At 39.7% G+C, this 57671-nt stretch carries 63 protein-coding genes, 2 tRNA genes, 2 riboswitches and 1 other annotated feature (1 of these 68 running past the window's edge); of the genes, 47 read left to right on the top strand and 18 right to left on the bottom strand.

Translation table 11 applies throughout. The annotated features are described in order from the left end of the window. The 5 genes in view from AKG39_RS07065 to cas6 are tightly spaced (at most 11 nt apart) and all read right to left on the bottom strand, a layout consistent with a single transcriptional unit that may run on beyond the window. Positions 1-2458, bottom strand: partial view of a CRISPR-associated helicase/endonuclease Cas3 gene (locus AKG39_RS07065; RefSeq protein WP_050739679.1) — the 5' portion only. The gene continues 170 nt to the left of window position 1, outside the view; the window shows 2458 of its 2628 coding nt (coding positions 1-2458); it begins with the start codon at positions 2456-2458; its stop codon lies off the left edge, out of view. 9 nt (positions 2459-2467) lie between these two features. Next, positions 2468-3223, bottom strand: coding sequence for a type I-B CRISPR-associated protein Cas5b (gene cas5b / locus AKG39_RS07060; protein ID WP_050739678.1), 756 nt, complete (start codon positions 3221-3223; stop codon positions 2468-2470). A 2-nt stretch (positions 3224-3225) separates the two neighbouring features. Next, a complete protein-coding gene (locus AKG39_RS07055) occupies positions 3226-4212 on the bottom strand; it encodes a type I CRISPR-associated protein Cas7 (RefSeq protein ID WP_050739677.1) in 987 nt (328 codons plus the stop codon). Next, entirely contained in the window at positions 4202-5962 is a 1761-nt protein-coding gene (locus AKG39_RS07050) for a hypothetical protein (protein WP_050739676.1), read from the bottom strand. Before AKG39_RS07050 ends, AKG39_RS07055 begins: the two co-directional genes overlap by 11 nt. Before the next feature lie 11 nt (positions 5963-5973). Then, entirely contained in the window at positions 5974-6666 is a 693-nt protein-coding gene (gene cas6, locus AKG39_RS07045) for a CRISPR-associated endoribonuclease Cas6 (RefSeq protein WP_050739675.1), read from the bottom strand. A gap of 391 nt (positions 6667-7057) precedes the next feature. Here cas6 and AKG39_RS07040 point away from each other — a divergent pair, with 391 nt between their 5' ends. Next, a complete protein-coding gene (locus AKG39_RS07040; RefSeq protein WP_050739674.1) occupies positions 7058-8383 on the top strand; it encodes an HdeD family acid-resistance protein in 1326 nt (441 codons plus the stop codon). 62 nt (positions 8384-8445) lie between these two features. Here the strand turns inward: AKG39_RS07040 and AKG39_RS07035 are convergent, their stop codons facing one another. Next, positions 8446-9102 (bottom strand): Crp/Fnr family transcriptional regulator, encoded by a 657-nt coding sequence (locus tag AKG39_RS07035; protein ID WP_050739673.1) that lies wholly within the window; start codon positions 9100-9102, stop codon positions 8446-8448. Between the two features lie 87 nt (positions 9103-9189). Between AKG39_RS07035 and AKG39_RS07030 the strand changes: the two genes are divergently transcribed. The 32 genes from AKG39_RS07030 to AKG39_RS06875 all read left to right on the top strand — a co-directional run bounded on the left by AKG39_RS07030 (position 9190) and on the right by AKG39_RS06875 (position 38137). After that, positions 9190-10011: an ATP-binding protein gene (locus AKG39_RS07030; protein WP_050739672.1), complete on the top strand. Its 822-nt coding sequence runs from the start codon at positions 9190-9192 to the stop codon at positions 10009-10011. Positions 10012-10074: 63 nt separating this feature from the next. Next, a complete protein-coding gene (locus AKG39_RS07025; RefSeq protein WP_050739671.1) occupies positions 10075-10419 on the top strand; it encodes a cupin domain-containing protein in 345 nt (114 codons plus the stop codon). Positions 10420-10506: 87 nt separating this feature from the next. Further along, positions 10507-12063, top strand: coding sequence for a hydroxylamine reductase (hcp, locus tag AKG39_RS07020; RefSeq protein ID WP_050739670.1), 1557 nt, complete (start codon positions 10507-10509; stop codon positions 12061-12063). A gap of 266 nt (positions 12064-12329) precedes the next feature. Continuing rightward, the gene (locus AKG39_RS07015; RefSeq protein ID WP_050739669.1) at positions 12330-13115 is read left to right on the top strand and encodes an ATP-binding protein; all 786 of its coding nucleotides are present in this window, start codon (positions 12330-12332) and stop codon (positions 13113-13115) included. A gap of 78 nt (positions 13116-13193) precedes the next feature. After that, positions 13194-15119 (top strand): corrinoid activation/regeneration protein AcsV, encoded by a 1926-nt coding sequence (gene acsV, locus AKG39_RS07010; protein WP_050739668.1) that lies wholly within the window; start codon positions 13194-13196, stop codon positions 15117-15119. A 14-nt stretch (positions 15120-15133) separates the two neighbouring features. Further along, complete coding sequence (locus AKG39_RS07005) at positions 15134-15781, top strand: DUF3786 domain-containing protein (protein WP_050739667.1); 648 nt, start codon at positions 15134-15136, stop codon at positions 15779-15781. Then, entirely contained in the window at positions 15781-16422 is a 642-nt protein-coding gene (locus tag AKG39_RS07000; RefSeq protein ID WP_050739666.1) for a DUF3786 domain-containing protein, read from the top strand. The genes AKG39_RS07005 and AKG39_RS07000 overlap by 1 nt, the downstream gene beginning before the upstream one ends. Before the next feature lie 200 nt (positions 16423-16622). Continuing rightward, positions 16623-17558: an acetyl-CoA decarbonylase/synthase complex subunit delta gene (acsD, locus tag AKG39_RS06995; RefSeq protein WP_050739665.1), complete on the top strand. Its 936-nt coding sequence runs from the start codon at positions 16623-16625 to the stop codon at positions 17556-17558. A 19-nt stretch (positions 17559-17577) separates the two neighbouring features. Next, positions 17578-18918, top strand: coding sequence for an acetyl-CoA decarbonylase/synthase complex subunit gamma (gene acsC / locus AKG39_RS06990; RefSeq protein WP_050739664.1), 1341 nt, complete (start codon positions 17578-17580; stop codon positions 18916-18918). A gap of 69 nt (positions 18919-18987) precedes the next feature. Further along, positions 18988-19773, top strand: coding sequence for a carbon monoxide dehydrogenase/acetyl-CoA synthase methytransferase subunit (gene acsE / locus AKG39_RS06985; protein WP_050739663.1), 786 nt, complete (start codon positions 18988-18990; stop codon positions 19771-19773). Between the two features lie 261 nt (positions 19774-20034). Beyond that, the gene (cooS, locus tag AKG39_RS06980) at positions 20035-21933 is read left to right on the top strand and encodes an anaerobic carbon-monoxide dehydrogenase catalytic subunit (RefSeq protein ID WP_050739662.1); all 1899 of its coding nucleotides are present in this window, start codon (positions 20035-20037) and stop codon (positions 21931-21933) included. Positions 21934-21958: 25 nt separating this feature from the next. Next, entirely contained in the window at positions 21959-22744 is a 786-nt protein-coding gene (locus AKG39_RS06975) for an ATP-binding protein (RefSeq protein ID WP_050739661.1), read from the top strand. A gap of 57 nt (positions 22745-22801) precedes the next feature. Next, positions 22802-24970, top strand: coding sequence for an acetyl-CoA decarbonylase/synthase complex subunit alpha/beta (gene acsB / locus AKG39_RS06970; protein ID WP_050739684.1), 2169 nt, complete (start codon positions 22802-22804; stop codon positions 24968-24970). Between the two features lie 185 nt (positions 24971-25155). Next, the gene (locus AKG39_RS20665) at positions 25156-25656 is read left to right on the top strand and encodes a DUF8180 domain-containing protein (protein WP_050739660.1); all 501 of its coding nucleotides are present in this window, start codon (positions 25156-25158) and stop codon (positions 25654-25656) included. 91 nt (positions 25657-25747) lie between these two features. Then, positions 25748-27883 (top strand): acetyl-CoA decarbonylase/synthase complex subunit alpha/beta, encoded by a 2136-nt coding sequence (gene acsB / locus AKG39_RS06960; RefSeq protein ID WP_050739659.1) that lies wholly within the window; start codon positions 25748-25750, stop codon positions 27881-27883. A gap of 142 nt (positions 27884-28025) precedes the next feature. Further along, a complete protein-coding gene (locus AKG39_RS06955) occupies positions 28026-28223 on the top strand; it encodes a CooT family nickel-binding protein (RefSeq protein ID WP_050739658.1) in 198 nt (65 codons plus the stop codon). Between the two features lie 3 nt (positions 28224-28226). Beyond that, positions 28227-28649 carry a DUF3842 family protein gene (locus AKG39_RS06950; protein ID WP_050739657.1) on the top strand — a complete coding sequence of 141 codons (423 nt, stop codon included), beginning with the start codon at positions 28227-28229 and terminating at the stop codon, positions 28647-28649. Beyond that, positions 28650-28871, top strand: coding sequence for a DUF8180 domain-containing protein (locus AKG39_RS06945; protein ID WP_050739656.1), 222 nt, complete (start codon positions 28650-28652; stop codon positions 28869-28871). 371 nt (positions 28872-29242) lie between these two features. After that, positions 29243-30061: a M15 family metallopeptidase gene (locus tag AKG39_RS06940; protein WP_050739655.1), complete on the top strand. Its 819-nt coding sequence runs from the start codon at positions 29243-29245 to the stop codon at positions 30059-30061. 282 nt (positions 30062-30343) lie between these two features. Next, positions 30344-30420: transfer RNA gene (locus AKG39_RS06935), tRNA-Arg, on the top strand. 204 nt (positions 30421-30624) lie between these two features. Beyond that, positions 30625-31071 carry an Hsp20/alpha crystallin family protein gene (locus AKG39_RS06930; protein ID WP_050739654.1) on the top strand — a complete coding sequence of 149 codons (447 nt, stop codon included), beginning with the start codon at positions 30625-30627 and terminating at the stop codon, positions 31069-31071. 418 nt (positions 31072-31489) lie between these two features. Beyond that, the gene (locus AKG39_RS06925) at positions 31490-31675 is read left to right on the top strand and encodes a hypothetical protein (RefSeq protein WP_050739653.1); all 186 of its coding nucleotides are present in this window, start codon (positions 31490-31492) and stop codon (positions 31673-31675) included. A 28-nt stretch (positions 31676-31703) separates the two neighbouring features. Further along, positions 31704-32195, top strand: a complete 492-nt coding sequence (locus AKG39_RS06920) for a GNAT family N-acetyltransferase (RefSeq protein WP_242852570.1) — start codon at positions 31704-31706, stop codon at positions 32193-32195. 235 nt (positions 32196-32430) lie between these two features. Next, positions 32431-32580 carry a 50S ribosomal protein L33 gene (gene rpmG / locus AKG39_RS06915; protein ID WP_050739652.1) on the top strand — a complete coding sequence of 50 codons (150 nt, stop codon included), beginning with the start codon at positions 32431-32433 and terminating at the stop codon, positions 32578-32580. Between the two features lie 18 nt (positions 32581-32598). Continuing rightward, positions 32599-32979, top strand: a complete 381-nt coding sequence (gene secE, locus AKG39_RS06910; protein WP_050739651.1) for a preprotein translocase subunit SecE — start codon at positions 32599-32601, stop codon at positions 32977-32979. 13 nt (positions 32980-32992) lie between these two features. After that, positions 32993-33529, top strand: coding sequence for a transcription termination/antitermination protein NusG (nusG, locus tag AKG39_RS06905; RefSeq protein WP_050739650.1), 537 nt, complete (start codon positions 32993-32995; stop codon positions 33527-33529). Positions 33530-33599: 70 nt separating this feature from the next. Then, complete coding sequence (gene rplK / locus AKG39_RS06900; protein WP_050739649.1) at positions 33600-34025, top strand: 50S ribosomal protein L11; 426 nt, start codon at positions 33600-33602, stop codon at positions 34023-34025. A gap of 61 nt (positions 34026-34086) precedes the next feature. Next, the gene (gene rplA / locus AKG39_RS06895; RefSeq protein ID WP_050739648.1) at positions 34087-34776 is read left to right on the top strand and encodes a 50S ribosomal protein L1; all 690 of its coding nucleotides are present in this window, start codon (positions 34087-34089) and stop codon (positions 34774-34776) included. A gap of 74 nt (positions 34777-34850) precedes the next feature. Next, positions 34851-34977: a sequence feature (ribosomal protein L10 leader region), on the top strand. Positions 34978-35001: 24 nt separating this feature from the next. Then, positions 35002-35523 carry a 50S ribosomal protein L10 gene (gene rplJ / locus AKG39_RS06890; RefSeq protein WP_050739647.1) on the top strand — a complete coding sequence of 174 codons (522 nt, stop codon included), beginning with the start codon at positions 35002-35004 and terminating at the stop codon, positions 35521-35523. Between the two features lie 50 nt (positions 35524-35573). After that, a complete protein-coding gene (rplL, locus tag AKG39_RS06885) occupies positions 35574-35954 on the top strand; it encodes a 50S ribosomal protein L7/L12 (RefSeq protein ID WP_050739646.1) in 381 nt (126 codons plus the stop codon). Positions 35955-36079: 125 nt separating this feature from the next. Then, complete coding sequence (gene proS, locus AKG39_RS06880) at positions 36080-37531, top strand: proline--tRNA ligase (protein WP_050739645.1); 1452 nt, start codon at positions 36080-36082, stop codon at positions 37529-37531. Positions 37532-37552: 21 nt separating this feature from the next. Then, positions 37553-38137: a hypothetical protein gene (locus AKG39_RS06875; RefSeq protein ID WP_050739644.1), complete on the top strand. Its 585-nt coding sequence runs from the start codon at positions 37553-37555 to the stop codon at positions 38135-38137. A gap of 235 nt (positions 38138-38372) precedes the next feature. Here AKG39_RS06875 and folK read toward each other — a convergent pair whose 3' ends face one another. Genes folK through folE form a run of 4 tightly spaced genes read right to left on the bottom strand, consistent with a single transcriptional unit; the run spans position 38373 to position 41102 of the window. Beyond that, entirely contained in the window at positions 38373-39197 is an 825-nt protein-coding gene (gene folK, locus AKG39_RS06870) for a 2-amino-4-hydroxy-6-hydroxymethyldihydropteridine diphosphokinase (RefSeq protein WP_050739643.1), read from the bottom strand. Then, entirely contained in the window at positions 39179-40006 is an 828-nt protein-coding gene (gene folP, locus AKG39_RS06865; protein WP_050739642.1) for a dihydropteroate synthase, read from the bottom strand. Before folP ends, folK begins: the two co-directional genes overlap by 19 nt. Positions 40007-40051: 45 nt before the next feature. Further along, positions 40052-40534 (bottom strand): HD domain-containing protein, encoded by a 483-nt coding sequence (locus AKG39_RS06860; protein ID WP_050739641.1) that lies wholly within the window; start codon positions 40532-40534, stop codon positions 40052-40054. 10 nt (positions 40535-40544) lie between these two features. After that, positions 40545-41102 (bottom strand): GTP cyclohydrolase I FolE, encoded by a 558-nt coding sequence (gene folE / locus AKG39_RS06855; protein ID WP_201780255.1) that lies wholly within the window; start codon positions 41100-41102, stop codon positions 40545-40547. A gap of 142 nt (positions 41103-41244) precedes the next feature. Beyond that, a riboswitch (THF riboswitch) is annotated at positions 41245-41337 on the bottom strand. A gap of 338 nt (positions 41338-41675) precedes the next feature. On the opposite strand from folE, the gene AKG39_RS06850 reads away from it, so the two are divergent. The 3 genes from AKG39_RS06850 to AKG39_RS06840 are packed head-to-tail and all read left to right on the top strand — an operon-like array spanning position 41676 to position 44012. Continuing rightward, positions 41676-41990: a MoaD-like domain-containing protein gene (locus AKG39_RS06850; protein WP_050739639.1), complete on the top strand. Its 315-nt coding sequence runs from the start codon at positions 41676-41678 to the stop codon at positions 41988-41990. Position 41991: 1 nt separating this feature from the next. After that, on the top strand, positions 41992-43287 hold the full coding sequence (locus AKG39_RS06845) for a hypothetical protein (RefSeq protein WP_050739638.1): 1296 nt from the start codon (positions 41992-41994) through the stop codon (positions 43285-43287). 5 nt (positions 43288-43292) lie between these two features. Further along, positions 43293-44012 carry a zinc ribbon domain-containing protein gene (locus AKG39_RS06840; protein WP_050739637.1) on the top strand — a complete coding sequence of 240 codons (720 nt, stop codon included), beginning with the start codon at positions 43293-43295 and terminating at the stop codon, positions 44010-44012. Between the two features lie 204 nt (positions 44013-44216). Here the strand turns inward: AKG39_RS06840 and AKG39_RS06835 are convergent, their stop codons facing one another. Continuing rightward, on the bottom strand, positions 44217-44750 hold the full coding sequence (locus AKG39_RS06835; protein ID WP_050739636.1) for a M48 family metallopeptidase: 534 nt from the start codon (positions 44748-44750) through the stop codon (positions 44217-44219). Between the two features lie 208 nt (positions 44751-44958). Here AKG39_RS06835 and thyX point away from each other — a divergent pair, with 208 nt between their 5' ends. From thyX to AKG39_RS19995, 3 genes are read left to right on the top strand one after another with little or no spacing between them, the layout of a single operon-like run. Beyond that, positions 44959-45729 carry an FAD-dependent thymidylate synthase gene (gene thyX / locus AKG39_RS06830; RefSeq protein ID WP_050739635.1) on the top strand — a complete coding sequence of 257 codons (771 nt, stop codon included), beginning with the start codon at positions 44959-44961 and terminating at the stop codon, positions 45727-45729. 43 nt (positions 45730-45772) lie between these two features. Next, entirely contained in the window at positions 45773-46600 is an 828-nt protein-coding gene (locus tag AKG39_RS06825; RefSeq protein WP_050739634.1) for a hypothetical protein, read from the top strand. Between the two features lie 27 nt (positions 46601-46627). Further along, a complete protein-coding gene (locus tag AKG39_RS19995) occupies positions 46628-46801 on the top strand; it encodes a hypothetical protein (protein ID WP_160316157.1) in 174 nt (57 codons plus the stop codon). On the opposite strand, the gene AKG39_RS06820 is transcribed toward AKG39_RS19995, so the two are convergent. The 5 genes from AKG39_RS06820 to AKG39_RS06800 all read right to left on the bottom strand — a co-directional run bounded on the left by AKG39_RS06820 (position 46789) and on the right by AKG39_RS06800 (position 50854). Further along, complete coding sequence (locus AKG39_RS06820) at positions 46789-47268, bottom strand: S-ribosylhomocysteine lyase (protein WP_050739633.1); 480 nt, start codon at positions 47266-47268, stop codon at positions 46789-46791. The two genes, AKG39_RS19995 and AKG39_RS06820, sit on opposite strands and share 13 nt — an antisense overlap. Further along, positions 47265-47810 (bottom strand): Holliday junction resolvase RecU, encoded by a 546-nt coding sequence (locus tag AKG39_RS06815; RefSeq protein ID WP_050739632.1) that lies wholly within the window; start codon positions 47808-47810, stop codon positions 47265-47267. Before AKG39_RS06815 ends, AKG39_RS06820 begins: the two co-directional genes overlap by 4 nt. 2 nt (positions 47811-47812) lie before the next feature. Further along, positions 47813-48790 carry an RluA family pseudouridine synthase gene (locus AKG39_RS06810; protein WP_050739631.1) on the bottom strand — a complete coding sequence of 326 codons (978 nt, stop codon included), beginning with the start codon at positions 48788-48790 and terminating at the stop codon, positions 47813-47815. Positions 48791-48932: 142 nt separating this feature from the next. Then, on the bottom strand, positions 48933-49862 hold the full coding sequence (fba, locus tag AKG39_RS06805) for a class II fructose-1,6-bisphosphate aldolase (RefSeq protein WP_050739630.1): 930 nt from the start codon (positions 49860-49862) through the stop codon (positions 48933-48935). Between the two features lie 233 nt (positions 49863-50095). Further along, a complete protein-coding gene (locus AKG39_RS06800) occupies positions 50096-50854 on the bottom strand; it encodes a folate family ECF transporter S component (protein ID WP_050739629.1) in 759 nt (252 codons plus the stop codon). Positions 50855-50908: 54 nt separating this feature from the next. Continuing rightward, positions 50909-51001, bottom strand: a riboswitch (THF riboswitch). Between the two features lie 158 nt (positions 51002-51159). Here AKG39_RS06800 and AKG39_RS06795 point away from each other — a divergent pair. Both AKG39_RS06795 and AKG39_RS06790 read left to right on the top strand, forming a co-directional pair. Further along, positions 51160-51495 (top strand): rubredoxin-like domain-containing protein, encoded by a 336-nt coding sequence (locus AKG39_RS06795; protein ID WP_050739628.1) that lies wholly within the window; start codon positions 51160-51162, stop codon positions 51493-51495. A 56-nt stretch (positions 51496-51551) separates the two neighbouring features. Next, positions 51552-51627: transfer RNA gene (locus AKG39_RS06790), tRNA-Thr, on the top strand. A 650-nt stretch (positions 51628-52277) separates the two neighbouring features. Here the strand turns inward: AKG39_RS06790 and AKG39_RS06785 are convergent. After that, positions 52278-53381, bottom strand: coding sequence for a site-specific integrase (locus AKG39_RS06785; RefSeq protein ID WP_050739627.1), 1104 nt, complete (start codon positions 53379-53381; stop codon positions 52278-52280). 257 nt (positions 53382-53638) lie between these two features. Then, positions 53639-54052, bottom strand: a complete 414-nt coding sequence (locus tag AKG39_RS06780; RefSeq protein WP_050739626.1) for a helix-turn-helix domain-containing protein — start codon at positions 54050-54052, stop codon at positions 53639-53641. A gap of 146 nt (positions 54053-54198) precedes the next feature. Between AKG39_RS06780 and AKG39_RS06775 the strand changes: the two genes are divergently transcribed. The 6 genes from AKG39_RS06775 to AKG39_RS19315 all read left to right on the top strand — a co-directional run. After that, complete coding sequence (locus tag AKG39_RS06775; protein ID WP_050739625.1) at positions 54199-54408, top strand: helix-turn-helix transcriptional regulator; 210 nt, start codon at positions 54199-54201, stop codon at positions 54406-54408. A gap of 91 nt (positions 54409-54499) precedes the next feature. Further along, the gene (locus tag AKG39_RS06770) at positions 54500-54769 is read left to right on the top strand and encodes a hypothetical protein (protein WP_050739624.1); all 270 of its coding nucleotides are present in this window, start codon (positions 54500-54502) and stop codon (positions 54767-54769) included. A 21-nt stretch (positions 54770-54790) separates the two neighbouring features. After that, positions 54791-55246, top strand: coding sequence for a hypothetical protein (locus tag AKG39_RS06765; RefSeq protein WP_242852569.1), 456 nt, complete (start codon positions 54791-54793; stop codon positions 55244-55246). 900 nt (positions 55247-56146) lie between these two features. Next, on the top strand, positions 56147-56428 hold the full coding sequence (locus AKG39_RS06760) for a hypothetical protein (protein ID WP_050739622.1): 282 nt from the start codon (positions 56147-56149) through the stop codon (positions 56426-56428). Beyond that, complete coding sequence (locus AKG39_RS06755; RefSeq protein WP_050739621.1) at positions 56425-57381, top strand: replication initiator protein A; 957 nt, start codon at positions 56425-56427, stop codon at positions 57379-57381. Before AKG39_RS06760 ends, AKG39_RS06755 begins: the two co-directional genes overlap by 4 nt. A gap of 165 nt (positions 57382-57546) precedes the next feature. Continuing rightward, positions 57547-57671, top strand: a 125-nt coding sequence (locus AKG39_RS19315; RefSeq protein WP_152912167.1) for a ParA family protein, incomplete at its 3' end; no start/stop codon positions are given.

Genomic DNA, 57671 nt, shown 5'->3' with positions numbered 1-57671 from the left:
CTGAAAAATTAGACAGTCGTACCCGTTTTTCGGCATAGCCTATGGAATTGTCTTTAAGTAAATCAATATAGTCATTCCACAAGGCATCGCTGTCAATAAGAATCCCCTCAATTTCGACAGGATCACCGCAAATGAACAAAGAGATTTCCTGGCGATTATCATCAATGAGCTTCATATGTTTTTGGAGTTCAAAATAATTAAAATTCCATAAGGTTTCCCGGGCAAAATTTTCAATATTTGACTCATTATAAGCCTGTTTGGACGCATTGATTTCTTTGAGTATGATATCATAAAAGGCAGTAAAGTTTTTGTTCTCAAGCAGGTTCCACATGGTTTGATCCTGGATGGTGAGGTGTTCCTGTTTTCTAAAATCGTTGCGGTATAAAAGATCAGCAGGGTCGTAGTTGAAAAAGAAAACCTTGGCACCTTTTTTCTTGCAGGAACGATTGATACGTCCAAGGAACTGTTCTTCTGCATCAAAAAGTGAAATGTCTTTAAAACCCATATCCATATCGATGTCGACGCCGGCTTCGATCACCTGAGTGGCGACCAGAATCAAATTTTTTCCGGTTCGCACCTTTTCAATAATGCGCTTTCTTTCCGCTTTATTGTCATCACCAGTCATACATAAAACTTCGCGGTTGATTCCCCGTGAGCTGAGTTTGTCATTTAATCGTGCAAAAAAATCTAGGGCTGTCGATTTCCTAATAAATTCAATCAGAACTTTGTTCTCAAAACCAATAAAATCCGGATTGTTTTCAAGTGCAAGGCTGGTTTCGATTATTTTGTCTAAAAGCTTATCTAGAATGGTCTCCCGGTCATATTTTAGCAATGAGAAATCTAAACTTACGCGGTCTTTAAAGAGGGGATGCTGGTAGTAGCGTTGTGGATCTTTAATGAGTCTTGGCACAGAGGGAGCGTCATCCAAACTAAGCTGTCCCAAATCTGGTAGGGTAGCGGACATAATGATAATGCGCATATTTAAAAGCTGGGCATAATCCTGAAGAAATAGAATAATCTCTTTCCAAAGATGGTTAGGATAACTTTGGATTTCATCCATGATAATAACACTGTTGGCAAGATGTGCCAAGGGAAAAACCGATTCCCGGTCAGTGCCAAAAAGCGTATTAAAAAAATTGACGTGGGTGGTCAGAACCATTGGATAATGCAAAAATTGCCGGGCTAAAAGAGATTGTTCATAATCAGTACGTAGCTCTTTATCGGATTCATACAATTCACCATCTGGATAATCACTGCCAGGAGTTGTCAACGCTTTAATAGAGGTAATACCATTAACCACCGTAATCGCATCAGCAATGATTGGATCAGCATTAAAGGCACTTATTAAACTGCTCTTGGTTTGCTCGACTAAGGTATTAAAAGGAAAGACATAGGTGATTTTATTGAGCCTCGAATCTGATTCTAATAGTTTTAGGGCAAGATTGATAGAGGTATTGGTTTTACCACTTCCGGTGGGCGCTTCAAAGAAGAAAAGTGATTCATTGGAATTTTTCAATAGGTTTTCTTCAGCCTCTAAAAAAAGTTCACTACGCAAGGTGTTGATATCGTCTTTTCCAAATGGACTTACAATGGTTCTGTCTTTGCTCAATTGGTGTTTGTGGATGTTTTGAGTAATGGGCGATTGATTAAATGCAGTTAGATAGTTGCTAATATCATTGAGGGTGCCAAAATTTTGAATGGGGCCGTTCATAAAATCAGAGGTGGCATAAAAATCGCAGGAAACCAGAAGACCAAACAAAAATCGTCCATAGATGATCCAGGGAATCGACTTCCATAGTTCATTTCTTTTTAGGTCAGTTAGGATCTTATGATGAGATTGCTCAATAATTCCCGGCTTTTTTAAGATGCCGTGAAATGGTTCCATATAGAAAATACAGTCATCGGGTTTTTCATTAACTAAATCTTGATCGATTTTTTCTAAAAAATCTGGAAAATTGCTGAGATAACCATGATGCTTGCTAATGATATAGGCATTAAAGACTAAGGTAAAGAACAGGATACGTTGTTCTTTACCTTTAAACACAAAGACTTTATTGAGATAGTGATTTGCATAAATGAGCGCTGAAAAGTAAGAGTGATTTGTGTTTTTCGAGAGGGTAGCCTGATGGGCGTGATTCTTCATTTTCTGGCATTGAAAATTTGGATTGGTTTTACCAAGGTCATGGGCATAGATAGCATTATAAAGAAGCTCTTGCCACAAGGCTTTGGCTGGATCGGATAAATCGCCAACCAATTGAATTTCGAAATGATGAAAAATCGGGTCTAAGTTCTTTTCGGCGCAAAGTTTCGCAAAGTAACTCATGGTAAGGTCTATATGTTCTTCCAGCAACTCCGATTTAATGTTTCCATGCCTATCTTCGCTAAGATGGGCATGGAATGGAGCAGTTGTATTAAAATTCTCTTTGAAATTAAAGAGTGGTATTTGATCAAAATACATGGCAATCTCCTAAAAAAAGATAAGATTCGTTTTAGCGACCTGGTGTACGGTTGTCGTAGCTGATAATTTTACCGGAATATTAGTATAAATAAATGGGATAGTCTGATATTGATTCGAATAAGAATCGATTGTCAGAGGCAGCCGCTCTTCATATTTAAAATCAAGTTCGTCAGTATCGTCTAAAAACAAATCATCAGGAGGAACCAGAGACCCGGATAGTTTGGGGAAGAGGCTGTGGATGCGAACTGGTAAATCAGGTGATAGCACCTCAAGCGGATAAACCTCGATTCCTTCAATATTGGCGTAGTGATCATTTTTCCCAAGATAGGGGAGATAGACAAAACGTTTTTCGAGGAACCGGTTTTTTAAATCTTGAGGCAATACGTCTGCATCTGAGTTATCAAACAACAAATAAATTTGCCAGGCGGGCTTTTCCAACCATTGCTCTTTAACAATTAGATTACCACCCGCTTCTTTAGATGCATAACCAACAGAATTATTGAAAACCTGCACCTTTTTGGGAATGTAGCCCTCTTTGTTTAAAGGTTGAATGGCAACTTTCAAATGTTGTAACTGAGCATAGAATTCAGGATAAGAGTCAGATTTACTTTGTTGGTTATAGCCGTCTAATCCTAAAATCCCACCTAAAATTCCTAATAATGCAACCTTATGAATATGCCCATAGGTGTAATATTGATAGGTGTTGACGTCTGGTTGTTTGAAAAAACCGGTTTCGCCGCTGAGCTTAAAGGTGAGTGTCTCCATGCTTATACCTCAGCTTTTGTAAAGATATTAAATAGTTTGGCTTTGTTTAATTCTCCTTCAAGAATGGTCGTATAGGGATTATAATGAATTTCCACAGATTGAACGCGGTTTTCAAGACTGTTGATTAAATCGGTCATTCCTAAGTGAATAATATCTTTGCTGTTTGGATTTTTTTCAAAAGTAATATATTGGGCAAGGTCGGGCAAATAAAGTTCTGGTTCCGTTTCAATAAAAAGTGAAAATTCGTTTTCGCAGCCAACCTTGGCATTAGTGTTATATGAAGTGGCGGCAATAGATGCAGCGGTTTTGAATTTCTCATAATCTGCTTGGGTGTAACCTTCAGTAACACCCATTTCAACGAAGTTTTTATAAACACTGGGATTAATCGCAAAACCATAAAAATAATGGGCTTCATTGCTGACGATTTTTGTTCCCAGGGTGGATTGATTTGCAGCTTCAACTTCATCATTATCATCGGATGAAGTCTTGTTGACTTTTTTATCTACTCTAAAAGGTGATAATATTTGTTGTTCTTCAACGTTATGTCCGTCGTATTTATTAAATCCCTGAGTAATCTGAACAGCGCCAGTGATTGAAAGGTTATTTCCCTCTTCTGCAAAGGTAGCGCCGAAATTTTTGATATCAATAGCAGTGAATAGATTCTTAAGAATATTCGTACTGTCCCGCTCTTCTTTGAGATTTTTCACGCTAAAAACTTCTTCATAACGTTCTTTAAGGGTTTTTGGGCGAATATCTGTGCTTTCTTGGTTGCTCTTTTTATCAGTAGTTGTTTCTGTTTTGTATGATTTTATATACATCACTTTTTCGCCCTGATCTTCCCACATCCGTTTAATCGGGTACTTTAGCGCTTTATCACTGCCGAAAACTTCGCCGGTAGAAATGGATTTAGGAAACCCGGTAAAATCTGCGTTCCAGTTTGCCATCACCGATTTAATCCCGAGAACACCATAAATTCGTTTATTTAACATTAGTCTTTTCCTCCTGTGTTTTGGTTTCTTTGCTTGATTCATAGAGTAGATTTTGGCTTAAATAACCAGCAATCAATGTAGTTGAATCTATCGGGCCATCAGGAATATATGAAAAAATCATACTCTGAAGATTCCCAAAACGACGACTCGGTTGGATTATATAATTGTATTTCAGAAAAAGTCGTTTAACCAAGTCTTTTAATTTTTCATCCGTTTTGCAATTGATAACCGGATTAACGGTTGAGTATACAGGTTGATTAGATTTACTTTTAGATAGATAATAGTTTGTAATCTGACCAACGGCATAAAAATATTCCTGATCATTTTCAATGGAATGATCCCCGGTGCTGTTTATTTTTTCGCGTAATCCTGTTTTAATTGAACTTAACTGATCTGCCATACTTGTTCCTCCTTTAAAATAAGTGATAAATCCGTCGCGCACATTGAATTGTTCAATGGCTTTAATAAAATGACCATTACCAATCGAGTTTTTAATCAGTTCAAGGGAGCTTTTGGGGAAGAGGTTCTTAATCGTCCGGGCATCCCCCTTATAAAACCAGGTAAAAAAACCGTTTCGGCATCGTAAGAGCTCTTCTTTGACTCTAAAATCATTAAGCCTGATATCGCCGGCATCGGTAAAATAATTGGTGGTTAAGAATTTTCTGAAAAAAGTCGTATTGATCAGATGCTGAACGCTTTTTAAATTAAAGCTCTCTCCGTAGGTCAGGTCGGTATGGGCATCCTTAGGAAGATGGATGGCCTGACGAATGGTAAATTGATCAAGATCGGGTGAATAGCCGGTGATTAAATCATAATCCCGTATTTCTAGTTCTTTTCCTTTTTGGATTCTTAGAAAATAGCCACTAAAATTCTTGGCGTGAGCTTCGCTGCTTTCGTAGGGATAGATGGGATCCGGATCATTCCTGTCTGTGCTGAAATAGACATTTGTTTTTCCCTGATTGGCGTAATTATACAAGTAATCGAAAAACTTTTTTTGCGTATAAACATCGTCAGTAGAAAGGAGGTAGGGAACCTTACTTTTGATGCGGGTTTTGTTCTCGAGATATGGCTTTTTGGCGTTCATTCCCATATTGTTGTTGGGGAGTCCGAAAATTTGGTCATCGATTAAAATATTGTACTCGGTGGTGTTATAGATATTGGGCAGGAAGTAACGCTGACTTTCCTGGTGATACAGACTCAGATCGGCCATAAAAAAGATTTTGAGATAGGTTTTATCAAATTTGATTTTGGGGTCGTCGATAAATGAAAAAATATGCTTGGTGATCCAGGTTTTACAAAAATCAGAGATTTGAAGATCAGGAGCGCCAATTGATGTTTCAATATTGTTGTAAATTTCAAGACTCTTTCCTTTGTATTTAAGACGAGGATTTTTAAGAATAGCATAGTAGTTGTTAATAATGTCGAGGTTAAGCTTGGTATTACCGTTATGATCGGGTTGTAGATTATCTTTTTTTATCCAGAAAGATAAATAGTTGTTGCTATGAATCACTTTCTTTCCATCAATCGGCTTGTTCATATCCAATAATTTAGACAGATAATCGCGCTCAATAAAGTCATCAAAGCCAATCCGCTCAAATTTATTTTTGACCACATCTTTTTGATCAATGATTTGGCCTTGCAGATCAACCAGAATATAAGTGCCGGGATCAAGGGTATAATTGTCAGTGATCAAGGCATCACCGGCTTCAGCAAATTTTTGCTCAAAAATACCAATACAGTCTTTTAGCATTACATCACCTCCTAGGCGAATTTATAACCACAGAATCCAAAGCCCCGGGAGCCTGCTTCTAATAATCCACAACCCAAGGCCGTATAGGCAAGTTTTTGGGCGGATGGATTAGGTTCAACCATCAGGGTTATCTTGTCTCCTAAAAGTTTAATATTTTTGTATTGAGTGGCGATCGGCTTATGGTTATCGAATTTGATGAGAGAAAAGAACTGGAAGTCTTCCTCCATTTTTGTATTTGTAATAATATTGAATTTCTTTATGAGGTTTTCAGTTAACCGTTGTTCAAATTTGGCAAGATGCATATTAGTTCGCCAATAACCTTGATCTGACTTTAGTACACATGGAGTGATGGTATATATTTTGGAGAGGTGAACTAATGGTAATATTGTTGGTTTGATGGTTAGAACTTTTAAAAATGGGGAATAAGAATTTTGTAAGTTCGTCATAAATAAGCGCCCCAGTTCTTCATTAACGGTTCGAAGAGTGAAAGAATATATTTTACCTTCACCATATATTTTACTTTGTTCCAAGGGAATTAAACCGGAAAATGTATAATTTTTGACTTGATTACTCTCGTGCCATTTCAACCAATTTTGGTCACTTGTAAAGCTAAAATCGATCAATTCACATATTTTCTGCATGAGCATGGTGTGGTGAATATTTTGTAAAACATATACCTTAATAGAATATGAATAAATTTTCATTGCTCCTACCTCCTTATTGGATAGCATACACTGGAATAAATTTATTGTCAATACATAATAAAAAATAAATAAAAATATACCAACTAATTGTACATGATAATATTAAATTGAAATTTAATTATTCCCATCAAAAATAGCCCACCTAGAAAAATCTAGGTGGGCTATTTACATCATATGTTATGGTTCGGCGAATTATTAAATGAACTACCATCAAATAGTACAATTTAAATACAGAAGATTCTGTTACGGTTCTCTTAAGATATTATACCTAAGTTTTTTCTATTTGTATATTAATCAAGATGAAATTTTTATAACTTCATGAATATTCCCACATATTATGATTGTGAATACAAATTAATTCTGATAAAATGAAGCAAAAAGGAGGTTTTCCATGGTTGCTTTTAAAAACACGGCACCGGTTGTTTGGATATTGATAGCAATTGCGGTGTTTATAAGCGGTGTTATTGTATTATTTGACATAGGACTGGCTTTGGAGATTATTGTGACGGTTGTATCGGTTTTGATATTTATGGTCGGAATTATGTATCTGGCATCTATTTTTTTAAAAAAAGGCGAAAGTAAGTTTAGAGAGCTTGGGATTGGCTTGCTTTGCATCTTTGGCGGGATTTTCACCTATGCATATCCCCAATTTTTAAAAGGAACATTTAGCTTGGCAGTGGGGATGCTGGGTATTGCCATTGGTTTTTTTGTGCTGCTCAACAGCTTGAAGTTAAGAAAAGATGGGGCATCCTGGATTGGGACTCTGATTAAAGCCCTTGTTTATATCTTTTTAGGAATTGACATGGTATTTTTCGGAACAAATGCCGAAATTTTTGCAATAATATTTGGTGTTTATCTTATCTTTTTTTCTTTTAATATTTTCGGCGATGCCATGGTAAGTCTGATGAAACATAATGATGGTGCGCAAAAAATGAAAAAGCATGTTCGGGTATCACTACCGGTGATATTTGCCGCTTTTTTACCGATACGATTGTTGAAAAAGGTGAATAAACTGGTGGAAGAAGAGCCCCAGGAGCTATTATTGCTTTCGGAAAAAAACCAGCAAAAGACTCCGGATTTAGTTATTTACATTCATACCCGGGAGGGCTTGATTCCTGGAATGGGGCATGTGGATATTAGTATGGATGGTTTGGTTTACAGCTACGGGAATTACGATGATGCCACCTGGAAAATGGGGGGATTTTTTGCGGACGGTGTTATGGTTGAAATGGGCAAAGAGGCCCATATTAAACAGGCTCTGGACGTTGAGAAAAAAATTCTTATGGCTTATGGCCTAGCGTTAACGCCGGAACATAAGAAAGGCGCACAGGACAAGCTTGATGAAATTGTTAACGATCTAATGCCCTGGGAACCCCTGGCCCAGCAAAGTGAAAAAGGAGAAATAGAAGGAAAACCTGAGGACTACAACGATGTTTCCAGCCAGCTGTATAAAGATACCGGAGCCCGTTTTTATAAATTCAGGTTCGGAAATCCCTTTAAAACTTATTATGCCATGGGGACAAATTGCGTCAAGCTGGTGGATACCATCGTAGGCAAAACCGGGATTGACCTTTTGAAAATCAACGGCATTATCACGCCTGGCGCATATCTGGATTATCTGGATCGTTTATACGAACGGGGCGATTCCATTGTGGTCACCCGAACACTCTATCAGGATATTGAAAAGAATTTAGATAATAACGCTGTACCTGCTTAAAACAAAATTTTGTATCGAAACTGTCCTCGTCAGGGGTCATCTTTTTACGGCAATTATTCTGATTATAATAGCTTAAAACTCTTGTTCTGGTATTCAATGACACCATCCTTCTGCAGCTTTGACAGCACCCGTGACAGGGCGCTGCGGTCTACACAAAGAAAATCAGCCAATTCGTTTCGAGTAAAGGGAATCTCAAATTGAGAATTCCCTTTTTTTTCGGCCTGAAGAGACAGGTAAGAAAGTACCTTATCCTGAATGGTTCGGCGGGAAAGGAGCTGGTTTTTATTGCTGAGCAGCAGATTCTTTCGGGCGAGTATTTTTAATAAATTTTCAATGAGCTGGTTATGAAACTGGCAGCTTGAGGGACAGGTGGTGATAATTCGAGCAACACCCAGGCACATAATATGACTGTTGGCCTTGGCAACGACGGTTACCGGACTTTCATCCACACCCGCACAGGCCAGCGCTTCGCCAAAAATATGCCCGGGATGCACTTCAGTGAGAATGGAGCGGTTCCCCATATAATCCTCCTGAATGATCTGGAGTTCCCCGGATAATAAGATGCCCACGAAATTGACGGGGTTTCCAGACATTAGCACAATTTCGCCTTTGGAAAAGCATTTTTCCTGGCTGCCCAGACACTGGAGCATGGCTTCCAGACTGTCACCGACATTCTCAAATAATTTAACTTTTCTTAAAACTTGAAATTTATTTTCCATAATTCCTCTTTGTGTTGCATATGCAACAGTTCTTTTGGGTAGATTATAGTATGATTAGTCCAAGAAATCAAGTAGGAGGAAAAAATAATGATACGAAAAATAATTACAATAGATGAAAATAAATGCAATGGTTGTGGTTTATGCGCTGAAGCATGCCACGAAGATGCCATCGGAATGATAAATGGAGTTGCAACTCTTTTAAGAGATGATTACTGTGACGGGTTGGGGGATTGCCTGCCAACATGTCCAACCGGAGCCATCAGCTTTGTGGAACGGGAAGCTGATGCTTATGATGAAGCCGCTGTCCTGGCCAACATGAAAAAGAAGGAAGTAGCAAAAATGAAAATCGAAACAAGAACCGGGGGATGTCCGGGAACCCAGGCTAAAAGCATTGAACGCGATGTTACACCAGAGGATGATGGTCTGGAACCGTTAGCCTGCGGATGTCCAGGCTCATCATCGAAACCGATTGTCCGGGAAAATGATGGATGTGAATGCGAATGCACCGAAGAAAAAGCCACCGCCGCCGATGTGCCAATGGCTCAGCTTAACCAATGGCCGGTTCAAATTAAGCTTGCTCCGGTCAATGCACCTTACTTCAATGGTGCCAATTTACTGATTGCAGCAGATTGTACTGCCTTCGCCTATGGGGATTTTCACAACCGTTTCATGAAAAATAAAATTACTCTGGCAGGATGCCCGAAACTGGATTCCGTTGATTATTCCGAGAAACTCACAGAAATTTTAAGAATTAACGATATCAAGAGTGTCACCGTGGTGCGGATGGAAGTGCCTTGCTGCGGCGGTATTGTTACAGCGGTTACCGAAGCCCTGAAAAACTCCGGGAAAATGATTCCCTGGCAGATTGTCACCATTACTACCGACGGTAAAATTTTAGAAAACGCTTAAAAACGTTTCAGGGGATTTAATAGGGGTATTAATTAAAGTGAACTTAAAAACAGGAGGTTTACCATGGAAAAAAATTATATTAAAAATATTGATGTTGCTGAAGTATCGACCCTGGTGGATTTAGTATCATACCAAAGCAATCAGATTGTCAGTAAAACCTTGGCACAAAACCCGGCGATCAGTTTAACCCTGTTTGCCTTCGATAAAGGTGAGGAAATAAGCTCTCACGAATCAGATGGCGATGCGATGATTGTGGCTTTGGATGGTGAAGCCTTAATTACCATAGCAGGGCAAAAATACAGCCTGAAAAAAGGCGAAACCATTGTCATGCCATCAAAAAAACCACACGCAGTCTATGCGACAGAACCATTTAAAATGTTTCTTGTGGTGGTATTTCCACAGCAATAGAACATTCCTATTAATCGGCTATTTCTCGTAGCGATACGAGTTAGGTATATAAATGCTCAATAATATTTATGGAAAGAGGTAAAAGTAATGAAAGATATGTTTTGTTTTCAATGTGAACAAACAGCTAAGGGAACTGGCTGTGAAGTAAGTGGCGTGTGTGGTAAAACACCACCGGTATCGAATCTCCAGGATGAATTAATAGGTGCAACCATTGGTCTGGCACGTGCGGTTTCCAATACTAAAGAAACTGAGGCCACCGATGCCTGTGTCGAAAAAGCTTTGTTTACAACCGTTACCAATGTCAGTTTTGATGACGAGAGCCTCAAGGCAATGATTGCCTGTGTTGAAAAAATGAAAACAGACCTTGATCCCTCAGCGGAAAACTATGACATGAAAAAATTATGGGAAGAGAATGAAGACATTCGTTCGTTAAAAACACTGATTCTTTTAGGTATTAAAGGAATGGCATCCTATGCCCATCATGCCGATATCTTAGGCTATAAAGATCCCAAAGTGAATGCCTTTTTTTACAAAGCGCTGGTTGCAGTGGGTTCGGATATGGGAATGGATGAATTACTGCCCATTGTGTTAGAAACCGGAACGGTAAACCTCGCCTGTATGGCACTTTTGGATAAAGCCAACACCGAAACCTATGGTACACCGGTACCAACTGAAGTACCGTTAACCATTGAAAAAGGACCGTTTATTATTATTACGGGCCATGACCTTCACGATTTAAAGCTGCTGTTAGAACAGACTGAAGGTAAGGGCATTAACATCTATACCCATGGCGAAATGCTGCCGACTCATGCGTATCCCGAACTTAAAAAATATCCACAGCTTAAAGGAAACTTTGGGACGGCATGGCAGAATCAACAAAAAGAATTTGCCAACGTACCAGCACCTGTTCTTTTCACCACTAACTGTATTATGCCGGTAAAAGAAACCTATTCAGACCGCATTTTCACAACTGACGTGGTTCAATATCCGGGTATGATCCATATTGGAAAAGACAAAGACTTTACCCCAGTTATTGAAAAATCATTAGCACTAGGTGGTTATGCTGAAGACCGCGAAATGACAGGCATTAATGGCGGAAAAACATTGTTGACCGGATTCGGGCATGGTACCGTTCTGGGTGTTGCTGATAAGGTCGTTGCAGCGGTAAAAGCAGGGGATATCAAACACTTCTTCCTGGTTGGCGGTTGCGATGGTGCCAAAACCGGTCGAAACTATTATACTGAATTTGTTCAAAAGGCGCCGGAAGATTCCATTATTCTGACCCTTGCCTGTGGTAAATTCCGTTTCAATGATTTGGATCTCGGAACCATCGGTGGATTACCGCGTTTAATGGATATGGGTCAATGTAATGATGCCTTTTCCGCTATTCAGGTGGCCGTAGCTCTGGCAGGCGCCTTTGAATGTGATGTCAATGATTTACCGTTGAGCATGGTATTGTCATGGTACGAACAAAAGGCCGTTGTTATCTTACTGACCCTTTTGTCGCTGGGCATTAAAAACATTCTGCTTGGACCAACACTACCGGCATTTATTTCACCTAACGTGTTAAAAGTGCTGGTTGACAATTATAATATTGGACCAATCTCCACACCTGAAGCTGATCTTGCAAAACTTTTAGCTTAAATATTTGTTGAATAACCGATGGATAAAAAGCGGCCACAGACCCTATCGATAGGCGTCTGTGGCCGCTTTTTTCGATGGCTTAAATTGATCTTTATGAAAGAATGCACTATTGTAAAGCAAGAATGATTATGGTATGATGTGCTTGTCGATACATATATATACAAGTTGATAAGAAAACAAAATTTTCCTGTTGTAAGTTCATATGTTATAACTTAAACTGGATTATAACAAATTAATGCGAAAAAATTATTTTGGAGGAAAAAATTATGGCTTTTAATATTGCGGTTGCGGGTAAAGGCGGAGTTGGTAAAACAAGTCTTACCGGTATGCTCATTGAATATTTGGTTGCAGAAGGTCTGGGTCCTATTTTAGCAGTGGATGCTGACGCTAATGCGAATTTGAATGAAGTTTTAGGTGAAGAAGTTGAGTTATCTATCGGTGAAATCAAAGAGGAAGTTAATCATGCTGAAATGAACGGTGTCCCATTATCTCCGGGAGTAACAAAATCTGATTTTCTTCAGCTGCGTTTAAATCAGGCGGTTGCTGAAGGGAATGGCTACGACCTGCTTGTTATGGGGCGAAGCCAGGGAGCCGGTTGCTACTGTTATGTCAACGGTATTTTAAAGCATCAATTAGACATTTTGGCAAAAAATTATCAATACATCATTGTGGATAATGAAGCAGGCATGGAACATTTAAGCCGAGGCACACTGGGAAAAATTGATATGCTCATTCTTGTGAGTGATTGTTCCCGTCGGGGCATCCAGGCGGTTGGCCGAATTAAAGAGTTGGTTAAAGAGCTGAAATTAAAGGTGCCAACCATTAAGCTGATTGTTAACCGTGCACCAGACGGCGTTCTGAATGATGGAACCGCTGAAGAAATTAAAAATCAGGGTCTGGATCTAATTGGGGTTGTGCCTTTGGATCAAAATGTGTTTGAATTTGATGCCTATGGGAAACCATTGGTTGACCTGCCCTCAGATTCACCGGCAAAGGTCGCATTAAGAGGGATTGTTGATAAATTGGAAATTATTAAAAATAAAAAGAAATAAAGAATATATGATCTGCCGGGAGGGCTTTGCCCTCCCGGGATTGTTTAAATAGGAACTGCGGAAAAGGGGAGATGTTAAATGCAAAAAGTACGGTTTAAAGTAAAAGGTAAACGAAGCGTCGAATTAATAGCCAGTGATAATGAAAATTTATTGGAGGCGGCCAGAAGAGCCGGTGTGATGATTGATTCGCCCTGTAGCGGAAATGCCACCTGTGGTAAATGCAAGGTTAAAATAGTCGCCGGAAAAGTCAAAACAACAAAGTCCCGGCATATTTCAGACGAAGAAGCAGCAGCTGGAATCGTGCTTTCCTGTAATTCCACGATTATTGAAGACATCGAAGTGGAAGTTCCCGATTTGGCATCCTCTTTTGTAAACGAAATGCAGATTACGGATCTCTCGAAAAATGAGAATAAAAACATTAGCTATGTGCGTAAGAAGATGATTAAGCGGGGTATGACCAATGCCAGTCGATTGAGATCCGAAGTGATTCAATTACCGGAGCCCAATATTGAGGACAGTCTTGCTGATGAAGACCGTCTGAAGCTTTATTTCAGGCATGAGTTGGGTTATCAGGATATTTCCATGAGCTTAAATCTGATTCGGAAACTTCCGGATGCATTCCGGTTCAATAATTTCAAAATTGAGGTTGTTTATCTCAAACGCCGAGAAGTGGCAGAAATACTTGACGTTAAACCGGCAAATGCTGAAAAAACCGTGCTTTATGGAATGGCCCTGGATATTGGCACCACCTCGGTTTCAGCCTGTCTGGTGGATATGAATACCAATGAAATTGTGACCAAAATCTCCATGGGCAATGCCCAGGTAAAATATGGAGCGGATGTTATTAATCGCATGGTTTATTCAGAAAAACCCGGTGGACTTGAAAATCTCAGGCATGCTATTGTTGATGAAACCATTAATAACCTCATTGAAAAAATGGTCAGCGCTCTGGGCATTTTTCCCGAGGACATATATGAGGTATGTGCAGCGGGAAACACCACTATGAATCATTTGTTATTGGGAATCAACCCGAATTATCTCAGAAGGGAACCTTTTATCCCGGCAATTAATGACATCCCAGAGATGAAATGTTCAGAAGTTGGCATTAAAATTAACCCTGAGGGGAAAATATATTTGGCACCTTCGGTGGCCAGTTATGTTGGCGGCGATATTACTGCCGGAGTCTTTGCCGTGCCGGTATGGATGCGCGAAGAGTTTACCATGCTGGTGGATTTAGGAACCAATGGCGAAATCGTTTTTGGAAACAAGGATTTTCTGATGACCTGTGCCTGTTCGGCAGGACCGGCCTTTGAAGGCGGAGAAATCAGCTGTGGTACCCGTGCGGTGCCAGGAGCCATCGAAGCGGTTATTATCAATGAGGGTGACCTCAGACCCTTTTATAACACCATTGGATGCGTGAGCCCCATTGGAATTTGCGGATCCGGTATCATTGATCTGATTTGCGAGATGAAACGTACTGGAATTATCAACGGCAAAGGTCGCATGGATCGGGATCTGAACAATCCCAGAATTCGTTTTGACGAATATGGAATTGGCCAGTATTTTCTCTATTGCAAAGAACTGGATAATGGTTCAAGAGATGTTTATATCACGGAAATAGACATCGATAGTTTCATTAAGGCCAAAGGCGCTGTTTTTTCCGCGATTTATACTTTAATGGAAAGCCTGGATATGTCCATCGATGTGCTGGAAAACGTTTATGTTGCCGGCGGTATTGGCACCAATTTAGTCATTGAAAATGCCATTGCTTTGGGCATGCTGCCGGATATTCCGGTGGAAAAATATTATTATATCGGTAACAGCTCCATGCAGGGGTGCTATCTGGCACTGACCCTTACCGAAGGAAAAGACCAGATTCGAGAAATTTCTAAAAATATGACTTATATGGAATTAAGTATTCATCCAACGTATATGGATGAATTCATAGCGGCCTGTTTTATTCCGCATACCAACATGGATTTGTTCCCTTCCTTAAAAAATTAAACTAGGAGAGTTTTATGGAAAATACTTTGCGCGATGAAGTGGCAATTGAAGAGAAACGAAAAGATAAAATACCTTACGATCATTATAAAGCTTTATTAAAAGACAATGATCCTCAGGTTGTGTCAAAAAAAACCACCTGTCCCTATAACCAGGAAACCCATGCATTTACGGTCACCGTTATGGGTTCACCCTATATGGTGACCTATCCCCAGGGAGATGTGACTGATTCAGCAGGGGAAGACTTTGATAATTACAAATTAAAAACGATGATTCTCCGGTATTTAATCAATGCCAAGGGTGCGGCGGCAACCGGTGAGAATATTTCCTACCGGGATGTTTCCGGCGGGAATGCCTATTTTGCCTGTTTTGAAGGACGCTGTCTCAAACGCTTTGCCTTTACCTTTAATTACAATGTTGACGGTCTAAAAAAAGCCATGGGAATATTGGACGCCGAGCCGCAGACCATCGGAGATATGTCCTGGCGGTTTGAAGTCATTAACAATATGTTCATGACGGTTATTTTGTGGGTGGGGGATGATGAATTTCCACCGGAAGCGCAGATTTTGTTTGATGCCAATTTTCCAACAGCCTTCAGTGCCGAGGACATGGCAGTCATGGGTGATATTTTCATACCGGCATTAAAAGAATTAGGTAAAAAATAATGAAAACTTCAAAAATTCAGGAGATTGATCCGCATTTTTCTGAAAGTAGTTACATTGTCAGCAGGGATCTGGTGAAAAACCATGATCCGCTGGTAATGAGTCAAAATTCTCAATGTTCCTATGATGCCGCTCAGGGAATGTTCAGCGTTCCGGTTTTAGGCGAAGGCTATTCTGTGCATTATCCCAGCGGCGAAGTATTAAACAGCAAGGGTGAGGATTTTGACAATTATTCGGTAAAAATCATTGTTTTGCGCTATCTGATGAACGCCAAAGCCGGAATTAACTCTGGAGAAATGGTAAGTTTTAAGGAATTTCCTGATGGTGCTTTATATTACCCCAATTTTTATAAAAGATGCCTTCAGGTTTTTGCAAATATTGGCAATGAGATGCCCGAGGCCTTGAAAAAATATATGGACGCCATAAACGCCAGTCCCATGGGAAAAGGGGACCTGTCATGGCAGTTTACTTTTATGCCAGGAGTGAAAATTGCCTGTATTTTATGGTTTGGCGATGATGAATTTGAAGCTGAGGGTCAGATTCTATTTGACAAAAGTTTAACAAAGGTGTTTAATATAAAGGATTTGGCAATTTTAGGTGATGTGTTTATGATTTCATTGAAAACCTTTACTTTCTCTTTATAAACAAAAAAAAACATAATAAATTTTAATAAAAACCTGAAAAATAATTGACAATCTTTTAACTAGTATAGTACAATCTGTGTATACTTATATATACAGGTTAAACACTGCATTATGTAATGGTTTTAATTGTGTGTTTTAAAGTGTGATGCTTTGGAATAAATATTTTGAAAAAAGGTAACAGGTTAGGAGGAAACAAAAAAATGCCATACAAAAAGACAGAACTAAAATTTAATGGCAAGATCAACACGTGTGAGATAGGTGCAGGAGATGCAGCTATAAGCATAGGGGGCGAAAACACATTACTCTTTTTAGGTGATGAAGGTTTTAAACCTGCAGTTGGGATTGCAATCACAGATTCACCAGAAGACTGGTCTGATTGTTTCACTGATATTTTCGGTGACGACTTGAAGAATCCAGCAGCTTGGGCAAAAGCAGCAGTTGAAAAATCAGGTGCTGATTTCTTACTAGTTAAACTAGCAAGTGCAGATCCAAACGGAGCTAACAATTCAGTGGAAAACTGCGTTGCAACAGTTGTTGCAGTAGAAGGTGCAATTAACGTACCTTTGGTTGTAGAAGGATGTAAAAACGCAGAAAAAGATGCTAAGTTACTGGAAGAAGTAGCAAAAGCGCTTGAAGGAAAAAATGTTGTTTTATTCTCTGCAGTTGAAGATAATTACAAAACAATCGGTGCTGCTGGTGGAATGGCTTACGGACAAAAAGTATCCGCTGAATCCTCAGTTGATATCAACCTTGCAAAACAATTGAATATCTTATTAACACAATTAGGGGTTAAGAGCAAAGATATTATCATGGACGTTGGATCAGCAGCAGTTGGTTACGGATTTGAATATGTTGCTTCAACCATGGATCGTATTCGTCTTGCTGGCCTAGGTCAAAACGATGAAAGTTTACAGATGCCAATTATTACCAATATTTCAGGAGAATCCTGGGGTGTTAAAGAAGCTGTGTCTACACTTGAAGATGCACCAGAATGGGGCGATCAAGAAGCCCGCGGTATTGGTATGGAAGTTGCAACAGCTGCAGCTTGTGTTGTTGGCGGATCAAACGCTATTATCGTAAGACATCCAGAATCAGCTAAAACAATAAAAAGCTTGATTGCTGGATTAATAGGTTAGGAAAGGAAGGCGAATACAAATGGCAATAAAAGGTTTAGATATATTTAAACTCACTCCTAAGACAAACTGTAAAGAGTGTGGTTTCCCAACATGTATGGCTTTCTCAATGAAAGCAGCCACAGGCGCTGTCCCCATTGAAAAATGTCCTTACATCTCAGACGAATCCAAGGCATTATTATCAGAAGCAACCGCTCCTCCAATGAAATCAATCAAAGTTGGATCCGGCGCAGCTGAACATACTCTTGGTGGTGAAACAGTATTATTCAGACATGAAAAAACATTGGTAAACAGAAACTTGTTTGCAGTTGAATTATCAGACGCAATGACTGATGACGAAGTGGCAGCAGCTTGTGCAAAACTTGAAGCTGTTAAATACGAACGTATTAGCGAAGCAATGTATGTAGAAGTTGTAGCTGTTCGTTTTGCAGCTGACAAAGACAAATTTGTGGCTTTAGTGAAAAAAGTAGCTGAATGCGGCAAAATCCCCATGATTATCACAGTTGATGCAGACCTAGCAAAGGCAGCTGTTGCAGTTGCTGGCGCCAAAGCCATCCTTATGGGTGCAACTGTCGATAATGCAGCAGCAATGGTAGAAGTAGCTAAAGCAGCTGATGCTGTTCTTGGTGTTTGTGCTGATAGCATTGAAGCTTTACATGACTTAGTTGAAACAATTGAAAAATTAGGTTACAAAAACCTGGTATTACAAGTAAGCGATACTTCCATTAAAGAAGCATACGCAAACGCGGTAGATATTCGAACAGCTGCAATTAAAGGCAATGACCGTTCATTCGGATATCCTTCAGTTGTCTTTACTAACCGTCTTGCACCTGGCGATATCAACATGCAAATTGCATTGGCATCTGCATTTGTTCTTCGTTACGGTTCAATCATTGTTATGGAAGAAATGGACTTCAACGCAGCTTTACCACTATTTGGTTTAAGACAAAACATCTTCACAGATCCTCAAAAACCAATGCGTGTTGAACCTAAGGTATATGAATTCAACAAACCAACTGGAAAAGATCCAGTACTGGTTACTGTAGATTTCGCATTATCTTACTTTGTTGTTGCTGGCGAAATCGAACGTTCTAAAGTACCTGCTTACCTTGCTATTCCAGATGCTGGTGGTTATTCAGTATTGACAGCTTGGGCTGCTGGTAAATTTGGTTCAACCGTTATTGCCAACTTTATTAAAGAAGCAAACGTAGCTGAGCTTACAACATCACGTAAATTAATTTTACCTGGTAAAGTAGCTGTGCTTCAAGGCGATTTGGCTGAATTACTACCTGAATGGGAAGTAATTGTCGGACCAAACGAAGCAATGCAAATACCTAAATTCTTAAGAGATTTGCAAGCATAATATGCAATCTGTGTCCGGGTTTATCCCGGACACACCTAATACATTTTCTCAATTTGAAAGGGGAACAATATGTCAAAATTCATGGTAATTGGTGAAAGAATTCACTGTATCTCTCCAGCAATCCGACAAGCATTCGCAGATAGAAACCCAGATCCAATTCTGCTAAGAGCTAAAGAACAATTAGCAGCTGGTGCAGACTATTTAGATTTAAACATCGGACCTGCTGAAAGAGGCGGCGAAGAGTTAATGCAATGGGGTGTTAAATTACTCCAGGAAAACTTTGATAATGTGCCAATCGCACTTGATACCGCAAACATGAAAGCCATCGAAGCTGGTATCCAGGTTTATAACCGATCAAAAGGAAAACCAATCGTAAACTCTGCAGATGCAGGTGATCGTATTGAGTATGTGGATTTAGCAGCAGCTAATGACGCTATGGTTATTGCTCTTTGTTCTAAAGAAGGCGTGCCAGCTAATAATGACGAACGTATTACATACTGTTCAGAATTACTGGAACGTGGTATGGAACGTGGCATGGAACCAACTGATTTATTATTTGATCCATTATTCATTGTTATCAAAGGAATGCAAGATCAATTAGTTGATGTTTTAGAAGCCATTCAAATGATTACTGACATGGGCTTGTTAACTACCGGTGGTTTAAGCAACGTATCTAACGGTGCTCCAAAACATATCCGTCCTATATTAGACTGTTCTGTTTTAGCAATGGCCATGCAATGTGGATTTAGTTCTGCAATCGTAAATCCTTGCGACAAACGATTAAGAGAAACAATTGTAGCTTGCGATATTATCAAAAATAATATCCTTTATGCAGATTCCGTATTTGAGTTCTAGGATACCTTTCTAAAATTATAACAGGTATTTGAAAATACTCGAAAAAAAAAGCTCCTGATTCAATTCCATTACTTGGTACGCAATAAAATGGAAAAAATCAGGAGCAAAAAAAATAGTGTATAATGTATCACTCGCCCTATATTGTATAGCATTTAATAGTGTTTGTAAAGTGTAATTTTTACAATGTTGTAAAAATAAATATTATACGAAACTGTTGCGGTGATAGTAATTATAAATTTAGATTTAGAGAGGTAGAAAAATATGAGCAATGAATTATTAAAGAGTGATGTAACAGCTGAAGCGTTAATCGCAAAGGCTCAACGAGACGGCGTCGAAACCATGTGGGATCGAAAAGCTGCTCAGAAAACACAATGTGGATTTGGAGAAGCAGGGGTATGTTGCAGAATCTGTGCAATGGGTCCATGTCGAGTCAGCCCAGTTCCTGGTAAAGGTGCTGAAAGAGGGATTTGTGGTGCTAACGCTGGAACTATTGTAGCAAGAAACTTTGTACGAATGATCGCCGGCGGAGCTTCTGCTCACTCTGATCATGCCCGTGATATCGTTCATGCAATGCATTTAGCCAGTGCTGAAGGTCCATTTAAGATTCGTGACGAAGCTAAAATGAGACGAATTGCAGCAGAATGGGGCATTGAAGCCGCTGATACCAAAGAAACCTATGCTTTGGCCCATGAATTAGCTGAAATGGCCTTAGAAGAATTTGGTAAACCTTTTGGTACACAACGATTTTTAACACGAGCACCGCAACAACGTCAGGATATTTGGAAACGTGAAAGAATGGAACCAAGAGCCATTGACCAGGAAATTACAACCATCATGCATTCAACCCACATTGGTTGTGCAAGCGATATTGACAGTTTATTAAACCGAGGGATGAGAGCTTCACTTGGCGATGGCTGGGGCGGTTCCATGATCGGTACTGAATTCTCAGATATTCTTTATGGTACACCAAAAGCATGTGCTTCCGAATCAAATCTTGGTGTTATTGATGCAGAAATGGTTAACATTGTGCTTCATGGTCATGATCCTAATCTTGCTGAAGTAGTTGTAGTTGCTTCCAAAAATCCAGAATTATTGGAACTGGCAAAATCATTAGGAGCTAAAGGCATCAACGTCGTTGGTATGTGCTGTACTGGTAATGAAGTTACCATGCGACATGGTATTAAAATTGCCGGAAACTTCTACCAACAGGAATTAGCGATTATTACAGGCGCTATTGAAGCCGTAATTGTAGATGTTCAGTGTATTTTCCCAGCGTTACCAGCTTTAGCGAAAAAATATCACACACATTTCGTAAGTACTTCACAAAAAGCGAAAATTGCCGGTGATATGTATATTGAATTCAGCGAATCCGATGCTCTTAACTGTGCATATGGTATTGTTAAAACAGCTGTTGAGAATTTTGCAAACAGAGATGCATCCAAAGTTGAAATTCCAAACTTTAAAGAACCAACAATTGCAGGATATTCAGTAGAAACAATTATTGACCATTTGGATAAAGTTGTAAACAGCCAATTAGAAGACAAATTGGGAACCGTTAAACCATTATCAGATGTTATCTATGCCGGTGTTATTCGTGGTGCCGCAGGTGTGGTTGGTTGTAACAACCCTAAAACAGAACATGATTTAGGTCACGTAACAGTTATTAAAGAACTGATCAAACGCGATGTTATTGTCGTTGTTACCGGTTGTGCCGCACAGGCTGCTGCTAAAGTAGGGTTATTGACATTAGAAGCCAAAGAATTGTGTGGCCGTGGTCTTAAAGAAGTTTGTGAACGTGTAAACATTCCTCCTGTATTACATATGGGTTCATGTGTTGACTGTAGTCGAATCCTTGATCTTGTGTCTCGGGTTGCAGTTGAAAAGGGCGTTGATATTTGTGACTTACCAGTTGTTGGATCTGCACCAGAATGGATGTCAGAAAAAGCTGTATCCATTGCCAGCTATGTTGTAGCTTCCGGTATTAATACATACTTAGGTATTATTCCACAAGTTCTTGGTAGCGTCGAATTTACCGAATTATTAAATGAAGGCGTTCGTGCAAATGTTGGCGCTGTTTATGTATTCGAAAAAGATCCATTGGTTGCAGTTGAAAAAATGATGGTTGATATCGAAGAAAAAAGAACAGCTTTAGGTATTTAATCAATAGAAACAGACAGGTGATAAAATGAAAATAGCATTAACAGGAAAAGGCGGGGTTGGTAAAACGACCATCTCAGCATGTTTAAGCCAATATTTCGCCGACGAAGGATATAATGTATTAACCGTTGATGCTGATCCCGACGCAAATCTTGGTCTTGCCTTAGGTATGACTGAAGAGATGATCGAAAGCATCGTTCCGATTTCAGAAATGAAAGATTTGGTAGAAGAACGGACCGCCGCTGAACAGGGATCATTCGGTTCAATGTTTAGAATGAATCCCGAAGTTGCGGATATTCCCGAACGTTATGCCAAAGAGTTCAAAGGAGTTAAGCTTTTAACCATGGGGACCGTAGATACCGGAGGATCCGGCTGTGTGTGTCCTGAGCATGTTTTATTAAAAATGCTGATGAGTCATTTGGTGCTTTACCAAAAGGATGTAGTCATTATGGATATGGAAGCAGGGATTGAGCACTTGGGCCGCGGAACAGCTGGGGCAGTGGATGCATTCATTGTTGTCGTTGAACCGGGGGTTCGCAGTATTCAAACGTATAAAAAAGTTAAATCCATGGCAATGGATATCGGCGTGAAACAGGTTTATGTTATTGGAAATAAAATCCGGAATGACGGAGATATTGCCTTTCTTACAGAAAAAATTGGAGAAGAGAACATCATCGGATTTATGAATTATCGTGATGCCATCTCAGAATCTGACAGAAACAACCAATCACCCTATGACGATCCTGTCATGAAGGCAGATATTGCCGCTCTTGGCAAAAGAATTCAGGAGATTGTGCAGGATAAAAAGAAATAAAAGACAGAAATTAAATGTTAATTGAATTAATCTAAGGAGGAAAAAGTCCATATGAATATGAATCTTTTTGATATTATTTACGACGGTCAAGCTCAATACCTTCAACGTGCTGAAGAAATGGTTGCGAAGGTCGTTGCTGAAAAGGGAAAAGAAACTCCCGTTAAATTCCCAGGTACTGCCTATGCACTACCTTGCATCTACGCCATCACAGGCAAGAAAATCACCAATGTAGGTGAATTGGAAGATGCATTGGCACTGGCCAAAGAATACATTCACCCTGCTAAATTTTTACAGGCTGCTTTAGATGCTGGTACAGCTTCTGCAATGTTAGCTGAAATTATTGAAGCAGTAAAATATGTTTATGACCCAACACCTTATAAAGGTCGTGAAGCTGAAGATTTAAATACAGCTGATGTACGTACTTTGGGTAACCTGACTGATGCAGAAATCCGTTCATTCGGTGTAGCATTAGTAACAGAAGATATCCCAGGTGTTGCCGTTATTATCGGTGAAGCACCTGATGCTGAAACACTTGCCGGTATCGTTAAAGATTACCAGGGCAAAGGTTTATTAACCTTTATGGTTGGTAAAGTTATCGATCAGGCCATCGAACAAAAAATCAAAATGGGTATTGACCTTCGTGTTATTCCATTGGGATATGAAATTGAATCTGTTATCCATGTTGTTTCCGTTGCTCTTCGTGCCAGCTTAATCTTTGGCGCAACCAAACCAGGCGATTTTCTTGCTCAAAGAACATACACAAAAAATCGCGTAAAAGCATTTGTCAATGTATTTGGACCTTGGGATAATAAAATTATCGCTGCCGGTGCTGCTGCCATCGAATTGGGCTTCCCAGCAACTGTAGATACTTACATTAATGAAGTACCAACCTTATTATTACACCAACCTGATTACAGTAAAGTTGTTGCAACTTCTCTGGAAGTTCGTAATATTAAAATCAAGGTTACCGAAATAGATTGTCCAGTTGCTGTCTCGTCAGCATTTGAAGGTGAACGTGTTCGTCGAGATACTATGTTTGCTGAATTTGGCGGAAATAAAACTGAATGTTGGGAACTTGTTACTACCGGTAATCTTGCAGAAATGGAAGATCATAAAATCACACTTGTAGGACCAGATATCGACGACGCTATGTTTGCAGGAAAAGACGTTGTTCGTTTACCTATGGGCATCGTGGTTAAAGTGGCCGGCAAACAAATGCAAAAAGATTTTGAAACCGTTCTTGAACGACGTATCCATTACTTCACAAACTATATTGAAGGCGCAATGCATGTTGGACAAAGAAACATTGCCTGGGTTCGTTTAACAAAAGAAGCATTTGAAAAAGGCTTCCGTCTGAAACATATCGGTGAAGTTTTATACGCAAAAATGCGTTCTGACTTTGATAAAGTTGTTGATAAATGTGAAATCACTATTTACACCAACGCTGATGAAGTTAAGAAACTTGGCGAAGAAATGGTTAAACCAATTTACGCTGAACGTGACGAACGAATGGGCGCTTTAACAGATGACAGTGTTGATGAATTCTACACATGTTTATTATGTCAATCCTTTGCTCCAAGTCATGTTTGTATCGTAACACCAGAACGTCTAGGTCTTTGTGGTGCCGTTTCCTGGTTGGATGCCAAAGCAACAAAAGAATTGGATCCAATGGGACCAAATCAACCTGTTGTTAAAGGTAAAGCAATAGACGAACGTCTTGGTGTTTGGGATTCAGTTAATGAAGCAGTTTCCACTAATTCCCAGGGCGCAGTTGAAAAAGTTACACTTTACTCAATTCTTGAAGATCCAATGACATCTTGTGGTTGTTTCGAATGTATCTGTGGTATTATGCCAGAAGCCAACGGCGTTGTAATTGTAAACCGTGAGTTTATGGATGTTTCTCCAGTAGGTATGACTTTTGGAGAATTGGCTTCAATGACCGGTGGTGGGGTTCAAACTCCAGGTTTCATGGGTCATGGTCGTTTCCTCATTGGTTCTAAAAAATTCATGTCAGCTGAAGGCGGTTTGCCAAGAATCGTATGGATGCCTAAGGAATTAAAAGACGATGTTGCAGAACGTTTAAACAAAGCAGTCTTTGAAATGACTGGCGTTGAAAACTTTGCAGACATGGTTTGTGATGAAACAATTGCCAATGATTCTGAAGGAGTATTAGAATTCTTAGAAAAAGTTGGACATCCAGCATTAGCAATGGATGAAATTATGTAATTAATTTTTGACCTGTGTCAAAAATAACATTATGCCTGAAGGCAGAGCACATATGTGCTCTGCCTTTTTACAATTATATTTCTAACAAATAATATAGATAAGAATAATTCTAATTAAATCTATTTATTTATTATGGAAAAAATGATATAATAAATTTTAAATTATAACTGTAGGAGGTTAACAAAATGTGTAATAATAAAGAACTTCACTCTCATGGTGAACACCATGAACATACAGAAGGTCATGCTCACGAAGGTACAGTAGGACACGAACACAGTCATGAGGAAACAAACCTTCATGGTCACGATCATTCTCACAATCATGATCATGAACATGAACATCAACATAGCCATCCACACAGCGATGACCATGACCACGGTAACGAACATAAACATGACAGTGAACACGAACATGAACACGTTCATCAGCATGCTCATCCCCATCCTCATGTGCATTCTCATGGCCATGTACACGTCGACGACGTAGAAAATAAAGATGTGGAAATTTTAGGTCTTTTACTGGAACATTGGGTTGCCCATAATCAGGATCATGCCAAGGAATACAAAACCTGGGTGGATAAAATGAAACAAATGGGTAAAAATGAAGTGGCACAAGACTTAATTGAAGCCATAGCTTTAATCGCCGAAGCTGATAAACACCTGGTTGAAGCAAAAAAAGTACTTTAGTTTTCAATTTACCAAAAAATACATTAGTGTAGTATTTATTACAATGTCTGAAGGCGTTGAAATTCTTTAGAAAAGGAAGAGAGTAATTATTATGAGTTTGACAGAATTAATTTATGCAGGTTCCAATGCGGTTGCAGGTTTAACAGAGGGGGCAGTAAAGGATGCCATAGAAAAACATGGTGAAGGTCATGTTGTAGGATTCCCCGATACGGCTTATTTTCTGCCGGTTATTTATGCTGCTACAGGGGTTAAAATAAAAAAGTTGGGGGATTTGCCAGCTGCCGTTGCTATATTAAAAAGCTTAATTACCAATAAGGATGATTTAGGAGATGCTCTTAATGCTGGTCTTGCCACCGCAGTGGGTGCAGAAATTATTGAAGCCCTTCGCTACGTTGAAGGTGATCCTTATGCCGATGATTCCGGGATTGGCTTTGTGCCGGATCCGGTGATTCGATCACTTGGTGTTCCATTGGTAACCGGTGATATCCCTGGGATTGCCGTGCTTTTGGGCGAATCGGCAGATCCAGCAAGTCTGGCGGCCATTGTTAAAGATTATCAGGAAAAAGGTTTGTTGACCTTTATGGTTGGTAATATCATCGAACAGGCTCAGGCGTCAGGCGTGAAAATGGGCCTTGATTACCGTGTTATTCCCCTGGGACATGAAGTGACCTCGGTGATTCACGTGGTATCGGTTGCTATTCGTGCAGCTTTGATTTTTGGTGCCGTTGAACCGGGTAAATTAGGGGATTTCTTAACCTATACTAAAGAACGGGTGCCTGCCTTTATTAATACCTTTGGACCATTGGATGAAGTCGTGGTATCTGTTGGTGCCGGTGCCATTGCCCTAGGTTTCCCGGTAATTGCCGATACTGTAGTACCCGAAGTTGCCGGCGCTCTGATGACCCAGGCTGATCATGCTAAAACCGTGGAAACATCGCTGGAAGCGCGCAGTATTAAAATAAAAGTAACGAAAATTGATGTGCCTGTTTCAGTGGCATCTGCTTTCGAAGGCGAACGTGTTCGAAAAGACACCATGTTTGCTGAATTTGGCGGCAATAAAACAAAGTGCTGGGAACTTGTCAAAGAAGCAGACCTTGCCGATGTTGAGGATCACAAAATTACCCTCATTGGACCGGATATGGATGATGCCATGTTTGCAGGCGCTGATGTTGTACGTCTGCCACTTGGTATCTTTGTTGAAGTGGCCGGTAAAGCCATGCAAAAAGATTTTGAATCCGTCTTGGAACGAAGAATTCACTACTTCACCAATTACATCGATGGTGCTATGCATGTAGGCCAACGAAATATTGCCTGGATTCGTATTACCAAAGAAGCTTACGAAAAAGGATTTAGATTAAAACATATCGGTGAAGTGCTGTATGCAAAAATGCGGGCAGACTTTAACAATGTTGTCGATAAATGTCAGGTAACCTTGTATACGAATCTTGAGGATGTTGAACGTCTGGAAACTGAAATGGTTAAGCCCATTTACAACCAGCGTGACGAACGTTTGGATGCACTGACGGATGAAAGCGTTGATACGTTCTACACCTGTACTCTGTGTCAATCCTTTGCACCCAGTCACGTGTGTGTGGTAACACCTGAACGATTAGGTCTTTGCGGGGCCGTTTCCTGGTTGGATAGTAAAGCAACCAAAGAACTGGATCCAGCCGGGCCTTCCCAACCGATCTTAAAAGGCGAAGCCATTGATGCCTGTGCGGGCATTTGGCAGTCCGTTAATGAAACGGTTGCTGCGGCTTCCCAGGGAGCTGTTGAAAAGGTTACATTATACTCGATCTTAGAAGATCCGATGACTTCCTGCGGCTGTTTCGAATGTATCTGCGGGATTATGCCGGAAGCCAATGGTGTGGTTATTGTAAACCGCGAGTTTGGTGCAATTTCTCCAGTGGGGATGACTTTTGGAGAGTTGGCATCAATGACCGGTGGCGGTGTTCAAACACCTGGTTTCATGGGACATGGCCGTCACTTTATCGGTTCCAAAAAATTCATGTCAGCCGAAGGCGGTTTAACACGGATTGTCTGGATGCCAAAGGAATTAAAGGATGATGTCGGGGAACGATTAAATAAAGCAGTCTTTGAAATGACCGGGATTGAAAATTTTGTGGATATGGTGTGTGATGAAACCATTGCTACCGAGTCCGAAGCGGTTCTGGCATACCTGGAAGCACAAGGACACCCAGCTCTGGCCATGGATCCAATTATGTAACTGTTTTAAAATTTAAAAAGATTAAAAGGCAACTATTAAAATTAAGATTATTGTGATAAAATAAATGTACAGTCACTCCAGAAGCCTTGGTTTATGGGGTGGCTTGTACAAAAATATATTGTAATGAAAGGAGGCTACGAACATGTGTGAATCTTCAGCTTATATGATTACTCCTGAAGGAGAAACAAAAATTATGGATTATGTCGTTGACATTATTCCAAACGACGATGGCAGTTTAACTTTGTCAGATTTATTAGGTGGTACAAAAATTGTTCAAGGCAGACTAAAAGAAGTTAAACTTCTTAAACACAAAATTATTATTGAAGGAATAGCGGTTTAGTTTATGAACATTGTTGTGCTTGATGGTATGGGAGGCGGCATTGGATCACGTATTGTTGGAATCCTCAAAGAGGAAATCCCAGCTTACATTGAAGTGTATGGATTGGGAACGAATGCGCTGGCCACAGCCGCCATGTTAAAAAAGGGTGCCAATAAAGGTGCCACCGGTGAAAATGCCATTGCAGTATCTGTGCAAAAGGCCGATATTATTATTGGTTCCATTGCAATGACCATTCCCAATGCGATGATGGGAGAAGTTACTCCAAAGATGGTTGAAGCCATTGGAGGCAGTGATGGAATAAAAATTTACATTCCAATTTTGCCTGAAAATCATTATATTGTGTCCCTGGAACAAAAACCATTGATGCTTCAAATACGAGAAGCAGTGGCTCTGATCAAAAGAGAATTGAAACTGGGAGATGTTTAGATGAGTGATGTATTGAATATCCAAAAGGAAGAGGAAATCTTTAAAGTATTTCTGGCTCATTGGATCAATCATACCGGGGATCATATTGAAGGTTATGAAGAATGGGCAGTTCAGCTTAAGGGTACCTCAAAGGACCAGGTCTCAAATGAAATATATTTGGCCATTGAGAAAATGACGGCGGTACAAAGAAAATTGATGGAAGCGAAAATTCATTTCAGATAAAGTCTTCTGCAAGTCATCGAATATTATTAAAAAAACCATGCTTGAAAGCAGGACTTATTAGTTCTGTTTTTTTTTATGGTTGGCAGGGCATGACAAATCATCCTGTGGGCAATGGTAAATCGCTGTCTGCTGCATGCTTATGCAGGCATACCTGTTCGCCAAGATGCCGACAACTGATGTTACGATTAGTCCTCAAGACTTACTAATTTGCGTAAAAACTTGTCCCCGGGATCTATTGTTATACTTTATCTACAGTCTGAGCAGAACTTTATGAGTTCTGCTTTTTTTATTGAATGAATGATAAAGTGAGAAAAGAACTGAGATATTTTCTGAATTAGTGTATAATAAAAGAAAAAGTAAAGGGATAAATAATGAGAATAAAAGATAAAAAACGATTTATTATAGCATGTGCCGGTTTGGCAGTGTTGCTTATTATAATTATTGTGGTTGTGCTTGTCGGATTTAATGCAAAGAACACCAGTGCTGCGGCAGCGGATGAAAAGCAAAATGCTCTGGCAACCAACACCCAGGAAACATCTGCGAATACAGCAGTTGTCAATACTGAAAATGAAACAAGTCCAGTAGCTGATCCTGTGGCGTCCTCTAATGAGGCCGGAGAAAAAGTCAGCGAAAAGGTCGGTGAAGGAATTACCCAGGTCGTTAATAAAAATCATAGCATTTCCGCGGACTTTAAGCCGGATGATCTGGTTTCGGTTGACCTCCCATCCACCCGGGATACACAGCTGCGTGAGGTTGCGGCGACGGCTTTAACTGGTCTTTTTGGTGCGGCGGAAACAAAAGGTTTAGAACTCTTTTGCTGTTCGGGATATCGTTCCTACGAAACCCAGGCCGAGTTATATGCCTGGAATGTCGAAACCTATGGGGTTGAAGGGGCGGAACTTGTGAGTGCCCGGCCGGGAATGAGCGAGCATCAAATGGGCTTGGCCATGGATGTCACCAGTGCCTCAGCAGGCTTTGATCTTCTGGAAAGCTTTGGAAGTATGCCCGAAGGCCAGTTTATTAAGGAAAATGCCCACAAGTACGGGTTTATTATCCGCTATCCCGAGGGTAAAACTAATATCACCGGCTATGCTTATGAACCCTGGCACCTCCGTTACGTAGGCGTAGATGTGGCAACGGATATTTACTCCAGCGGGAAAACCATGGAAGAGTATTATGGCGTAAACTAGGTATGAAGAGCTCAGCACGACAATTTGCAGTGTGGCGACAAACCTCTTCGCGGATATTTATTTATCGTTGGGTGCTGCAAGATCGTACCGGTCAGCACTTGTTCGCCTTGATGCATAGGGTCTGACCCCTTGGTCACAACATGATGAAATAAAAATTCGTAAAAAGGTTTGTGGCATAACTTTTTCACTGTGTCAGCAGCCTTCTTTTTATGAGCATTAATATTTATAAAAAAACAGTTTAAAAAAAAGTGTTTTTTTGGTATAATGAGTTTTGGAATTCATGCGCCCGTAGCTCAGGTGGATAGAGCAGTAGTTTCCTAAACTGCGTGCCGGTGGTTCGAATCCACTCGGGTGCACCAAATTTAAAACGAAATCAGTTAATAAGCGTAAAATACTAAATTAAATTATCTCACGAAAACCATTTCTGAAAAAAAGGAATGGTTTTTTTATAAAAAAAATTAAAAATCACTTGACTATTCGAGAAAAAGTCTTATAATAAAATTAAATTAGCACTCAAAGAATAAGAGTGCTGACAAATATATATTTTAGAGGAGGCGTTATTGATGTTAGGTTTAACACCTTATAACAAAAACAGAGGACTGGCCCGGACTGATGATGTTGTGGACTTCTATAATATGGTTGATAATTTTTTTAATGATACCGAGTCACCCCTAAGGAGCTTGGCAACCGACAATTTTAAAGTTGACGTAAAGGAAAAAGACGATGAATACCTTGTTGACGCAGAATTTGCCGGTTATGATAAAGAAGATATTCATGTTAAGTTCGATGAAGGCAATTTGTTGATTTCGGCATCAAAAAAAGAAGAAAAAAATGATGAAAATGAACGTTATATTCATCGAGAACGATCGTTTAGATCCATGGAAAGACAAATACATCTTCCAAATGTAGCGGAAGGTGATATTAAAGCGAAGTTTGAAAATGGCGTTTTGCAGATTCACGTTCCCAAAGCGAAAGAACTGGAAAGGGAAAAACAAATACAAATTGAATAATGGAAAAAAATAAAAGCAGCCTCGAAAGAGGTTGTCAACAAACCCGTCCTGGGGACAATGGTAAATCGTTGTCGGCTGCATGATCGTACAGGCTAGCCTGTTCGCCATGATGCCGACAACTGATGTTACGATTGTCCCCAGGACTTACCTTTCTGCTTTGGATAAAGTCTGGTGCAACCTCGAAAGAGGTTGCTTTTTATTTGGGGACTTAAAAATAATCAAATAAACCAATAAAGCAATGATATCTGATTATTTTATAGGGAAGGCATATTAATTACTGCTTCGGTTCAAAATTCTCTGATTAAAGAATAAATATTTCAGCTATTACATATAAAAAACATTGCATTAACCGGTAACTAGGACTATACTCTTTAAGTAACAAAAAGCCGTCACTCGTGGTGGTTATACGGAGGTAACTTTGGGAAGTACTAAAAAAATTCTAATCATTGCAGGGTGCCTGATGCTCTTTGCCATCATTTCTCCTGTGATTATTGCCTGGCTGACCCTGGTGCTTTCCCCCTATATTTCAACCATCGGTGTGATTGCGATTATCTTTATTATCACAGTGATCATTGCCTGGAAGGGGAAAATCGGACGAAAATAAAAATATACTAAATAACAGGAGATTCGGCTTGAACATAAGACTAGTAGAAGAAAAAGATTATCAGCGGGTGCTGGACATTCTCAATGATGCCATTGAAAAACGGATTTATACGGCACAGCTGACGAAGGCAACCATGGAAGGACGTAAGTCATGGTTTATTCATCACGCTCATCCCAAACATCCAATGTTTGTTATCGAGGCGGAAGGTGAAGTTATGGGATGGATTACCTTAACCGAGTATCGAGCTGGACGGGAAGGATTCAGGTATACGTCAGAAATCAGTTATTATATTGACCCCCGGGCTCAGGGCAAAGGATATGGAACTATTATGATGGGGCATGCCATTGAAGCAGCCCGGGAACTGGGGTATAAAAATCTCATTGCCGTCATATTTGATACCAATATAGCAAGCAAGAAGCTTGCCCAGAAATTCGGATTTGAACTTTGGGGCCGTCTTCCCGGTGTAGTGGATATTGATGGGAAAGTGGTTGATTGTGATTATTGGGGATTAAAATTGTAAAAGTGAAAATCCGCCTTGATTATTCAGTGGATTGCTGATATAATGGAGAAACCAACTGAAAGGCCACGCGCCTTTTTTTATTTGAAAAAAATACGAAGAATACGGAATAATCATTGATGTTTTAATTGACAAAAATGACTTTTCCATGGTATTCTATGTTAGTGACTATGAAAATAGGGAACGTGTGCCTGCGTGTTCCTTCGGGTGTTGATATAAGGATGTAGGAGGTGCTGGAATGAGAGTAAAAGTTACTTTAGCATGTACAGAATGCAAGCAAAGAAATTACGATACCATGAAAAACAAAAAGACAAATCCTGATCGTTTAGAAATGGATAAGTATTGCAGATTTTGCAAGAAGCATACCCCCCATAAAGAAACGAAATAATGGGTAACGAGGTATATCATGGCAACAAATAAAAAAGCTAAAACTGCCAGTAGTAAACAGAAAAAAACAAATAACACCCAGCCACAGGCACAAAAATCCGAAGATAAGGCTGCAAATCTCGTAAAAACAGAGAAAAAAGCGCCCCAAACGACGGCAAAAAATGAGAAAAAAACTCAAAAAAAATCAAGCGACAAGAGTAAAAAACCAAATATTTTTCAGCAAATGGTGGACTTCATTAAAGCCGTTTATCATGAGTTAAGAAAAGTTACCTGGTTAGATAAAAAAGAATTGACACAGAAAACTGGCGTTGTTGCCGGTATTGTTGCAATTTTCACTTTACTCGTTTGGGTTGTTGATACAGGACTAGGTGGACTTGCCGCACTATTTCTCAACAAATAGTTAAGGGAGAGCCATGGATAGTAATCAACACGATGAGGCACAATGGTTTGTAGCCCACACTTATTCCGGATATGAGAATAAGGTAAAGGCGAGCATTGAGGCCACAGTAGAAAACAGAAATATGGAGGATTTGATCCTAGAGGTTCAGGTTCCCGTACAAGAAGTAGTGGAAAGCAAAAACGGCAAGCGGGTCGTTAAAGAGAAGAAACTATTTCCCGGTTATGTCATGATTAAAATGTTCATGACGGATGATTCGTGGTATGTCGTCAGAAATACTCGTGGTGTTACTGGATTTGTTGGTCCAGCTTCAAAACCCGTGCCGTTGACCAAAGCTGAATTAAAAAGCATGGGCATTCGACAGCAGCGTGTGGAAATTAGCATGCATGTGGGCGAAGAAGTTAAGGTCACAGAAGGACCGCTTGAAGGGTTCACCGGGATTATTGAAGAAGTACATCCAGAAAAATCAAAGGTCAAAGTCAATGTTTCGATGTTTGGTAGGGAAACTCTTGCTGAACTGGGCTTTGAACAAATAGAAAAATTAAACACTTAAGGAAAAACTATTCTTCATGCTTACTCCCCCGGGAGACAAAATATAATACTAAAATGAAGGAGGTGTTAATATGGCAAAAAAAGTAATTGGTATGATTAAATTACAGATACCTGCCGGTAAAGCAACACCAGCACCACCAGTTGGACCAGCACTTGGTCAACACGGCGTAAACATCATGGGATTCTGTAAAGAATTCAATGCAAAAACTGCAAATGATGCAGGAATGATTATTCCTGTTGTAATTACTGTTTATCAGGATCGATCTTACTCATTTATCACAAAAACTCCACCAGCTGCCGTTCTTTTAAAGAAAATCGCTGGAATTGAGTCAGGATCAGCTGTTCCAAATAAAACCAAAGTTGCAAAGGTTACTCAGGATCAAATAAGAGAAATCGCAACATTGAAAATGCCTGATTTAAATGCAGCAACTGTTGAATCAGCGATGAGAATGATCGCTGGAACCGCCCGAAGCATGGGCATCACAATCGAAGAATAATTTTTAGAAGGTAGAATACCTTAAGTGGGAGGGATACCGCTAATACCACAAGGAGGCTAAGATGAATAAAGGAAAAAAATACCGAGAATTAGTAAAAAGTTATGATAAGCAGGAATTATTTGATCTTGATGCAGCTATTGCACAAGTAAAGAAACTTGCAACGGCAAAGTTTGATGAAACCATTGAATTGCATATTAAATTGGGTGTTGACTCACGTCATGCAGATCAGCAGGTTCGTGGAGCGATCGTTCTACCACACGGCACAGGTAAATCAGTTAAAGTTCTTGTTATTGCCAAAGGCGATAAGTTAAAAGAAGCTGAAGAAGCTGGTGCGGATTTCTTTGGTGAAGACGATATAATTGAAAAAATTCAAAAAGAAAACTGGTTTGATTTTGATGTAATGATTGCTACACCTGACATGATGGGTAAAGTTGGTCGTTTAGGTCGAGTTCTAGGACCTAAAGGTTTAATGCCAAATCCTAAATCAGGGACAGTTACCATGGATATCGCAAAGGCGGTTGCTGATACTAAAGCCGGTAAGGTTGAGTATCGTTTGGATAAAACCAACATCATTCATGTTATTATTGGAAAGGCTTCTTTTTCCGAAGAAGCATTACTTGAAAACATGAGAGTGTTACTGGATACAGTAAAAAAAGCGAAACCTTCGGCTTCAAAAGGTTTATACTTCAGAACTGTTACCTTAGCAAGCACTATGAGTCCTGGTATTAAAATCAACACAGCAAAAATCTAGAGGCTGTTAATTATATTTAACATAACCTCGAATGGACTTGACATAGAAAATGACAAATGATACAATAACGTCGTTGTTAAAGACGCATTCATCCATAGACAGTAGGTGTTTTACATAAATCCTACCGAGGTTGAAGAGAAAAGCTTATTTAAAATATAAAGCTCTCTTCACGCCTGTGGAGTGAGCTTTTTTGATACGATTTATAAAAGGAGGTGCACATAATATATGCCAAAGATTGAAGTAAAACAAGTCATTGTACAAGAAATTGCAGAAAAATTTCGCAACGCCCAAACAGCGGTTCTCGTTAATTACCGTGGTTTAACTGTTGAAGAAGTTACTGAACTTCGTGCCCAAGCGCGAGCCGCAGGTATCGAATATAAGGTTTACAAAAATTCAATGATGCGCTTTGCAGCCAAAGAAACTGGTTTTGATGGTCTTCTTGATGTTTTGGTTGGTCCTACAGCGATTGCTTTCTGTAATACAGATCCAGTAGCACCAGCAAAAATGCTCAGTGAGTTTGCAAAGAAGCATAAAGCATTGGAAATTAAAGCAGGTATGGTTGATGGTAAGGTCTTAGACGTCAAAGGCGTTTTGGAACTTGCAGAATTACCACCACGCGAAGTATTGGTAGCTAGAGTTTTAGGCGCCTTAAATTCCCCAATCACAGGTTTTGTCAACGTTTTAAACGGAAACATGCGTGGATTGGTTGTTGCATTAAACGCGATTGCAGAACAAAAACAAGCCTAGTTTATAGGTAATTTAAAATTTTAGAAAGAATATTTGGAGGTATTATAAAAATGGCAAGTGAAAAAGTAACCCAATTAATCGAAGACGTAAAGGCATTAACTGTACTTGAATTATCTGAATTAGTAAAAGCATTAGAAACAGAATTCGGTGTAAGTGCTGCTGCTCCTATGGCTGCTGCTGCTGCTCCAGCTGCTGGCGCTGCTGAAGAAGCTGAAGAACAAACTGAATTTGACGTGATCTTAACAGCTGTTGGCGATCAAAAGATCAAAGTCATCAAAGTTGTTCGTGAAATCACTGGCTTAGGCTTGAAAGAAGCAAAAGCATTAGTTGATGAAGCTCCAAAACCAGTTAAAGAAGGCGCTACTAAAGAAGAAGCTGCAGAAATTAAAGCTAAAATCGAAGAAGTAGGCGGAAGCATCGAAGTAAAATAATTCCTCGATACCTATATAAAAAATCACTTGCTTGCGCAAGTGATTTTTTTGTATATTCGATGAATGATCAATGACTTCAGCAAAAAAACATTAATTAACAGACAAATGTCTGAGAAAGAAAAATAATGGGTAAAAAGCAAAATAATCATGTAAAAGAAATCACCTCTATGGCAGTTGATTTTCCTCAATGGTATACCGATGTTATTTCAAAAACAGAAATGGTGGACTATTCTCCTGTGAAAGGATTTATGGTCATCCGTCCATATGGTTACGCCATTTGGGAGCTGATCCAAAGTGCTTATGACAAACGTTTTAAAGAAACCGGTCATGAAAACATGTACTTTCCTCTCTTAATTCCCGAAAGTCTTTTGACAAAAGAAGCAGAACACGTAGAAGGCTTTGCTCCAGAAGTAGCCTGGGTTACCCATGGCGGCGGCAAGGAGCTGACCGAACGCCTGGCTGTACGTCCAACCTCAGAAACCATTATCTGCAGCATGTATGCCAAGTGGCTTAACTCTTACCGGCAACTGCCTTATTTATATAATCAATGGTGTTCAGTGGTTCGCTGGGAAAAGACAACCCGTCCATTTTTGCGTACTTCAGAGTTTCTCTGGCAGGAAGGTCATACCCTTCATGAAACCCCGGAAGAAGCCCAAACTGAAACCATGCAGATGTTAGGAATTTATCGGGAAATTGCCGAGGAATTTTTGGCGATGCCCATGGTTGTTGGTCAAAAAAGCGAAAAAGAAAAATTTGCCGGAGCGGATGCCACCTATACCATGGAAGCATTAATGCATGATGGCCAGGCATTGCAATCAGGGACTTCTCATAATCTCGGTCAACATTTTACAAAGGCCTTTGATATTACTTATCTTGATCGTAATAATGAACAGTCCTACCCATTCCATACATCCTGGGGAGTATCAACCAGGTTAATTGGTGGAATCATTATGGTTCACGGGGATGACAACGGATTAGTGCTGCCACCCAAGATTGCACCAATCCAAGTGGTGATTATTCCGGTGGCCCAGCACAAAGAAGGTGTTTTAGATAAGGCCTGGGAATTGAGCAAAGCGCTGGACAAAGACTATCGGGTAAAAGTGGATGATCTGGATGGCTATTCGCCAGGTTGGAAGTTTAACCAATGGGAAATGAAAGGTGTCCCCATCCGGTTAGAAATCGGACCCCGAGACATTGAAAATGGACAGTGTGTTCTGGCCCGCAGAGACACCGGTGAAAAAGTTCAGGTCAGTCTTGAGAATATCGGCGAAACCGTTGGCAAGCTGTTAGCTGAAATTCAGCAAAATCTTTTTGACAAGGCTCTGAAAATGCGTGAGGAAAAAACCTCTACAGCAGAAAATCTGGATGATTTTAAAAAGAACTTAAAAGAAAATCCTGGTTTTATTAAAGCCATGTGGTGCGGTGAACGGGACTGTGAAGATATGATTAAAGAAGAAACCGGTGCTTCCATCCGTTGTGTTCCCTTCGATGATGAACAGGAAGTCCTTTTTGAGGGCAAGTGTGTTTGTTGTGGTAAGCCGGCAAATAAGATGGCTTATTTTGCACGGGCTTATTAGGTTTCAGGAAAGCGAGACAATATGAGCGTAGTTGCATTGACGGAGCTGAAATTTTCTTTGAACGAAGATGAGTTTTACGGCCATCTCCGGATGAAAAAAGGTTCGCGCCGGGCAATACCTATCCAAAGAATATTAGAAGCTGCAAAAGAAATTCCTAACCCAAAGGTTTTATACCGTGTCTCCGAAGCTAAAATTATTGATGCAAACTCTTTCACCCTGGATGGTATCTTATTTAAAAGTGCCCTTGTGGTCGATAAAATTCGCAAAGGTGGTTTGATTTTTCCCAATATCGTGACCTCGGGTGTTGAAATTGAAAATTATTGTATGACCATGAATGGTATGCTGGAACAGTATATTACTATGGAGCTGTGTAATTCTGCTTGTCGTTTTGCCCAGGATGCCATGGCAGAAGATGTAAAAAGACGCTATGGTACTGAATTGGTTGATTGTCTCTATCCCGGGGAAGAAGGTTTTCACCTGGATTACGGCAAGAATTTATTTGATCTGTTTGATGATGTTGAAAAGACAATAGGCGTAACCATTTCAGAAACGGGATTACCTACCCCCAGCCGAACAGCCTATTCCATCTGCTTTGGCAAAAAATAAACGATTGAAATAAAAAAAGAAGAAGCGGTGGTTATGGCCTCTGCTTTTTGTGGATAAACCCGTCCTGGAGACAATGGTAAATCGTTGTCGGCTGCATGATCGTACAGGCTAAGCGCCTGTTCGCCATGATGCCGACAACTGATGTTACGATTGTCTCCAGGACTTACTTTTCAACTTTGCCTAAATAAAAAAAAGAAGAAGCAGTGGCTTCTTCTTTTTTTTTATTGTTCGTAACTTAGGCTTCGTTGGTGTTTAATTCCTTAAGAATATCGGTCATGCTTTTGCGCAGCACGGGATGAATAAAATAAGGAGCAATTTCAGCCATGGGTTCCATGACAAAGCCCCGTTCGTGAGCCCGTGGATGGGGTAGCGTGACATGCACATCGTCGGTGATGCAGTTGTCATAAAAAATGATATCCAGGTCCAAAGTCCGTGGTCCCCAATGAATCGAACGCTCGCGTTTGAGTTCCGCTTCGATGGAAAGAAGCCTGGTCATCAGCTCGTTGGCCGGTAAAAATGTTTTGATTTCCAGAACACCATTTAAAAATACATCCTGATCCTCATAGCCCCAGGGTTCGGTTTCGATAATGGTGGACTGCTTAACAATAACGATGCCGTCGGTGGCCTCAATTGAGGCAATGGCGGTTGTTATATTTTCCAGCTTATCGCCCATATTGGCACCAAAGCCAATGAAGGCGCGATGCCATTGTCTGGTGATCTCAATGGCCACGGTATCCATGGACCGGAGAATCGGGGCCCAGGGTTTTTTAATCATGATGGTCACTTTCGAAACCATGGGGTAGTGGTTTAATACATAGGTGGTTAGCATCTCTCCGGCCGTTTCAATCAGGTCGTAACTCTCCTTTTGAAATTCTTTTTCCAGGGCATGGGCAAGTTCACCGTAGTGCACGGACTTTGTAAGATCGCCGGTAATGGCGGCTTCACGCATGTCCAGAGTGAGGGTTACCGAAATAAGAAATTTTTGGCCCAGGGTTTTCTCTTCAGGAAAAACCCCATGATGGGCGAAAACTTCAAGGTCTTTTATATACAGGTTGTCCATGCTTTTCCTTTCAAAATAGCCGCGGTCATCATGGCCGCCCGTTTGTTTTCCAGCACATCGTGAACACGGATAATCGAAGCGCCTTTCATAATGCCCATAACGGTGGTGGCCACGGTGCCTTCAATACGCTCGGTTACCGGTAAATCCAGGGTTATGCCGATGAAGCCTTTTCGGGAAGTACCCAAGAGGATTGGAAAACCCAGATCCTGAAGCTTGTCCAGATGTTTCATCATCGTCATATTCAGCTGATAATCCTTGGCAAAGCCGACGCCGGGATCGAGGATGATTTTATCCCTGGCTACCCCGGCATTTACGGCAATGGCAATGGAAGCTTCCAAATCATGACACACATCAATCATAAAATGGTCATAATTCTGATTGTCCCGATTGTGCATCAGCACACAGGGAACCTCATATTTGGCGGTGACTTCAGCCAGTTTCAGATCCCTTTTAAAGCCCCAAACATCATTAATCAGATCAGCACCGGCTTTAATGGCTAGTTCTCCGACCTTGCTTTTGTAGGTGTCAATGGAAAGGGGAATGTCAAAGCGGCTGCGAATGGCCTCAATCATAGGTACCACACGGTCGATTTCCTGGGCTTCGCCCACGGGTTCATGACCTGGCCGAGTTGATTCGCCGCCGAGATCAATGATGTCCGCACCCTCATGTATCATTTTTTCAACGTGTTTCAGACTTGTATCCAGAGAATTGAATTTGCCGCCGTCGGAAAATGAATCCGGGGTGACATTTAAAATTCCCATAATGACCACGCAGTTGTCCAGGTCAAAATTTTTATTGCCAATTTGCATTTTGGTCTCCTTTGGGGTTTTGATATGGCCGGTGTCCCGGGTTTTCTAGTATCCGATGAGAAGGTTCTTTTTCTGAAGACTCCAATCGCATTTTTGTTCCACCGGGCAACAGAGACATTCCCGTGAGAGTTTGTCACTTTCGTAAAAGATGTAACTAAACCCCTTGGTGTCAGGGTTGCGATGATTAAGGATGGCGTCAAGAATCAATTCTTTTTCATCCGATGTGAAATCCAAGGGTTCTAATAAAGAAATTGCCAGGCGATGTGAGGCAACTTCGTGGGGTGTTTTGTCCTCGTATTGAACAAAACGCCCGATATCGTGGAGCAGGGCTGTCGTGTAGATGAGGTCCCTAGGGATACTCATTTGAGCCTCCAGACTTTTAATGGTGGCAATACGCGCCACGTCCAAAAAATGAGCAAGGTCATGGTGGCAAAATTCTCGCGTTTCTTCATGTTTCTTAATGCGTTCAAGATAGTTTTGATAATCTTGATTCAAAAATAGTTTATTCGTGTTTTTCAAAGATTTCATGAAAATGTTCCTATCGAATGGACATAAGCTTGTGAACTTCATCCTTTAATTCTTTATTGTTTTTAAATATACCGGCTTGCATGGCCGTAATGGTTTTTGTCCCACAGCGCTTAACGCCACGCATGTTAATGCAAAGATGTTCCGCTTCAATCATAACCATCACACCCCGGGCATGGAGGTATTCCATGATCGCTTCGCCGATTTCAGTGGTCAGGGCTTCCTGGATCTGGAGTTTTTTAGTATAAACATCCACGGTTCGTACCAGTTTCGAAAGTCCGGCAACCCGGCCGTTGGGAATATAGGCAATGTGCACCTTTCCGTAAAATGGCATCAGGTGATGTTCACAGACGGAATAAAAGGGAATGTCCCTTTCAATCACAATGTCATCGGATTTCACCGCAAAGGTTTTTGAAAGATGGGTTTCAGCGGTCTGGCCAATACCACAATAAATTTCTTCATACATCCGGGCAACACGGTCCGGAGTTTCAATCAGTCCCTCACGTGTGGGGTCTTCGCCAATGGCTTCAAGTATCATAACAACAGCTTCTCTGATTTTCTTTTGATCGATCATTTTTCTCCTATCGCCAAACCTCGGGTGTGCCCATGGTTCGGAATGGTTTTTACTAAAACCAAATAAAAAAAGCATTACTTAAATAAAACAAAAAGTTTTAAGCAATGCTTCCGCAACCCTCGATTTTATGGTCAAGGGGTCCAGCGGAAGCAATAAGATATCGCAATGTTTTCATTTCGTTTAAAGGCAACTTCCCATCCTCTAACACTTTACGCATCTCATCTACTCTGTTTATATTCAATTGTCTGTATTTTAACATGGGCAGTGATCGTTTACAAGGGTAAGATTAGCAGGCTGAATGAACTTAATCAATAGAAAGTTAGAGAAAACAAGGGTAAAAATTTATATTTGACAGTTTTTTAGAGCTTTTAAAACAGTTTAAAACAGAAAATGAAATTAATTTGACATGATTCTATGGAAATATCAGAAAAATAAGTCAATGAAGATACATATTTTTACTTATTATTACGAAATGAAGGTGTTTAGTCCAGACAAATTGTCATAGGTTTATTAAGAACCCTATGTTAAAATTAACAAATGGTTAAGCATTGAATAAAAGGATGGGATAAAATGAAAGATCAGGAAATAAAAACAAGGGAAATAAATAATCAGCTAAAACAGGGTAAGGCTATAATTGCCAAGAAAATACAAACCCGGAGTATTCCTAAACGATCATTTGAACGTTACTTTAAGGAGAAGGGAAAAGAAGTGGTGGGGGATATCTATTATGGTGACGGCTGGAAGGTAAGCCTGTCTGAGGAGCGCCAGGAAAAAGTGGGTTGCTGTTTTATTGTTGCTGTGGATGTGACAATGGAAGTAGAAGCAGAAATATTTGATGATTTCTTAATGACCTATCGAAAAAACTTTTTGCGTGGAGGTGCTTAGTGTGGAAGATAAACCCCAAAAACTTAAGTTTTACTCTTTAGACAATGCTGGGGTTATGTACACGGCCATCGCCTCTTCCCGGATGTCGACGGTGTATCGAATGACGGTGGGACTTAACGAAGTCGTGGATCCTGCTATGCTGCAAAAGGCATTGGATGTGATTATTCCCCGGTTTCCATATTTTCAGGTAACACTTAAGCGTGGATTATTCTGGTATTATTATGAACATACCGAGGTGAAACCGAAGGTGGAAGAGGAAACCTTTTATCCCTGCAAGATTATGAGGCAGCGTCAGGGAAAAACATTTCCATTCCGGGTGCTGTATTATAATTCCTATGTCCACGTCGAATTTAACCACAGCATATGTGATGGCAGCGGCGGGCTGATCTTTCTGCAAACCTTGATTATTCAATATTTCAAGGAGAATAAGGGGATTACCCCTGTGAACCGGGGTAAAGCCATGGATATTGATTCGGAAATCGACCCCCGGGAGTACGAAGATGCGTTTAAACTATATTATAAGGAAGGGGTGCCACCACCGCCGGGAAATAAAAAAGTTTATCATTTTCCCTTTGAACTTTTGGACAAGGGAGAATATCTCTTGCTCACAGGTATTGTGCCGGTGGACCAAATTTTGGGTTTAGCCCGGAAATACGGGTGTACGCTAACCCAGTTTATGTTGGCGTTGTATTTTGAAAGCATTCAGGAATATATTCAAAATTCACCTATGAGTGAAAAAAAGAAGCATCAACAGCGGATTGCCATTAATGTACCGGTTGACTTGCGAAAAATATTCCCTTCCATTACCCTGCGCAACTTCTTTATGAGCTTAAATCCAGAAATTGATCTGGCATTGGGATACTTTACCCGGGAAGAAATTATTGAGCAAATTAAAGGATACATGGGTTTATATTTGAATCGAAAAAATATTAACCGTTATATCTCAAGAAATGTGCGAAATGAGCAATTGATTTTTTTAAGGCTCATTCCTTTGTGGGTTAAAAAGCTTGCCATGCCCATTGTCTACAAACGTTTTGGTGAACGCGGATACACCAGTGGGCTTTCCAACCTGGGCAATGTATCATTCCCGGAAGAACTGGTGCCATATATCAAAAGTTTGGAGGTTTTCCCTCCTCCCAGTGTGGAAAGCCGGCTCAAGCTGGTGATGGTAAGCTATAATAAGAATTTATCTCTTTCCTTTGGAAAAACATCCGGGGAAACAGTAATTGAAAAAATCTTTTTCAGAAAAATACGGCAATTGGGAATTCCAGTGAAAATTGTAACGAATAAGAGGTGAAGAAAATGGCCTATTGTCCAAAATGTGGAGTGGAAGTAGAACGCGATACCAAAAACTGCCCTTTGTGTGATTTTCCCATACCCGATGTGGGAGAGCAAGATGAAAAGGAGGTGCGTAAGTACCCACAGGCAATTAATACCTACAATGAGGATCATCAGGAGAAAAAAAACATCGCTTTTTTCTCCATTGGCATTATTGCTGTAAGCCTGCTGATCATTCTGGGGGTGATTTATCTGGTTTATCCCTGGAACCATGCGCTGATAAAATATATCATTGTAGCAGATTTAAGTATTTTTGCAATAATCTTTTTTTCGCTGGGGTATTTAAAACCCAAGTATAATTTATTAGGGGTTTATATTACCGTATTAGTGACCACCTGGAGTATTTATTTAATTGGCGGAAGTCAAAACAACTGGTTTCTAAACTACGCGGTTCCCATTGCCACCTTGCTTTATTTAGATATCATGATTTTTATGCTGATTTTCAAGCATACCAGACATCGCAGCCAATTCATTTACATTCCCAGCAATCTGATTCTTTCGGTGATTGTTTTTACCATTGGTTTAGATGCCATTATCAGCATTAATTACCTCGGCACCCTTGATTTGACATGGTCGTTAATTGTTGCGGTTTCGGGAATTTGCATCATTGGATTGCTCCAGGGGATTTATCATCAAATCCCTGAGAAAACGCGAAAAATGCTCAAGAAAAAAATGCATGTGTGATCATACATTTGAGGTTGTAGACAACGTAATGTGACAAACCTCGTTGCGAATTTTTATTTCATCAGGTTGTGTGCATCAAGGCGAACAGGCGATAGCCTGTCCGATCTTGTAGCACACAACGATAAATAAATGTCCGCGACGAGGTTTGTCGACACACAGTGATGCATGAATTACCCATGTATCTTTTTTTATAAAAGGCTCTTTTTAGGTTAGACGATATTTGCGATTCAGCATGTCTTCCCGTTCTTTCCAGTCGGACATGAGATCCCCCAGGGCACCGTAGAAAGCCAGGTTATGACTGGGAAAGCGGAAGTGAAGCATTTCATGGAGGGCAATATATTCAATGCACTCCTTAGGTGTTTTGATCAGTTCAAGGTTCAGTATCACCCGCTGGCTTTTAGGCGAACAGGATCCCCATCGATTGTCAAGCCGATAGATTTTCAGATCAGGAAAGCTTATCTGATAAGGAGCTGACGTGACAATGGCAGTGGCCATGGCTTCAACAAAAACTTCCCGAGCCTGTTCGCGGTACCACATATCCAAAATAAATTCTTTATGCTGGATGGATTTAAGATCCTGGACACTGAGGATCATGTTGTAATTATTAAGCAACACACCGGTTTCAACAGATTCAGAAACCATGAGACGGTAGTAGTCGCCAAGGAATTTGTGTTGCTCGCCGGTGGTGTATTGATAATTTTTGAGTAATTCAGGTACGGTATCAAGACTGCCAAACATGTGGGCACCTCCATCATTTTTATTAACTGGTTGATTGAAAACCATTATATCGTTGTTGGAAGATATTCAGAATGAAAATTGTTGTCACCATAGGGAAAGAATTAGTAATGCGCCTGCAAATTTTACGCTAAAAGGATTATAACTGTACAATTACCCCAAAAATGTTATAATGAGGTATTGTATTTTGATCAAGTGAGAGGAGGATGTTATGGAAACAAAATTAAGTGTTACTTTGATTCAGCATACACCTGAACCGGAAAAATTAGTGGCTGCAGCCGCAAAATTATGTTATTCCAAAGCTGGCGCAGGGGAGATTATGGATGATCTCACCGATGAAAATGTTGAGCGCTTTTTAAGCCGCTTAATGGACATGGGCCACGCATCACCCATTGAACATGCGAGCTTTACCTTTGCCATTGAAGGGGTCAGTCGAGCTTTGACCCACCAGTTGGTCCGTCATCGCATGGCAAGCTTTAGCCAGAAATCCCAACGCTATGTAAATGAGGGCCAATTCAATTATATCATACCACCTGAAATTAAAGCACTGCCCGGCGGCGAAGCGACCTTTATTGAGGGAATGGAAAACGCCCAGAAAACCTACGATCTTTTGGCTGGAATGCTCATTGAAAAACATAAAAAAGCCTTGATGGCCGAGGGTATAGCAGAAAAACAGGCGTTTATGGCAGCGGAAAAACTGGGGATTGAGGATGCGCGTTTCATGTTACCCAATGCCTGTGAAACCAAAATTGTGGTCTCCATGAATGCCCGGGAATTGTTGCACTTCTTTAATCAGCGCTGCTGCAACCGGGCCCAGTGGGAAATCCAGGAACTTGCCACAGAAATGCTCAGAGCCTGTAAAAAGGTCGCACCGATTCTCTTTAAAAATGGAGGACCGCGTTGTGTGGAAGGTCCATGTCCTGAAGGAACGATGACCTGCGGTCAGATTAAGGAAGTCCGGGAGAAATTTAGTCAGATCTAGTCAATTATGACACTAATTTAATATGAAAAGGTTGTGAAAAAGGATGGAACACATTATAAACCCTGAGAAACAGAACATAATTTTTGCTTTATTGGCAGCTGTTTTAGGGATCATCGTTACTATAATACCATTTGTCATCGTGACAGTGGCGGCATATCAATTTTATTTTGCATATTTTGGAATCGTTATTATTGTTTTTGCCCTAGGATTTGCTTTTTTTTACTTTCGCCGATATAAACAATTTGATTCTTTCTTAGAGAAAAAGGATGAAGCTTTAATTTGGAAATACGAAGAGGAACAGTATACGGCTTTTATTGGAGAATTAAATAAAATTCAAAAAACAAGCAGCAAGAAAAAGGTCTGGATTCTTTTGGGAATCGAACTTGTTATTGCGGTTCTGCTTTTTATTCTGCTGTCACCGGAAATGAAGTGGCTGAGTGTCCTGTTTTTGGCTTTCTTTGGGATCGTCTCCATGATGTTTACACTTTACCTGCCCATGAGTTTTAAATACAAGGCCATGGTAAAACCCTACGTAACCATTATTTCCCGGGACAGTGCCTATATTATGGGACGTTTTCACAAATGGACCAAGGCTCAGGCAAAAATAAAGAATTTTGATAACGGCGAAAGCACATACAAGGTTTTAGCCATTAATTATGAAGCAATGACGCGAAATGGACGGCTCTTCCAGGAATGGACAGCGGTTATTCCCGAGCCTGAAAATCGAGAAATGATTGCTTCCGCAAAAAAATGGGTAGATCGCATCAACAAACAATCCCGTGATCATGAAATATTTCAAAGAGATAGAATATCCTATTCAGAACGGCTATTCAATAAGGTTGTAGGAAAAAAGCCCGATAAAAAGCAATAAAAAAAGCCCGCAAGGGCTTTCTAATTGTTGAGAAGTGAGAAAGTAAGTCCTGGGGACAATCGTAACATCAGTTGTCGGCATCATGGCGAACAGGCCAGAGCCTGTCCGATCATGCAGCCGACAACGATTTACCATTGTCCCCGGGACGGATTTTTCAATAAAACTCAAGGCCCTATACGGGCTTTTTTTTATTTGGGATAAACCATGTTTTCGGGCTGGATATTTTCAAGCACTTCGGTGAGGAATTTCTTGGCTTCGTAATTTGCCATGGGCAGGTTCATATCCAGGTAATTTCCGCAATCTCTGGGAGTTGCGCCGGGAACCTCGCCATTGTATTCAGCCATAAAGGTGTACAGTTGAATGATCAAAGGCATGATTTCTTCAGGGGTGCGTTCGCCTTTCATCAGAAGATAAAAGCCGGTCCGGCAACCCATGGGTCCAAAATAGACAATCTCATCGCTGAGGACAGGATCATTTCGCAGGAAGGTGGCGCCCAGATGTTCCAAAGCGTGGAGCTCGGCGATATTAATAACCGGCTCGCGGTTGGGTTCCTTCATACGGATATCAAAGGTTGTAATACAGTGATCGCCGCAATAATCCTTACGGGAAATGTAGATCCCACGGAGTAAATCCAGATGGTTAATGGTGAAGCTGGCAATTTTTTTCATTTTTTATTTTCTTCCTTTCCATTGAGGTAATGATTAACAGCCTCCAAATAGTGGAGGAGGATATTATGAGACGGATAAATTCTCAGCTGCTGGTCAAAGTCGGCATAAGGTATGGATTTCCGGCCATCCTTTTTGGCATTGTCCCAGTAGGCCTTTAGGATGCTAAAAGGAAGCAGGAAGGTCTCATCACAAAATTTGAAATGAACAATCAGAAAGGAAAGTCCTTCCTGTTCTTCAAAGGCTTTCATAAAATCAATTTGGTGACTGTGAATATTGGCAATGGGCAAACGCTTTTGGCTCGTTTCCTTGGCATCGAAGCAGACCGGAATGCCCTGGATATTCCCCAGGTAATCGACAGTGCTTTTCTCCTCGAAATAAGCCAGCTTAATGGTGCCTTTGCCCGGATCCAATTCCACCGGTTTAATGGCCGTAGGGATTTTTTGAACCACCGCCAGCCCCTGTTCCAAATAGATTTTATTGGTGATGTTTAAACTTTCTTCCAGTTGGCTGCCCCGCAGACCGCGGCTATTCCAATAGGCCATGACTAAATCTCCATGGTAAGGGTTGGTTTAAAGCCAAAACTCCTGAGAATTTTTTCAAAAGCGAGGGGAAGTGGTGCGGTAAAGGTTCTTTTCATGGGCGTCAGGGTAAATCTGGCACTGTGAAGAAGCTGGCTTTTGATGCCAAAATCTTCATATAAACGAATGTTGAGCCGCCGATTCCCGTATTTGGGGTCACCCAGAATAGGGTAACCCATCGCGGCAAGCTGAACTCGGATCTGATGGGATCGGCCGGTGGCAAGGGCTATTTTTAGTAGCGAATAGCCGCTGCGGCTGCCCAGATTCTGGTAGGATAATTCTGCTTTTTTATCCTTATCCGAGGTTTGAGTTTCTGAAAAAGTCACCGTATTGGTGGTAACATCTTTTTTTAGATAACCCACAATTTCACCGGTTTCCGGGGGCTCGCCCAGAACCATGGCAAAATAAATCTTTTGGGTGGCGTCCTCGCGAATGGCTTCATTCACTTGCTGAAGAGTGGGAAAATTTTTCGGGACTAGCACGATACCGGTGGTGTTCTTATCCAGCCGGTTGGCACAGGCGGGTGTGAAGGTCAGATTTTCAATAGGGTTATAATCGCCTTTTTCGGTAAGGTATAAAACCGCCAGATCAATAATCGAGGCTTCCCCGGTTTTGTCGGGCTGGGTCAACAGTTCGGCCGGTTTATTGAGAACCAAAAGGTCTTCATCCTCAAAGAGAATATCCAGGGGTGCGGTTCGGGATGTGTTTATTTCAGCATTATCTGATTGCCGAAAGCCTAAAATGGTTTCCTCAGAGAAATAAATTTGAATTTTATCCCCAGGGGTGATCATGGTATTAGGCTCGGATTTTTGACCGTTAAGTTTAATTCTTTTTTTTCGCAGCATTTTCTGAAGAAAGCCCTTGGATGCATGTGGCATGAGCTTCCCCAGAAAGCGATCTAAACGTTGGTTGCTTTCATTTTCGGTGATGATTATTTCTTTCATTGGTTATCCTTTATTGTTATTTTATATTATTATATCATGTAAGAAGTACGAAGGGCAAAAATAGTGTTAAGAGTTCGGAATAAAACACAAAAAAGAGACCATGATTTGGTCTCTTTTTATGCTGCTGATAAATGAATGGTTGCTATCGTTTGTTGCTGCAATCCAGGACGTTTTTAATTTTGTGAGCAACCATGGCCTTAATGGCCATTCTGCCAGGTCCCAGATATTGACGGGGGTCAAAATATTCAGGGTTTTCAACAAAAACTTTTCGGATCGACGCTGTCATGGCAAGACGTAAGTCGGTGTCAATGTTAATTTTACAAACTCCTGATTTTGCCGCTTTTCTTAGCATATCTTCAGGAACGCCCTGGGCCCCAGGAATCCGTCCGCCATATTGGTTGCACAGGTCCACAAATTCTTTGGGTACCGAGGATGCCCCATGAAGTACCAGGGGATAGCCGGGAAGAAGATCTGAGATAGTATACAGACGTTCAAAATCGAGACGGGGTTCATCCTTAAACTTGAAAGCACCATGGCTTGTTCCAATGGTGATTGCCAAAGAATCACAGCCGGTTCTTTGCACAAATTCAGCGGCTTCATTAGGATCAGTAAAGGTCGCATCAGGATCAGATACCACGACTGCATCCTCAATGCCGGCCAGCTTGCCAAGTTCTGCCTCAACCACAACGCCGTGATCATGAGCATATTCAACGATCTGTTTGGTGAGGGCAATGTTTTCTTCAAACGGATGCATGGAGCCATCAATCATAACAGAGGTGAAGCCGGTGTCCACACAGGATTTACAAATATCAAAGTCCAAACCGTGATCGAGATGCAAACAAATATCCAAACCGGTAACCTCGATAGCGGCTTCGACCAATTTTCTTAAATAAACTGGATTAGCGTATTTTCGAGCACCAGCAGATACCTGTAAGATAAGGGGCGCTTGTTCTTGTTCAGCTGCATCTACAATTCCCTGGATTATTTCCATATTATTTACATTAAATGCACCGACTGCGTACCCGCCTTCATATGCTTTCTTGAACATTTCGGTTGATGTAACTAATGCCATTTTTATAAACCTCCTAAGCGTTATTATTTTCTATGATTTCACAATACAACGATTATACCCTTTTTAGTGCCAATACTCAAGCTTCTCCCCTGATTTCGCAAGAATTTATACTTTATCTCATTATTGGAAATTATGTAAAAGTGTTTCAAGAGAATGACACATTTCATTTGAATGGATGGAGAGGTGTTGCAGCAATAAAAAAGATCTATTGGAGAACCAATAGATCTAAAAATTTAGGTTTGATGAATAATTTTCGGAAGAACTTTCAACAATCCAACTAACATCAACGTGTAAAGCGGAATCAGAAAGATATTGGAAATAATTCGGGCCGGCAGCAGAACCGCAACAGCCTGTCCATACAAAATACTTAAAAACCAAGTGTTTAGCAATATTGAGGTAATTAACTGAGAAACACTCACAATAAACAGAATATGATCACTACGGAAATCAGTGTCCATTTCAGATTTCCTAACAACAATAATGGGGAAGACTGCAAAGGCAACCATTAAAGCAACAAACAAAACCAGATAAATCGTATTTAATGGTTCGCCGGCATAAAGGATGGCGCCATTTACAAAGTTGAAAGCTCCGGTAATAGCAAGAATAAAAATCGATAAACCAATAAATACAAGGTTAAACCATTCCAGATGCTTCACTTCTTTTTTCTTTATAAGCATAAAAAGCAATCCGGGAATAAGACCGGTGAGTCCACTGGAAAGGGTAAAACCAATAAAGAATGGTCCCCCTGGTTTAATGATAAAACACATCAGGTCTGAAATGAACCCCACGGCAAAACCGGCAATAGGACCCAGAAGTATGCCGCTAAGCATAATCGGTAAGGCGGTAATGTTCAGCCGCAATGAAGGGAATCCACCCAGAGGAATAACCACCTCAAATAAAATCTTCAGCACAATGCTGATGGCAATGAGCAAACCACAATTGACAACTACCTTTGTTCGTGTGGAGTTACTGGTAAAAGCATTACTTTTCATAAAAACCTCCTTGATTTTCAAGTAATGCTTCCGCAAACCTACAACTTGCATTGTAACAGCGGAAGCGACAAGGTATCGCAATGGACGCATTTCGTTTAAAGGCGACTTCCCATCCTTTAACACTTCACGCACCTTGTCTACTCTGAATAATATTATGGCAAGCTTACCACAGACAAATGTGTCTTTCAAGGATAAATAATTATCAGGTATTTTAGGAAATTCTTGACAATTAGAGATAAAAGAGGTATATATTTTACAGGTAATAACAAATATCGAAAAAAAACAACGGAATGGAGAACATCATTATGAAGAAACTTTGGAAATGCAGCGTATGTGGTTATACTATGGAGGGTGCCGAAGCACCAGAAAATTGTCCGAAATGTGGAGCGCCCCGAGAACAATTTACAGAATTAAGTGAAGAAGCAGCAAAAAAAGTATATGATTCTTATGTTACCAATGACCTTCACATGGAATTAGCCGTTTTAGCAGAGAAAATGATCCATCTTTCAAGAAAAGGGATCGAAATAAATTTAGATCCCGCCTGTTTAGCAATTTTTCAAAGTGCCGAAGCAGCAGGTTATGTGATTAAAGAAAAGTCCAAGGCTGAAATAGCCGGTCATATTTCAAAGGGAAAATGGTAAAAAAATATTGAATTGGAGTAGTGTTCTGTGTTATGATAGGGCAGTAAGTTTTTACTGCTGGCGTGGCACAGATGGTAGCGCAACTGATTCGTAATCAGTAGGTCGGGGGTTCGATTCCCCCCGCTAGCTCCAGTAAAAAAATAATTACAGTTTAAAAAATGGCTATTTAAAGCCATTTTTTTTATGTTTTAGATTAATTTACCGATTTACCGATTGTTTAAATATAAATAACTCTGGCTATTTTTGGCTATTATATACCTATTTTTGTCGTATATTTTGTCGTACATTTTGTCGTATTATTTTAGCTAAGATACTTTTGATTAATAATTGACACAATCGGACGGATAAGGGCAATTATTTGCTATTATGTAGCGAAGAAATACAATGAAATATGCAAAATAAATAATTAAAATCATTGAACACCAATGTTCTTAGTTGAAAAACATAAGGTTATTATTTGGCAAACTTAAGTAATAGGTTGTAATACAAATAAAACTATAGAGTATCGGAATTAATTAATAGAAGTTGAGAAATTAAAAATCCCTGGACTGTAATCCGGGGATTTTCTATAGGTGAAAGCCTTTTGGTTTTCACCTATGATAGAACAACAGCTCCAAGCTTGACAAATTCTGTTATGAAATTGGTTCTATTGCTAGACAACTTGTCGTCTTCATGATACATAAAAATTCTATTTTTTACAAGGAGTTCAGTATTTAAGAATCTCAATACTATTTATCAATTTTCTAATGTCATTTCAAGATAAGCTGAGGTTGTTTATTCATTTATGGCATCTTTGAAAAATCAATTCGATTTCGAATGTCTTCCACGGTATCATGGACGTATATTTTTGTGGTTGTTTTTATCTCTGAATGCCCCAATACTTTTGAGACTGTATAAATGTCGGTTCCCATTCGGTAGAGCAGTGTACCATATGTGTGTCTTAACTCGTGTATGCGAAGTTTGGGTAGGACATCATATTTTTCTTGCTCATCATTTTTTACCTTCTCTTTTTCTGCAATATAATATTCTAATAAATCAAGCATAAATGGGTTGTAACGTCTTTTGGTCCAATTATCCAGGTCGGCAATTTGATCGGTATTAGAACCGAGAATCATAACAAATTCGCCTCTACGTGGTTGCAATGTCAAATGATCAACAAACTCATCATCTAAAGGTAATTGTCGCATGGACGAAAAGTTTTTAGTCTTATCAATAATGTATTTTCCTTCACACTTAACCGCTGCATTCTTAACGGAAAGGGTTTTCTTTTCAAAATCGATATTTTCCCATCTCAATGCAAACAGCTCACTTCGGCGCAAGCCGGTTTTGAGCATAATGAAAACGCCTAGGCCATACGGGTTTTCTTTTGAAAAGTCTATTACAAAGCGATATTGTTCTTCGGTGTAGGTCCGCAGTTCTTTTGGATTACTGACCTGGCCTTTCTTAACTTTTGTCATTGGGTTTTTATCAATCAGATTATTCTCAAAAGCAGACGAGAATATCGCATTGGCGATAAGATAGAGTTTATCCATTTTAGATTTACTAATCCCGGATTGGGAACTGAAAAACTTCTGGAGATTTAATTGTGTGATCGATTCCAATAATTTTTTTCCAAACGTCGCCTGCAAGACCTTTATGTTTGTTAAATAGGTTAGCTTATATGTATTGTCATTGACTTCTTCTTTTTTTGTTTCCAGCCATGTTTTTGAAAATTCTGTAAATGTATAATGCTGTGTGCATCTATTTTTTGACTCAGCATCTTTCATAAATTCAAGATATTTTCTTTCTGCCTCACGTTTGGTTTTACCATAAAACGATTTTCTTATCGGCTTTCCTTCAAAGGTTTGACCGATGGTCTTTTTAACTTCAATAAGTTTTGATGCCAAGTTGTAAATTCCTTTCCAAAGAATAGTTTTTATGCACTTAGTTTTGAGACACTCTTTTCTAAAATAAATTTACCAGCAAGTTAAAAATAATCAGTATATGGTGATCAAAGCTAAAATATGAGCCTTATATAGTGATTATAGACCTATGACTTTTCACGGGTTTAGCAATGTGACAAGTTACCGGCAAGTTAGATTACGCCCAAAAAAGCATTTGCTTTATATACCTTTGTGCGATTGTCACCTCAAGCGGAATTATCCTAACCAACATTTTTCTTTGAGGGAATAGATTGGGCATCGTTTCCCATTGTCACGGTGTCTGCATCAAGTTCTGTCAAGCAATCAATATAACCCTCAAATTTAGTAAGCGCTTTTTCCTGATATGCTTCGGTTGTTAATTGACGAAAAAGTTTTAACAATATTTTTTCATTTGGAGTAAGAAATGTGCTTGAAACAGGGGGTGACATGTTTAGTGTAGTATGATTCTTTCCAAATAGATAATCTAATGAGATGTCAAAATAATCAGCAATTTTCAAAAGAGTTTCACCATCGGGTTCCCTTTTATCTGTTTCATAAAGAGAGAGTGAAGATCTTGAAATTGCGAGTTTTTCAGACAAATCTTCTTGTGTTAAATTTATGCTTTTTCTCAATTCTCGAAGTTTGTTACCAATCATTTTTACACCTCTTTTTCTCATTATATAATTCAAAAGGTAGTGAAACAACAAATGCATCAATACGTAGCAAAAATTTAATATTCCGCTTGACTGCTACGTATTGTAGCAGTATAATAAAGCTACAATACGTAGCAAATGAGGGATATATGAAAAGAGATAAATTATTGAAATTAAGAAAAGAAAAAAAATTAACCCAAGAACAACTTTCTAATTTAGCAGGTATTAAAAGAAATTACTACGGATTGATCGAAAATGGTTTAAGAAATCCATCTCTAGATGTTGCAATAAAAGTTGCTATTGCATTAAACGAGAGTTTAGAAAGTGTGTTTGAGAACGATTTTGATAAGCAACAATAAAATTTTAAACAAAAATGCTACATTATGAAGCAATGTCATCAATCTTAAATTTAAGATGATATTAATTCAAAGTGATTTAAGGAGGTCGCTCATGAATTTAGAAAATACTCCAGACTCAATAAAAAAACAATACCAGGCATTATTAGATCTAATGAATAAGAATCCAAATAGTTATAGTGTTTCTGTCACCGAAGCTGCCAAAGTTTTGGGAATGGATGTTGAGTGTCTTAAAGCTGCTGCTTATCAGGGACGGTGTCCTTTTGCAATCGGCGGTGATAACGGAGCCTTAACTAATAGATTCACTAAAATACCTAAATTGGCATTTTGGAATTTTTTAAATCAAAATTATACTTTTCAATAATAGAGAGGAGATATGGTTATTATGAACAAAGGCTATGCATCATACATACAGGAACAAAATAAAGACTTGGAAACAGATCACGTACGAAAAGATTTCACGCTTTCACTTACAGATAAACAATATTCAAATTTAAAACTTATGGCATATCAAGTTGGTTACAAAAATGCTGGGGATTTTATTCAATCTTTTGTTGGTGATCTGACAGGATGGTCCTCCAATGGAAGTGATGAACGCGATCTTGCAGATCAATGGTATCAACGAGCGCACGGTAACGGTGAGTTCACCTATTATTTCCACTATTTTCTTTTCAATTACGATTATGATCTGGATACGATGATGGAGATGATAGAGGATGAGGATTATTTTGAGGAAGCATATGAGGAATATTCAGAACAGGCATGGAAGAAAGAGTATCAAAGTCGAGAAGATTGTATACAGATACTTAAAGAAATAGCTAAAAATGGTACTGAATTATAAAAGAAGTGAGGTTTGGATATGAGAATTAATTCTTGTGTGTTTCCTGAGACTGATTCCCTTGTTTTTGCAATTTCTGTCAAAGAAGCTAAAAATAACTCAAAGAATTTGGCAAAGCTGTCAGGATATGTCGTTGTGATCAATCCGGATCTGTGTTCGAGACAAGTACAATATTATTAGATGGAAATAATTGCAAATATAAATATAATTGCCACGATTAAAGAAAGATCCTTCCAAAAAAGGCATAAAATTTTTCATTGAAATAAAACACATAAATCGACATCATGCTGCGCTTCTTTTTTTATGGAAAAGAATGACGGCATTCACATGGGTTCGAGTCCCATATTTTCCACCAAGATGATAGCAGGATGCTATCACAAGATCATTGACAAGGAAGAACTTATTTCTTCACATAGAACACGAGTGCAAGTCGTATTTTATGACATATCACATATTATGGAGATCCCTACCCCTACGGTATAAAAGCCAAGCGCCTACTATAAATTCTGGATTCGTTTTATATATAGTAGTGATTTTAACGGTTGAAAAAGTGGTTCTTTCCGTTCGCAAAGATAATAAAGGGTGTGGGCTATGCAGCGCTTATTGGTGCCGGCTTATGTAGCGGGATTTATTTCTGTCTAATCTTAACTAGGTTAACTTCATAATTTGCCCACGATTGGGGGGCGATGTCAAATACAATCGAATCAAATAAATCTCGGACAGGATGTATAAGCATATCCTGTCCGATAATTATACCTGATTTTTATATATTTAAACATCAATATTATTATTTCTTAATTTTGATTTAAATAGTAATGCTTATTCAGATGGACAATCAATGAATCTTAGTTCATTTTTAAGGTTTGCTGATTGTTTATTTTTATTAAGAGAAAGGAGAAAAACATGCAATACATAACTGAAAGCGACCTAAAAGTGATTGAAAAGAACACTTTTAAAGTTCCGCGGTTTCTGCTTGGAGGCTTGTATAAAAAAATCAGTGCAGATAGTAAACTACTTTTCGCACTTATGATGGATCGTCAGTCTTATACATTTGAGGATCTGGGCAATGAGTCGGGATATTCTCTGGAACTTATTAAATATTGCGTTAAGGAACTACAAAAAGCAGGACTGGTTCAAATCAACGACTCGATTATATCGTCAATTCAGCTAAGGAGGATAATATGAATTATTTCACCATGTACGATGCAGATCAATTTTCATTTATCCGGGTACCTAAGGAGCTGATGACCAATACAAATTATAAAACGCTTTCCGCAGAGAGTAAGCTTCTTTATGGGGTTTTACTAGACCGAGTCAGTTTGTCCAGGAAAAATAATTGGGTAGATGAGAGAGGCAGAGTTTTTATTATCTATACCCGCAAAAACATTATGGATATTATGGGATCAGGCGAAAAAAAGATTACAAAGCTATTCAATGAACTAAGAGAAAAAGATTTAATTGAAGAAAAAAGACAAGGATTACAGAAACCGAATTTAATATATGTTGGTAAATTTTTAGAGAATCCACATGTCCTTGATGTGGAGACATCATGGCCGTTTACTTTAGATCAAGATAATTGCAATTTATTGCAGAACCGTCATTTTGACGGTTCTGGACCCGTCATTTTGACGGCTCCGGAACCGTCAAAAACACTGTTAAACTATACTAATATAAATAATACTAATATAAGTAATACTGATATTCTATTCAGTCAGTCCAATTCCATAAGTTCAGATTATGAAACCAGTGAGAATAATAAAAATGAAAAAATGGAAAGACTGAATGAATTTAAATTGGCTGAATTATATTTTGAAAATAATGTATTTGCAGAGATCAGAGAAGCACCAACAGCAAATAGAAATCTGATTGATGAAATCAAGATGAATGTACTTGATATGTACTTTGCGCCTGCAACAATAATTAATGGGAATCGTAAGTGTCAGGACATTGTTAGAGCTGCATTAATGCGTTTAAACTCTTTGCATATTGATAATGTTATTTATAAGTACAGTAACATAAATGGCCAAATATCGAATAATAAAGCATATATACAAACGATGCTGTACAACGAAGCTCTGGAAGCAAATTTATTTATGACTAACCAAGTTTCCAGCGACTTTTCAAATTGGAAGGACTAGAATAATGAAAAATCGCGGTGACTTTTTTATTTACCATGAAGTGAGAATAGCGATGTGAAAGTAAGACTGTGATTAATAAAAATGGACAACCTGTATCAGGTTCTTGTACAGAAGTAATCGTAAAAGTGAAGTTCGATATAAAGGGATATTTGAAGGAGGACTAAAATGAGTAAGTGTGTAACAATAGCTGTAGTGAATCAAAAAGGAGGCGTTGGGAAAACAACGTCAACTTACAATTTAGGTTGGGAACTTGGTGTTTTAGGAAAAAAAGAAAAAAGAGGGGAGAAGGA

The sequence above is a fragment of the Acetobacterium bakii genome (assembly GCF_001263355.1).
Classification (GTDB): Bacteria; Bacillota; Clostridia; order Eubacteriales; family Eubacteriaceae; genus Acetobacterium; species Acetobacterium bakii.
Note: the sequence above shows the minus strand (reverse complement) of the source record. Positions and strands in the feature narration are given on the sequence as shown.

Coding starts and splice junctions, on each gene's coding strand:
- folP (WP_050739642.1), bottom strand. CDS start 40,006: ATGCAAATTGGCAATAAAAATTTTGACCTGGACAACTGCGTGGTCATT.
- AKG39_RS07055 (WP_050739677.1), bottom strand. CDS start 4,212: ATGTTAAATAAACGAATTTATGGTGTTCTCGGGATTAAATCGGTGATG.
- folK (WP_050739643.1), bottom strand. CDS start 39,197: ATGGACAACCTGTATATAAAAGACCTTGAAGTTTTCGCCCATCATGGG.
- rplK (WP_050739649.1), top strand. CDS start 33,600: ATGGCAAAAAAAGTAATTGGTATGATTAAATTACAGATACCTGCCGGT.
- rpmG (WP_050739652.1), top strand. CDS start 32,431: ATGAGAGTAAAAGTTACTTTAGCATGTACAGAATGCAAGCAAAGAAAT.
- AKG39_RS06770 (WP_050739624.1), top strand. CDS start 54,500: ATGAATTTAGAAAATACTCCAGACTCAATAAAAAAACAATACCAGGCA.
- AKG39_RS06950 (WP_050739657.1), top strand. CDS start 28,227: ATGAACATTGTTGTGCTTGATGGTATGGGAGGCGGCATTGGATCACGT.
- AKG39_RS06835 (WP_050739636.1), bottom strand. CDS start 44,750: ATGTTTGGCAGTCTTGATACCGTACCTGAATTACTCAAAAATTATCAA.
- proS (WP_050739645.1), top strand. CDS start 36,080: ATGGGTAAAAAGCAAAATAATCATGTAAAAGAAATCACCTCTATGGCA.
- secE (WP_050739651.1), top strand. CDS start 32,599: ATGGCAACAAATAAAAAAGCTAAAACTGCCAGTAGTAAACAGAAAAAA.
- AKG39_RS06840 (WP_050739637.1), top strand. CDS start 43,293: ATGGCCTATTGTCCAAAATGTGGAGTGGAAGTAGAACGCGATACCAAA.
- AKG39_RS06765 (WP_242852569.1), top strand. CDS start 54,791: ATGAACAAAGGCTATGCATCATACATACAGGAACAAAATAAAGACTTG.
- AKG39_RS07005 (WP_050739667.1), top strand. CDS start 15,134: ATGGAAAATACTTTGCGCGATGAAGTGGCAATTGAAGAGAAACGAAAA.
- AKG39_RS06760 (WP_050739622.1), top strand. CDS start 56,147: ATGCAATACATAACTGAAAGCGACCTAAAAGTGATTGAAAAGAACACT.
- AKG39_RS06810 (WP_050739631.1), bottom strand. CDS start 48,790: ATGAAAGAAATAATCATCACCGAAAATGAAAGCAACCAACGTTTAGAT.
- AKG39_RS06795 (WP_050739628.1), top strand. CDS start 51,160: ATGAAGAAACTTTGGAAATGCAGCGTATGTGGTTATACTATGGAGGGT.
- AKG39_RS06940 (WP_050739655.1), top strand. CDS start 29,243: ATGAGAATAAAAGATAAAAAACGATTTATTATAGCATGTGCCGGTTTG.
- AKG39_RS06775 (WP_050739625.1), top strand. CDS start 54,199: ATGAAAAGAGATAAATTATTGAAATTAAGAAAAGAAAAAAAATTAACC.
- rplL (WP_050739646.1), top strand. CDS start 35,574: ATGGCAAGTGAAAAAGTAACCCAATTAATCGAAGACGTAAAGGCATTA.
- AKG39_RS06820 (WP_050739633.1), bottom strand. CDS start 47,268: ATGAAAAAAATTGCCAGCTTCACCATTAACCATCTGGATTTACTCCGT.
- cas5b (WP_050739678.1), bottom strand. CDS start 3,223: ATGGAGACACTCACCTTTAAGCTCAGCGGCGAAACCGGTTTTTTCAAA.
- AKG39_RS06780 (WP_050739626.1), bottom strand. CDS start 54,052: ATGATTGGTAACAAACTTCGAGAATTGAGAAAAAGCATAAATTTAACA.
- AKG39_RS06945 (WP_050739656.1), top strand. CDS start 28,650: ATGAGTGATGTATTGAATATCCAAAAGGAAGAGGAAATCTTTAAAGTA.
- acsC (WP_050739664.1), top strand. CDS start 17,578: ATGGCAATAAAAGGTTTAGATATATTTAAACTCACTCCTAAGACAAAC.
- AKG39_RS07000 (WP_050739666.1), top strand. CDS start 15,781: ATGAAAACTTCAAAAATTCAGGAGATTGATCCGCATTTTTCTGAAAGT.
- AKG39_RS06930 (WP_050739654.1), top strand. CDS start 30,625: ATGTTAGGTTTAACACCTTATAACAAAAACAGAGGACTGGCCCGGACT.
- AKG39_RS06955 (WP_050739658.1), top strand. CDS start 28,026: ATGTGTGAATCTTCAGCTTATATGATTACTCCTGAAGGAGAAACAAAA.
- AKG39_RS06860 (WP_050739641.1), bottom strand. CDS start 40,534: ATGAAATCTTTGAAAAACACGAATAAACTATTTTTGAATCAAGATTAT.
- acsB (WP_050739684.1), top strand. CDS start 22,802: ATGAATCTTTTTGATATTATTTACGACGGTCAAGCTCAATACCTTCAA.
- AKG39_RS06875 (WP_050739644.1), top strand. CDS start 37,553: ATGAGCGTAGTTGCATTGACGGAGCTGAAATTTTCTTTGAACGAAGAT.
- nusG (WP_050739650.1), top strand. CDS start 32,993: ATGGATAGTAATCAACACGATGAGGCACAATGGTTTGTAGCCCACACT.
- AKG39_RS20665 (WP_050739660.1), top strand. CDS start 25,156: ATGTGTAATAATAAAGAACTTCACTCTCATGGTGAACACCATGAACAT.
- AKG39_RS06975 (WP_050739661.1), top strand. CDS start 21,959: ATGAAAATAGCATTAACAGGAAAAGGCGGGGTTGGTAAAACGACCATC.
- acsE (WP_050739663.1), top strand. CDS start 18,988: ATGTCAAAATTCATGGTAATTGGTGAAAGAATTCACTGTATCTCTCCA.
- acsD (WP_050739665.1), top strand. CDS start 16,623: ATGCCATACAAAAAGACAGAACTAAAATTTAATGGCAAGATCAACACG.
- AKG39_RS07025 (WP_050739671.1), top strand. CDS start 10,075: ATGGAAAAAAATTATATTAAAAATATTGATGTTGCTGAAGTATCGACC.
- fba (WP_050739630.1), bottom strand. CDS start 49,862: ATGGCATTAGTTACATCAACCGAAATGTTCAAGAAAGCATATGAAGGC.
- AKG39_RS07050 (WP_050739676.1), bottom strand. CDS start 5,962: ATGCTAAAAGACTGTATTGGTATTTTTGAGCAAAAATTTGCTGAAGCC.
- AKG39_RS07030 (WP_050739672.1), top strand. CDS start 9,190: ATGATACGAAAAATAATTACAATAGATGAAAATAAATGCAATGGTTGT.
- AKG39_RS06755 (WP_050739621.1), top strand. CDS start 56,425: ATGAATTATTTCACCATGTACGATGCAGATCAATTTTCATTTATCCGG.
- AKG39_RS06825 (WP_050739634.1), top strand. CDS start 45,773: ATGGAACACATTATAAACCCTGAGAAACAGAACATAATTTTTGCTTTA.
- AKG39_RS06850 (WP_050739639.1), top strand. CDS start 41,676: ATGAAAGATCAGGAAATAAAAACAAGGGAAATAAATAATCAGCTAAAA.
- thyX (WP_050739635.1), top strand. CDS start 44,959: ATGGAAACAAAATTAAGTGTTACTTTGATTCAGCATACACCTGAACCG.
- acsB (WP_050739659.1), top strand. CDS start 25,748: ATGAGTTTGACAGAATTAATTTATGCAGGTTCCAATGCGGTTGCAGGT.
- AKG39_RS06800 (WP_050739629.1), bottom strand. CDS start 50,854: ATGAAAAGTAATGCTTTTACCAGTAACTCCACACGAACAAAGGTAGTT.
- AKG39_RS07040 (WP_050739674.1), top strand. CDS start 7,058: ATGGTTGCTTTTAAAAACACGGCACCGGTTGTTTGGATATTGATAGCA.
- acsV (WP_050739668.1), top strand. CDS start 13,194: ATGCAAAAAGTACGGTTTAAAGTAAAAGGTAAACGAAGCGTCGAATTA.
- rplJ (WP_050739647.1), top strand. CDS start 35,002: ATGCCAAAGATTGAAGTAAAACAAGTCATTGTACAAGAAATTGCAGAA.
- cooS (WP_050739662.1), top strand. CDS start 20,035: ATGAGCAATGAATTATTAAAGAGTGATGTAACAGCTGAAGCGTTAATC.
- hcp (WP_050739670.1), top strand. CDS start 10,507: ATGAAAGATATGTTTTGTTTTCAATGTGAACAAACAGCTAAGGGAACT.
- rplA (WP_050739648.1), top strand. CDS start 34,087: ATGAATAAAGGAAAAAAATACCGAGAATTAGTAAAAAGTTATGATAAG.
- AKG39_RS06815 (WP_050739632.1), bottom strand. CDS start 47,810: ATGGCCTATTGGAATAGCCGCGGTCTGCGGGGCAGCCAACTGGAAGAA.
- cas6 (WP_050739675.1), bottom strand. CDS start 6,666: ATGAAAATTTATTCATATTCTATTAAGGTATATGTTTTACAAAATATT.
- AKG39_RS07015 (WP_050739669.1), top strand. CDS start 12,330: ATGGCTTTTAATATTGCGGTTGCGGGTAAAGGCGGAGTTGGTAAAACA.
- AKG39_RS07035 (WP_050739673.1), bottom strand. CDS start 9,102: ATGGAAAATAAATTTCAAGTTTTAAGAAAAGTTAAATTATTTGAGAAT.